The sequence below is a fragment of the Streptomyces sp. HPF1205 genome (genome assembly GCF_020400825.1).
In the GTDB taxonomy this organism is placed as follows: Bacteria; Actinomycetota; Actinomycetes; order Streptomycetales; family Streptomycetaceae; genus Actinacidiphila.
Map to the genome: position 1 here is coordinate 173,015 of NZ_JAINVH010000001.1, position 57,671 is coordinate 230,685.

Genomic DNA, 57,671 nt, shown 5'->3' on the forward strand with positions numbered 1-57,671 from the left:
AGTGTGGGCATGTCACGCGCGAGGAAGCCGCGGTCGGTGGAGACCGAGTTACCGCACAGCGGTGCCTTGCGCGGCTCCGACACGTGGGCGCGCACGTAGTCGAGCACCAGCTCCTCCGCCTCGGCCAGCGCCACCCCGCCGGCCAGCTCCTCCAGCAGCCCGGAGGCGGTGTGCATCTCCCTGACGATCTGCGGCATCGACTCCAGCGCCCCGGCGGGGGGGCGGATCACGATGTCCACCCCCTCACCGAGGACGTTCAGCTCGGAGTCGGTGACGAGGGCGGCCACCTCGATCAGCGCGTCGTGCGCCAGCGACAGCCCGGTCATCTCGCAGTCGATCCACACCATCCGGTCGTTCATGTGTCTCACCCTACGGGGCGGTCCCGTGGTCCGGGCAGAGCGGCGCCCAGACCGCGTCCGGCGCGCAGCCTGCCGCGCGGCGGCCCCTCCGTGCCGTCGCCCCGCTCGGGTCCGCGGTCCGGGCCCCGCTCGGCCCGGTCCGGCCGCAGGCCTTGCTCCGGCACCCGGGGTGCGGTGTGCGCGGTGTGCGTGGCGTATCCGTCCGGGTCCTGCTTCGCGGGCGCGGCCAGGACGGCCGACACCGGGCCCCGGCGCAGCGCGGGCAGCTCGGGGCCCGGAGCGGGCCGTTCCCGCTCCCGTTCCCGGTCACGGTCCTGTGGGTCGTCCTGCGGCCTGCGCGCCCGGTAGGCGGCCCGGTACGAGGCGGGCGAGGACCCCAGCTGCCGCCGGAAGTGCCCGCGCAGGGCGACCGGCGAGCGGAACCCGCACCGCCCCGCGACCTCGTCCACCGAGTAGTCCGAGGTCTCCAGCAGCCGCTGGGCCTGCAGCACCCGCTGGGTGATCAGCCACTGCAGCGGAGCGCTGCCGGTCAGCGACCGGAACCGCCGGTCGAAGGTCCGCCTGCTCATGTACGCGCGCGCGGCCAGCGCCTCCACGTCGAACTGCTCGTGGAGGTGCTCCAGCGCCCAGGCGACGACCTCGGCCAGCGGGTCGGAGCCGATCTCCTCGGGTAAAGAGCGGTCCAGGTGCCGCTGGCCCGGCGCCTGCCAGTCCGAGCGGCGGGGCGGGACCACCAGCCGCCGTGCGAGCGCCGCGGCGGCCTCCGCGCCGTGGTCGGTCCGCACCACGTGCAGGCACAGGTCGATGCCCGCGGCGGTGCCCGCCGAGGTCAGCACGTCCCCGTCGTCGACGAACAGCTCCCGCGGGTCCACGTGGACCGACGGGTAGCGCTTGGCGAGCGTGGGCGCGTACATCCAGTGGGTGGTGGCCGGCCGTCCGTCCAGCAGGCCGGCGGCGGCCAGTACGAAGGCGCCGGTGCACAGGCCGATGATGCGGGCGCCCTCCTCGTGGGCGCGGCGGATCGCGTCGAGCGCCTCGGGCGGCGGCGCCTGGGATATCGAACGCCAGGTGGGCACGACCACCGTGCCGGCCCTGGACAGCGCCTCCAGGCCGTAGGGGGCGCTCAGCTCCAGGCCGCCGGTGGTGCGCAGCGGTCCGTCCTCACCGGCGCACACCAGCAGCCGGTAGCGCGGCACGCCCGCGTCCTGCCGGTCGATGCCGAAGACGGACAGCGGTATGGAGCTCTCGAAGATCGGGCCACCACTGAAGAGCAGCACCGCGACCACTTCCGGTCGGCGTCGCGCGGAGAGTTTGCGGATGGCGCGAGGCGATGCCGATGGTGCTTGCGACGGAATGTCCGTCGCCGTTGCGGAACTGGACTCCTGGCTCATGGAGCTCAAGCCCCCCTCGAATCGACGCGTCGTCCTCTCGGTTCTGCACGTACTCCCCCGTGAGGCCACCATGATCAAATCTACTGTGTCAGGTGGGGCGTTCGTGACAAGTTCACCATCTGACGCTAAGTCGACAAGACAACGTGGCGTAAAGCATTCGATCACGAAGCGTTTCACTCTGCGGGCCCGCTGGGAAGTGCGCCTCCCGTCACTTGGGCCCCGGAAACCACCTTCCGCGTCACCGCGCATCGTAGAACCGCAGGTGGGGGACGTGTTAGCCGGCGCCCGGGCCAACGGCCGCCCGGCGCGCAGAAGTTGGCCGAAAATCGCCGTTCGGAACGCGCGTGCGCGCTAAAGGCGTTCAGTGGCCGCCGGCCGGGGCGCTGAGTGCCTGATCGACGGCGTGCGACCGGTGCGCCCCCGGTGTGCGCCCGTGCGCCGGGCCGTGCTCTGCGTTGGCGGGAAGACACGGGTTGGCGTGATGGCGTTGCGCTGACGGCCGCACTCCGGCATTCTCCAGGGAACTCGGGGTACGACAGCCTGTGAAGGCCCCGTCCGGTCTGTGCAGGCGGACTTAACGGCCGTACTCTGGAGGAGGTGGGACGGGAAGTGGCGAACCGGCCGAAACCGGCGGCGCTGCCGGCCCGCTCCGCCTCAACATTCGTGTCCGCTGCTCGGCGCTCCAGCGCCGCCCTCGCCGAGAATCCGCATCATGGCCGGTCATGAGTTTCCCGAGTCCGCCGACGGCAGGCCGCTCGCCGAATCGGCGGCCGTTCCCGAGCCGGCTCCCGCGTCGCGGCACGCCTGCGACCCGGCCTTCCGCCACGGTGTCGTGGTGGGCTTCGACGGCTCCGTCTCCAGCGAGCGGGCCCTGTCGTACGCCATCGGGATGGCCCGCAGGAACCACTCGTCGCTGATCATCGTGCACGTCGCCAACCGGCTGCCCGCCACCGTCTGGGCAGGCTGCGAGCCCCCCGTCTTCGTCGACGTGCCCGACCACCGCACCGAGGTACTGGGCCTGGAGCTGTCGTGCGCCGACCACCTCGCCGAGATCTCCTGGGTGCTGGTGGAGCGGGGCGGCGACATCTGCCACGAGCTGGAGGAAGTCGGCCGGGAGTACGAGGCGGACGCCATCGTCGTCGGCGGCACCCACGGCCTGGCGGGCCGCATCTTCGGCTCGGTGGCCGGCCGCCTGGCCCGCCGCGCCCAGCGCCCGGTGGTCGTCGTCCCATAGGCGAGCCGGCGGCAGCAAAAGGGGCCTCCACCGATCGGCGGAGACCCCCTCGTACGCGCGTACGAGCCGCGGCTACTCGACCGTGACCGACTTCGCCAGGTTCCGCGGCTTGTCGATGTCGCGGCCCAGCGCCAGGGCCGTGTGGTAGGCGAAGAGCTGCAGCGGGATGCCCATGAGGATCGGGTCGAGCTCGTCCTCGTTCTTCGGCACCACGATCGTGTGGTCCGCCTTCTCCTGCTCCTGGTGAGCGACGGCGAGGATCCGGCCGCTGCGCGCCTTGATCTCCTCCATCGCGGCCCGGTTCTTCTCCAGCAGGTCGTCGTCCGGCACGATCGCCACCGTCGGCATCGCCGGCTCGATCAGCGCGAGCGGCCCGTGCTTGAGCTCACTGGCCGGGTACGCCTCGGCGTGGATGTACGAGACCTCCTTGAGCTTCAGCGACGCCTCGCGGGCCACCGGGTAGCCACGCACCCGGCCGATGAACAGCATCGACTTCGCGTTCGCGAACTCCTGGGCCAGCTTCTTGATCTCCGCCTCGCCCTTGAGGATCTCGTCGATCTGGCCGGGCAGTCGCCGCAGCCCCTCGATGATGCGCCGGCCGTCGGCCACCGACAGGTCCCGGATCCGGCCCAGGTGCAGCGCCAGCAGCGCGAAGGCCACCACGGTGTTGGTGAAGCACTTGGTGGACACCACGCACACCTCGGGCCCGGCGTGCACGTACGTGCCGCCGTCCGCCTCGCGGGCGATCGCCGAGCCCACCACGTTGACCACGCCCAGCACCCGCGCACCCTTGCGCTTGAGCTCCTGCACGGCGGCGAGCACGTCGTAGGTCTCACCGGACTGCGACACCGCCACGTACAGCGTGTCGGGGTCCACCACCGGGTTGCGGTAGCGGAACTCCGAGGCCGGCTCGGCGTCCGCGGGGATACGGGCCAGCTCCTCGATGAGCTGCGCGCCGATCTGCCCCGCGTGATAGCTGGTGCCGCAGCCGAGGATCTTGATCCGCCGCACCCGCCGCGCCTCGCCGGCGTCCAGGTTGAGCCCGCCCAGGTGCACGGTGGCGAACCGGTCGTCGATGCGCCCGCGCAGCACCCGGTCCACGGCCTCGACCTGCTCGACGATCTCCTTGTGCATGTAGGTGTCGTGGCCGCCCATGTCGTACGACTCGGCCTCCCACTCCACCGTGGTCGGCGTGGCCGTCGTGCTGGAGCCCTCACGGGTGTACGTGCGGAAGTCGTCGGCCTTCAGCGTGGCCATCTCGCCGTCCGCGAGGGTGACCACCTGGCGGGTGTGGGCGACGAGCGCGGCCACGTCCGAGGCGACGAACATCTCCTTCTCGCCGATGCCCAGCACCACGGGCGAGCCGTTGCGGGCCACCACGATCCGGTCCGGGAAGTCCTGGTGCAGCACCGCGATGCCGTACGTGCCCTCGATCGCCCGCAGCGCCTCGCTGACCCGCTGCTCCAGCGTCTCGGCCTCGGAGCGGCCGATCAGGTGGGCGAGCACCTCGGTGTCGGTCTCGGAGACGAAGGTCACGCCGTCGGCGACGAGCTTGGCGCGCAGCTCGGAGGCGTTGTCGATGATGCCGTTGTGGACGACCGCCACGCGGCCCTCGCCGTCCAGGTGCGGGTGCGCGTTCTCGTCACTCGGGGCGCCGTGGGTGGCCCACCGGGTGTGCGCGATGCCGGTGGTGCCGGCGAAGCGCTTCGGGATGCGGGACTCCAGCTCGCGGACCCTGCCCTTGGCCTTGACGGTCCGCAGATCGCCGGACTTCCCGGTGATGACGACGCCCGCCGAGTCGTAGCCCCGGTACTCCAGCCGCTGCAGCCCCTCCAGCAGCAGGGGCGCCACGTCGCGCCTGCCGATGTATCCGACGATTCCGCACATGTGCCGTCCGTCCCTCTCGGTCGTTCACTTCTGTCAGATGTGCCCGGCGGCCGCTTCAGCCGTAGACGATGCGGCGGAGCTGGCGCAGCGAGAGCGTGGCCGGGGCCACGGCCCGGTGCGGCAGCTCCTCGCCGATCCGCTCGAAGATCTCCGCGTTGACCAGGCCCTTGCCCTGGAGCTCGCGGTGTCTGCGGCGGACGAACTCCTCGGTCGTCTCGTCGAAGTACGCCAGGACGTCCAGGACCACCCGGCCTGCCTCGCCGCGTCCGAGCGGCGTGGTACGCACCAAGTGGTCGATCAGGTCTTCGTAGGTCGTCCGGCGTTCGAGCACCCGTTGATACTGATGTGATCATCTTTGCTTTGCAAGAATTCTGCCCGATTTCGGGCAGGAGCTCCGCATATCCTCGGCTGAACGGGTGATTCGTGTCCAGCGCACGGGTGGGCTCGGCCCGGCCGCGGGTACGTACCTTGACCGGCCGGTAGGGCGGCGATGTCATCGGGGGATGAGACGACTGGACGCCCTGAGGCTGCCGCGGATGGGGCGGGGTGCGGTGGCGAGGGCCGGGCGGGGTGCGGTGGTGAGGGCCGGGCGGGGTGCGCCGGTGAGGGTGCCGCGGGGGGTGTCGGTGAGGGTGCCGCGGGGGGCGCGGACGCGGGTGCTGCTGTGCGCGGTGATGCTGGCCGCGGGTGCGTCGGCCGCGGGGGCGCGGGTGGCTGGGGCGTCGGTGGCGGGCGGCCCGGTGGCGGCGCGGGCTTCTGCCCAGGCCACGCGTACGGGCGGCTCGGGCGGCTCGGCCTCGGGAACGGGCGGCTCCGCCTCGGGAACGGGCGGCTCGGCGGTCCGGACCGTCTCCGGCCGGGTGATCCCCGTCCCGGCGGCCGTTCGGCCGGGCGGGGGTGCGTACCGGATCACGGCGGACAGCCACGTCGTCGTGGCGGGCGGTGACGCGCGGGCCCGGCGCGTCGCCGAATACGCGGCCGGGCTGCTGCGGCCCGCCACCGGCTACGCCCTGCCGGTCGAGACGGGCAGGGGAGCGGGTGCGGGCGCGGAAACCGGAACGGACGGAACGGCAACGGGCGCGGCAACGGCAACTGGCGCGGGACGGGGCGCGAGGAGAGCCCAAGGCATCGTGCTCACCCTGCTGACCGGCGACCGCCCGCTCGGCGACGAGGGCTACCGGCTGCGTACCGGCCCCCGGTCCGTCGTCATCGCCGCCCGTACCGCCGCCGGGCTCTTCCACGGCGTGCAGACCCTGCGCCAGCTCCTGCCGGCCGCGATCGAGAGCCGGACGGCCGTCGCGCACGCGGCCTGGATCGTGCCCGACGCCGACATCACCGACATGCCGCGGTACGCCTACCGCGGCATGATGCTCGACCTCGCCCGGCACTTCCTGACCGTGGCGCAGGTCGAGCGGTACATCGACGAGCTGGCCCGGTACAAGTTCGACGTCCTGCACCTGCATCTCACCGACGACCAGGGCTGGCGTATCGCCATCGCCTCCTGGCCCCGGCTGGCCTCCTACGGCGGCTCCATCGAGGTCGGCGGCGGCCCCGGCGGCTACTGGACGCAAGCCGACTACCGCGAGGTCGTCCGCTACGCCGCCGACCGCTTCCTGACCGTCGTCCCCGAGATCGACGGCCCCGGCCACACCAACGCGGCCCTGGCCTCGTACGCCGGCCTCAACTGCGACGGCGTCGCGCCCCCGCTCTACACCGGCACCAAGGTGGGCTTCAGCTCCCTGTGCGTAGGCCTGGAACGGACCTACGACTTCGAGTCCGACGTACTGCGCGAGGTGGCCGCCCTCACCCCCGGCCCGTACCTGCACATCGGCGGCGACGAGGCCCACGCCACGAGCCGGGCCGACTACGTGACCTTCGTCGACCGGGTCCAGCGGATCGCCGGATCGTACGGGAAGAAGGTCATCGGCTGGCACCAGATCGACGCGGCCCACCCCGTGCCCGGCGCCCTCGCCCAGTACTGGGGCACCGGCGGCGACCAGGCCCAGGTGGTGGCCGCCGCCCGGGCCGGGACCGGAGTGATCATGTCACCGGCGAACAAGGCGTACCTCGACATGAAGTACACCCCGGCCACCGTGCCGGGCCTGACCTGGGCCGGCACGGTGGAGGTGCGCGACTCCTACGACTGGGACCCGGCTACCTACCTGACCGGCATGCCCGCGGGCGCCGTCCACGGCGTCGAGGCGGCGCTGTGGACGGAGACGCTCGCCACGACCCCGCAACTGGAGTACATGACCTTCCCGCGGCTGCCCGGGATCGCCGAGATCGGCTGGTCCCCCGCGGCCACCCACGACTGGGCCGCCTACCGGGTGCGGCTCGCGGCCCAGGCCCCGCGCTGGACCGCCGCCGGCATCGACTACTACCGCTCGCCGCAGGTCGACTGGCCCTGAGCGGTCACCGGCGTCAGCCCGGCCGCGGGTCCTGGCGGGGGCGCGGGCCCTGGCAGCGCGCGGGTCCTGGCGGGGGCGCCGGTGCCGGGTGAGGCCCGCCCCTCAGGCCGTCACCCCCAACTCCCGTGCGATGAGCATCCGCTGGACCTCGCTCGTGCCCTCGCCGATCTCCAGGATCTTCGAGTCCCGCCACATCCGCGCCACCGGGTACTCGTTCATGAACCCGTAGCCGCCGTGGATCTGGGTGGCCTCCCGCGCGTTCGTCACCGCGATCTCCGACGAGTACAGCTTCGCCAGCGCCGCCTCCTTCTTGAACGGCTCACCCCGCACCAGCCGCGAGGCCGCGTCCCGCCAGGCCAGCCGTGCCGTGTGCGCCCGCATCTCCATGTCCGCCAGCTTGAACTGGATCGCCTGATTCGCCCCGATCGGCCGGCCGAAGGCCTCCCGGGTCCGCGCGTACTCCACCGACTGGTCCACGCAGCCCTGCGCCAGGCCGGTCGCCAACGCGGAGATCGCGATCCGCCCCTCGTCCAGGATCCGCAGGAACTGCGCGTACCCCCGGCCCTCCTCGCCCAGCAGGTTCGCGGCCGGCACCCGGCAGTCGGTGAAGGACAGCTCGCGGGTGTCCGAGGCGTTCCACCCGACCTTGCTGTACTTCTTCGACACGGTGAAGCCGGGCGTCCCGGCCGGCACGATGATCGACGAGATCAGCGGCCTTCCGTCGTCCTTCCGCCCGGTCACCGCCGTCACCGTGACCAGGCCGGTGATGTCGGTACCTGAATTGGTGATGAAGCACTTCGTGCCGTTGATGACCCACTCGCCGGTCGCCTCGTCCAACCGGGCCGTGGTCCGGGTGGCCCCGGCGTCGGAACCGCCCCCCGGCTCCGTCAGCCCGAACGCGCCCAGCATCTCCCCCGAGCACAGCTTCGGCAGCCAGGTCCGCTTCTGCTCCTCCGTACCGAACCTGAACACCGGCATCGCGCCCAGCGACACCCCCGCCTCCAGGGTGATCGCCACCGACGAGTCCACCCGGGCGAGCTCCTCCAGCGCCAGGCCCAGCGCGAAGTAGTCCCCGCCCATCCCGCCGTACTCCTCGGGGAACGGCAGCCCGAACAGCCCCATCCGCCCCATCTCCCGCACGATCTCGTACGGGAACTCCTCCTGCTCGTAGAACTCGCCGATCTTCGGGGCGACGACATCCTGCGCGAACCGGGCCACGGTCGCCCGCAGCTCCTCGTGCTCGTCGGACAGTCGGTGGTCGAATGCCATGGCTACTGCTCCTGGTGGGTCAGGGCGCGGACGGTACGGGACGGGCTCGGCCGTCCCAGGTGCTCCGCCATCCAGGCGCTTGTGGCGCTGAGGCGGACGATGTCGACCCCGGTGTGGATGCCCAGCCCGTTCAGCATCCAGACGAGGTCTTCTGTGGCGAGGTTGCCGGTGGCGCTCTTGGCGTACGGGCACCCGCCGAGCCCGCCCGCCGAGGCGTCCACCACGGTGACGCCGAGCCGCAGCGCGGCCAGTGTGTTGGACAGCGCCTGGCCGTAGGTGTCGTGGAAGTGGACCGCGATCCGCTCCACCGGGACGGCGCCGCCCTCCCCGGCGGTCCCGCCACCGGTCGAACCACCGGTCAACTCCGCGAGGAGCGCCGCCACATGGCCGGGTGTGGCCACACCGATGGTGTCGCCCAGGCTCAGCTCGTCGCAGCCCAGTTCGTACAGCCTGCGGGCCACCGCCGCCGCTTGGCCGACCGGGACCGGGCCCTCCCACGGGTCGCCGAAGCACATCGACAGATAGCCCCGCACTCGCGCACCTGCCGCCTTCGCCCGGGACACCACCGGCTCGAACATCGCCAGCGACTCGTCGACCGTACGGTTCAGGTTCGCCCGGGCGAAGGACTCGGTGGCGCTGCCGAACACCGCGATCTCCCGCACGCCCATCTCCAGCGCGCGGTCGAGGCCGCGTTCATTGGGCACCAGCACCGGCAGCCGCACTTGCGGGTCCCGCCGCCCGGCGAGGTCGGCCAGCAGCGGCATCAGCTCCCCGGCGTCCGCCAACTGCGGGACCCACTTGGGGTGCACGAAACTGGTCGCCTCGATCGTGGTCAGTCCGGCGTCGGCCAACCGGTGCACGAACTCGGCCTTCACCTCGGTCGGCACGGTCGCCTTCTCGTTCTGCAGCCCGTCGCGCGCCCCTACCTCGTGGATCCGCACCCGCTCCGGCAGCCCGTCCATGGGCACGGTCATCGGCAGCCCCGACTCGACCGGCCCGCCCCCCTCCCGCGCCCCGGCCCCCTGCGCTCCGCCCCCTTGAGGCCCACCGGCCCCGGCCCCGCCGGTGCGGCTGCCGCCGGCCCCTGCCTCGCCGGTGCGGGTGCCGCTGACCCCGGCCTCGCCGGTGCCGGTGCCGCCGGCTTGCGGTCGGCCGGACCGGGCCGCGTCGGCCCCGGCTCGCCCGACCGCGGCCCGGGCCGCCTTCGCTGCCTCGGTCATGCTCCCTCCCCGACCGGCTCGACGGGATTCCCGGCGCCGACCCCGGATCCGTCGTCGTGCGGCCCGGCCTCGGCTGCCAGAGGCGTCACCACCGCCAGCACCTGGTCCATCGCCACCGCCGCCCCCACGGTGACGTCGATCTCCGAGACCGTCCCGTCGTGCGGGGCGGTGATCACGTGCTCCATCTTCATCGCCTCCACTACCAGCAGGCTCTGACCGGCCACGACCTCGTCACCCTTGGCGACCTTCAGCACCGTGACCGTGCCCGGCATCGGCGCCGTCAGGGCGCCGCCCCCCGCACCGGCCGCCGCACCGCGCAGAGCCGCCGCCACCGGGTCGTACGGCCGCACCCACCAGACGTCGCCGTCCCGGCCCAGCCACTCACCGGCGTGGTGGAAGGCGGTGACCGTGCCCTCGCGGTGCAGCAGCACCCGCTCCCCGTCCACGGACACCCGGGCCGCCACGGGCGGCGCGTCCCCGATCCGCACCTGACCGTCCCGAACCCGCACCGTCACCGGGTCGTGCCCCGGCACCCGCAGGTGGTGCACCGTCCAGGCGGGCTCGCCGCCCAGGCGCCAGCCGCTGGGCACCGAGAACGGGTCGGTCCAGCCGTCCCGCGCGGGCCCGGCGGCCAGCGACTCCTGCCGCAGCAGCGCCGCCGCCTCGTACACCTCGTCGGGCACACCGGCCTCCAGCAGCCCCGCCGCGTCCCGGTCGATGAGCCCGGTGTCCAGCTCGCCCGCCGCCACCGCGGGGTGGGCGAGCAGACGGCGCAGGAACCCGGTGTTGGTGTCCACGCCCAGCACCACGGTCCCGGCGAGAGCGGCCCGCAGCCGGCGCAGTGCGGTCGCCCGGTCCGGCCCGTGCGCGATCACCTTGGCCAGCATCGGGTCGTAGGCGGTACCCACTTCGGTGCCCGGCGCCAGCCCCGAGTCCACGCGCACTCCGGGGCCGGACGGCTCCACCAGCCGCAGCACGGTGCCCGCCGACGGCAGGAAGTCCACCCGGCCTTCAGCGGCCCTGGCCGTCTCCGCGCAGATCCGGGCCTCGACCGCGTGGCCGGTGAGCGTGACGTCCTGCTGGCCGAAGTCGAGCCGCTCCCCGCACGCCACCCGCAACTGCCATGCCACCAGGTCGATCCCCGTCACCAGTTCGGTGACCGGGTGCTCCACCTGGAGCCGGGTGTTCATCTCCATGAAGCAGTACGCGCCCGGGTCCGCCCCCGGCACGATGAACTCCACCGTGCCCGCCCCGGTGTAGCCGCAGGAGCGGGCCGCACGCACCGCGGCCTCGCCCATCGCCTCCCGGGTCGCGGGGTCCAGCAGAACCGAGGGCGCCTCCTCGATCACCTTCTGGTGGCGCCGCTGCAGCGAGCACTCCCGCTCTCCCAGGTGGACCACATTGCCGTGCCCGTCGGCCAGCACCTGGATCTCGATGTGCCGTGGCCGTTCGATCCACCGCTCCACCAGCAGGGTGTCGTCCCCGAACGATCCGCGGGCCTCCCGGCGCGCCGCCGCGATCTCCTCGGCCAGCATCGCCTCGTCCCTCACCAGCCGCATGCCCTTGCCGCCGCCACCCGCCGAGGGCTTGAGCAGCACCGGCAGCCCGATCGCGCGCGCCGCTTCGGCGAGTTCGGCGTCGGACAGGCCGCTGCCGCTGCTGCCGGGCACCACCGGCACTCCCGCGGCCCGAACCGTCTCCTTGGCCCGGATCTTGTCGCCCATCAGCTCGATCGCCTCGGCGGGCGGTCCGATGAAGACCAGCCCCGCCTGGGCGCAGGCCCTGGCGAAGCCCGCGTTCTCCGCCAGGAAGCCGTAGCCGGGGTGCACCGCCTGGGCTCCGGCGGCGCCGGCGGCCCGCACCAGTTCGCCGGCCGAGAGGTAACTGTCCACCCGCACCGCGGTGTCCGCCTCCGCGACGTGCCGGGCACCCGCGTCCGCCGCGGTGAACACGGCCGCCGAACGCACCCCGAGCTCCCGCAGGGTGCGCAGGACCCGCACCGCGATCTCGCCGCGGTTGGCCACCAGAACGGTGTCGAACATGCTGCTCCGCCTCGTCGTGGTCGTCATGGCCCTCACATCCGGAAGACGCCGTAGCCCGGCGCGGTCGGATCGGCGGCGGGCAGTGGGGCGTTGGCGCACGCCGTCAGGGCCAGGCCCAGCACGGTGCGGGTCTCCAGCGGGTCGATCACTCCGTCGTCCCACAACCTGGCGGTGGCGTAGTAGGCGTTGCCCTGCGTCTCGTACTGCTCCCTGACCGGGGCCTTGAACGCCTCCTCTTCCTCCTCGCTCCACTTCTGTCCGGCGGCGGCCAGTTGGTCGCGCTTGACGGTGGCCAGCACGGAGGCGGCCTGCTCGCCGCCCATTACCGAGATCTTGGCGTTGGGCCACATCCACAGGAACCGGGGGCTGTAGGCCCGGCCGCACATCGAGTAGTTGCCGGCACCGTAGGAACCGCCGATTACCACCGTCAGCTTGGGCACCCGCGCGCACGCCACCGCCGTCACCATCTTCGCCCCGTGCTTGGCGATGCCGCCCGCCTCGTACTGCCGGCCCACCATGAAGCCGGAGATGTTCTGCAGGAACACCAGCGGGATGCCGCGCTGGTCGCACAGCTCGATGAAGTGCGCGCCCTTGAGGGCCGACTCGGCGAACAGGATGCCGTTGTTCGCGACGATGCCCACCTGGTGCCCCTGGACGTGGGCGAATCCCGTGACCAGCGTCGTGCCGTACTCCGCCTTGAACTCCGCGAAGCGGCTGCCGTCCACCAGCCGGGCGATCACCTCGCGCACGTCGTAGGGGGTGCGGGAGTCCACCGGCACCACCCCGTAGAGCTCCGCGGGATCCACCGCGGGCGGTTCGGCCGGCCGCACCTGCCACGGCGGGGCGCCCTTGGCCGGCAGGGTGGCCACGATGTCGCGGACGATGCTGAGGGCGTGCGCGTCGTCCTCGGCCAGGTGGTCGGTGACGCCCGAGGTCCGGGCGTGCACCTCGCCGCCGCCCAGCTCCTCCGCCGTCACGACCTCCCCGGTGGCGGCCTTCACCAGGGGTGGCCCGCCGAGGAAGATCGTCCCCTGGCCGCGCACGATCACCGCTTCATCGCTCATCGCGGGGACGTAGGCACCGCCCGCCGTGCAGGAACCCATGACCGCGGCGATCTGCGGGATGCCGCGGGCTGACATGGTGGCCTGGTTGTAGAAGATCCGCCCGAAGTGGTCGCGGTCGGGAAACACCTCGTCCTGCCGGGGGAGGAAGGCGCCGCCGGAGTCCACCAGATAGACGCACGGCAGTCGGTTGTCGAGCGCGACCTCCTGGGCGCGCAGATGCTTCTTCACCGTGATCGGGTAATAGGTGCCGCCCTTGACCGTGGCGTCGTTCGCCACCACGACCACCTCGTGCCCGGAGACCCGTCCGATACCGGCGATCACGCCCGCTGCCGGGGCCTGCCCGTCGTACATTCCGTCGGCGGCCAGTGGCGCCAGTTCGAGAAAGGGCGAGCCGGGGTCCAGCAGCCCGTCGACCCGGTCCCGGGGCAGCAGTTTGCCCCGGGCGGTGTGCCGCGCGCGGGCCCTCTCGCCGCCGCCGAGCCGGGCGGCGGCGAGCTTGTCGCGCAGCGCGGCGCTGAGCGCGGTGTGCGCCTGGACGTTGGCGCGGTACGCCTCCGACGCCGGATCTGCGGCGCTGGACAGGGCGGGTGCTGCCATGGTTCGGCCCCCCGGATGTTAGCGGTCGTTAACGTGATGACTCCACGTTAACGCCCGCTAACCGGATTGTCTAGACTCGATCCCATGAACCCGACGAAGCCTGTGGAAAACCGGCGCGAGCAGATCCTCAGGGAGGCGGCACGGCTCTTCGCCGAGCGCGGATTCCACGGGGTCGGCGTGGACGAGATAGGGGCCGCGGTCGGCATCAGCGGTCCCGGCCTCTACCGGCACTTCCCGGGCAAGGACGCCATGCTCGCCGAGCTGCTCGTCGGGATCAGCGACCGGCTGCTGGCCGCGGGCCGTATGCGGGTGGCTGAGACCCCCGACCCGCTGCGCGCGCTGGACGCCCTCATCAGGGGGCACATCGACTTCGCCATCGACGACCGTCCCCTCATCACGCTGCACGACCGCGAGCTGGACCGGCTGCGCGAGTCCGACCGCAAACTTGTCCGCCAGCTTCAGCGGCAGTACGTGGAGGAGTGGGTCGGTGTGGTCCGCCGGGTCTATCCCGGCGCCACGGAGCTGGAGGTGCGCGCCGCCGTCCACGCGGTGTTCGGCCTGCTCAACTCGACCCCCCATCTCGGTGGGCAGGGCGCGGAACCCGACCGGGCGGCCATGGCGGCCCTGCTGCACCGCCTGGCGCTGAGCGCTCTGGAGGCTCTGGAGGGCGGCCCGGCGGGTCTGCGGCCCTGGACAGCCGACCGGACCGGCGGGTAACTTACTGAGCGCTTGCTTAACCGGTCGAGGGGAGGCGCGCCATGCGTCGTACGGTGTTCAACGAGGACCACGAGGCGTTCCGCGAGACGATACGTGCCTTCATCGAGGCCGAGGTCGTGCCCGTGTACGACGAATGGCTGACCGCCGGCCAGGCGCCGCGCGACTTCTACTTCAAGCTCGGCGAGCTGGGCGTCTTCGGTATCGAAGTGCCCGAGGAGTACGGCGGCGCGGGGGAGAACAGCTTCAAGTTCCAGGCCGTCATCAGCGAGGAGTGCGCCCGGGCCGGCGTGAGCTTCGGCGGCAGCGGCGTCCACGTGGGCCTGTGCCTGCCGTACCTGATGGCGTATGCCACGGACGAGCAGAAGAAGCGGTGGCTGCCCGGCTTCGTCAGCGGCGAGATCATGTTCGCCATCGCCATGACCGAGCCAGGAACGGGCTCCGACCTGGCCGGCATGAAGACCACCGCCAGGCTCGCGGCCGACGGCAGTCACTACGTCCTCAACGGCGCGAAGACCTTCATCACCGGCGGCGTCCACGCCGACCGCGTCATCGTCTGCGCCCGCACCGCGCCGCCCTCCCCCGAGGACCGCAGGGCCGGCATATCCCTGTTCGTGGTCGACACCAAGGCCGCGGGCTACGCGGTCGGCCGCAAACTCGACAAGCTCGGCCTGAAGGCGTCCGACACCGCGGAACTGTCCTTCACCGACGTCAAGGTGCCCGTCGAGGACCTGCTCGGCGAGGAGGGGAAGGGCTTCTCGTACCTCGGCCAGAACCTTCCCCAGGAGCGCCTCGCCATCGCGGTCGGCGCCTACTCCCAGGCCGCGGCCGCCGTCCGTTTCGCCCGGACGTACGTCAAGGAGCGCACCGTCTTCGGGCAGAGCGTCGCCTCGTTCCAGAACACCAAGTTCGAGCTCGCCGCGTGCAAGGCCGAGGTCGACGCCGCCGAGGCAGTCGTCGACCGCGCCCTGGACGCTCACGACAAGGGTGAGCTGACCGCCGCCGACGCCGCTTCCGCCAAGCTCTTCTGCACCGAGGTCGCCTCGCGCGTCATCGACCGCTGCCTCCAGCTCCACGGCGGCTACGGGTACATGAACGAGTACCCGATCGCCCGCCTGTACGCCGACAACCGTGTCAACCGCATATACGGCGGCACCAGCGAGGTCATGAAGACGATCATCGCCAAGTCGATGGGCCTGTGAAGGATCCCGCGTCCGAGCCGGCCCGCGCGTCCGGGAGCGGCGCGCGGGCCGTCGGCGGCACCGCCTGCGAGCCCCGTTCCCAGGCCTGGTTCCGCACCCGGGGCAAGCCCGCCGACGACCCTCTGCTCGCGTCCCGTGCTCCTGACGCGGCGGGCTCGGCTCCCCGCCTTCGTCACTGATCGTGACGACCGCGCCGGAACGGCATCAGCTCTGTGCGTCCAGCCCGGCCGCCGCCAGCAGGTAGGCGGTCATCGGCGCGTACAGGTGCGGCGCCACATTGTCGTCGAGCGGGACGGTGACCAGGAGACTGCCCTCGGCTTCGCCCACGAAGAGCGCCGGGTCGTTGCTGTCGGCGAACCCCACGGTGTCGATGCCGCGCCCGCCGGCGCATCCCGCCCAGCCGTGGTCGGCGATCACCAGGTCGGGCTGCGGCTCGCCCTCGCGCTCCAAAGCGACGAGGATCTCACGCATGGGGTCGGGGGAGTGCGTGTGCACCAGGCCCGCGCCCCTGTGCAGCATGAAGACCCCCGCCAGGTGGCGGATCTCGCCGCCGTCCGCGTACAGGTTCTCCCTCGGCTCGACCAGGGTGCAGCCGGCGGCTCTCAAGGCGGCGGCCAGCGCGTGGTGCACCGCGAACAGACCGGCGGGGTGACCGGTGGCGAGCAGCACCCTTGAGGTGTTCTCCGCGGCCTTGTGCAGCACGGCGGCCATGCGGTCCAGCGCGTCGACCGTCAGTTCGGGGTCGATGGTGTCCTGGCCCCGCCGGTGCGCCGGGTCGGCGACGACACCGCAGCGCTCGGCCATCAGCTCCAGCACGTCCGCCGGGTCCCGCCAGCGGTCGCCCAGTTCCAACCCGAGCCAGAAGTACCGGTTCCCCTCGGCGAGCTCGCGATAGTGGTCGAGGTTGTTCTCCCGGGAGGTGGCGACGTCCCCCGCTATACGGGTACGTACCAGGTGAGCGGCGAGGGACTGGCGCGAGGGCGCGGCGGGCGCGGGATCCATGGGCATGCCGACATTGTCCCGCCCCGCCGCACGGGCGTGCGACGCCCGCCGCATCGACGCCAAGGCGTAATCGACGCCAGGGATTGGAGGAAAAGTACATTTCGGCGCGTTCGGGAGAGCCCGTATGGTCGGCGTCCTGGGCGCACGCGACACGCCCTCGCGCGCCCACCCCGTACGCCCGCCCCCGTACTCCTACCGGAGTCCACGCAGGAAAGAGGCAGCATGAGCAGCGAACCACGCGGCCCCGTCGACTCCTCGCGCATACCGCGCTACGCAGGACCCGCGACCTTCGCCCGCCTGCCGAGGCTGGACGAGGTGGGCACCACGGACGTCGCCGTGGTGGGGGTGCCGTTCGACTCCGGCGTCTCCTTCCGCCCCGGCGCCCGCTTCGGCGGCAACGCTGTCCGCGAGGCGTCCCGGCTCCTGCGCCCGTACAACCCCGCCCAGGACGCCGCGCCCTTCGCCCTCGCCCAGGTCGCGGACGCGGGGGACATCGCCGTCAACCCCTTCGACATCGACGAGGCGGTCGAGACCGTCCAGGCCGCCGCCGGCGAACTGCTCGACACCGGCGCACGACTGGTGACCCTGGGCGGCGACCACACCATCGCGCTGCCTCTGCTGCGTGCCGTCGCCCGCAGGCACGGCCCGGTCGCGCTGCTGCACTTCGACGCGCATCTGGACACCTGGGACACCTATTTCGGCGCCGCGTACACGCACGGCACACCGTTCCGCCGGGCCGTCGAGGAGGGCCTGCTGGACACCTCCGCCCTCTCGCACGTCGGCACCCGCGGCCCGCTGTACGGCAAGAAGGACCTCGACGACGACGCGAAGATGGGTTTCGGCATCGTGACCTCGGCCGACGTCATGCGACGCGGGGTCGACGAGGTCACCCAGCAGCTGCGGGAGCGGATCGGCGACCGGCCGCTCTACATCTCGATCGACATCGACGTGCTCGACCCCGCCCACGCCCCGGGCACCGGCACGCCGGAAGCCGGCGGCCTCACCTCGCGTGAACTGCTGGAGATCCTGCGCGGCCTGGCCGACCGCAGGCTGGTCTCGGCCGACGTGGTGGAGGTCGCTCCGGCCTACGACCACGCCGAGATCACCTCGATCGCGGCCTCGCACACCGCCTACGAACTGACGACGATCATGAGCCGGCAGATCGCGGCCGGGCGCTGAACCGGGTAGTTCACCCGAAAAGACTACGACCAAGGTCGCACTCATGTGCGACCTTGGTCGTTGGATGTGATGAGGGAGGATGAAAGGCACGGCCCGGGGTGTTGTCGCCACGGAGCGGATGGCGGCAGTGCCGCGGGACCGGGCGACGACGGGAGGGAGGACCGCGTGACGACGGCGAGGCCGGAAGCAGCGGTGAAGAACGGTCCGGAGCCGGGGTGGCTCCGGCGGCTGACCGCGTACTGCTGGCGGTACAAGCGCAGCGTGCTGCTCGCGCTCGGGGCGTCGCTCGCCGGGATGGCGGTCACCGCCCTGATCCCTCTGGTGCCGAAGCTGATCATCGACGACGTCATCGTCAAGCACGACAAACCGCTCGCCCCGTGGGCCGCCGCGCTGATCGGCGCGGCCGTGGTGGTCTACGCCCTGACCTACATGCGCAGATACTACGGCGGGCGGCTCGCCCTCGACGTCCAGCACGACCTGCGCACCGACATGTTCGGCACGATCATGCGGCTCGACGGCCGCCGTCAGGACGAGCTGAGCACCGGCCAGGTCGTCGGTCGTGCGACGAGTGACCTGCAACTGATCCAGGGGCTGCTGTTCATGCTGCCCGTCGTGCTGGGCAACCTGCTGCTGTTCCTGCTCTCGCTCGTCGTCATGCTGCTGCTCTCGCCGCTGCTGACGCTGGTCGCCCTGGCCGTCGCGCCGGCCCTGTGGTTCATCGCGGACCGCTCGCGCAAGCGCCTGTTCCCCGCGACCTGGTACGCGCAGGGACAGGCCGCGGCCGTTGCCGGAATCGTCGACGGGTCCGTGACCGGCGTGCGGGTGGTCAAGGGCTTCGGCCAGGAGCAGCAGGAAATGGACAAGCTGGAGGCCGTCAGCCGCAGGCTCTTCGCCGGCCGGCTGCGCGGTATCCGGCTGTCCGCCCGCTACGGCCCGGCTCTCCAGGCGGTCCCCTCGCTCGGCCAGGTCGGCATGCTCGCCCTGGGCGGCTGGATGGCCACCCGCGGCGAGATCACCCTGGGCACGTTCGTCGCCTTCTCGACCTACTTGGCGCAGCTCACCGGCCCGGTCCGGATGCTCACCATGATCCTCACCGTCGGCCAGCAGGCCCGGGCGGGCGTCGAGCGCGTTCTCGAACTCATCGACACCCGGCCCGCCCTGGAGGAGGGCACGCAAGCGCTGTCCCCGGACGCCCCCGCCACCGTCGAGTTCGACCAGGTCACCTTCGGCTACAGCGCGGACCGGCCGGTCCTGGACGGCTTCGGCCTGCGCGTCGCCCCTGGGGAGACCGTCGCGCTGGTCGGTTCCTCGGGCTCGGGGAAGTCCACCGTCTCGCTGCTCCTGCCGCGGTTCTACGACGTGACCGGCGGCGCGGTGCGGATCGGCGGCACCGACGTGCGGGACCTGACCTTCGAGTCGCTGCGCTCGGCGATCGGCATGGTGCCCGAGGACAGCTTCCTGTTCTCCGACACCGTGCGGGCCAACATCGCCTTCGGCAAGCCGGACGCCACCGACGACGAGATCCGAGCCGCGACTCGCGCCGCCCAGGCCCACGACTTCATCATGGCGCTGCCCGACGGTTACGACACGGTGGTCGGTGAACAGGGCCTCACTCTCTCCGGCGGCCAGCGGCAGCGCGTCGCCCTGGCCCGCGCCATCCTCACCGACCCCAGGCTGCTGCTGCTCGACGACGCCACCTCGGCGGTCGACGCCAGGGTCGAGGCGGAGATCTTCGACGCCCTGCGCGAGGTCATGCGAGGCCGCACCACCCTGCTCATCGCACACCGCCGTTCCACGCTCGAACTCGCCGATCGGATCGCGGTCCTTGACGCCGGGCGGCTGTCCGACATCGGGACGCACGAGGAACTCGAAGAGCGCAGCCCGCTGTACCGTGCCCTGCTGACCGACCCGGACGCGCTCGGCGCGGACGTGGTCGAGCCGGACCCGGCCGGCGCAGTGGCCGCGCTGACCGGGGCAGGAGCGGGCGCGGGCAGCGTCAGCGCCGAGGCGGAGCAGGTCCTGGCATCGGAGGACGGGACCGGCGGCGGGACAAAGGGGGCGGCCGGTCGGGCGCAGGGCACCGGCCGGAGCCCGGACGATCGCGGCCAGGTCACCCCTGAGCTGTGGCCGCAGGACCGCCGGGCGCAGGACGGAGACGTGCCGGGCGTGGGCGGGGCCGCGGCCGGGGCCGGCGCCTCCGGCGTTCCCGGCGGAGCCGGCGGGCAGGGCCGCGGAGGCATGGCGGGTGCGCTGGCCGGAATGCCCGCCACCCCGGAACTGCTGGCCAAGGTCGCGGCACTGCCACCCGCCCTGGACACCCCTGACGTGGACGAGAACCGGGCACGGGCCGCCGAGCCCGATTTCGGCCTCGGCCGGATGCTGCGGGGCTTCCGGGGTCCTTTGCTGGTCAGTCTCGTGCTGGTGGCGATCGACGCCGTCGCCGGACTGCTGCTCCCGGTGCTGATCAGGCACGGCATCGACGCCGGTGTCCGCCGTGAGGCGCTCGGGGCGGTCTGGGCGTCGTCGCTGCTGGGCCTGGCGCTGGTCCTCGCGCAGTGGGCCGCCGAATGGGGATCGACGCTGATCACCGGCCGCACGGGGGAGCGCGTCCTCTACAGCCTGCGGGTGAAGATCTTCGCCCACCTGCACCGGCTGGGGCTGGACTACTACGAGCGCGAACTGACCGGCCGCATCATGACGCGGATGACCACGGACGTCGACGCCCTGTCGACGTTCCTGCAGACCGGCCTGGTCACCGCACTGGTCAGTGTGCTCACCTTCGGCGGCATCCTGGTGGCGCTTCTGGCCATCGACGTCGAACTGGCTCTGCTCGTCTTCGCCTCGCTGCCGATCCTCGTCGCCGCCACTTGGGTGTTCCGCCGCAAATCCGTGAAGGCCTACGTGCTGGCCCGGGAGCGGGTCGCGGTCGTGAACGCCGACCTGCAGGAGCACGTCGCCGGTTTGCGCATCGTCCAGGCGTTCGGAGCCGAGCGGCGCGGCGCGGAGCGTTTCCGCCGGCGCAGCGAGGAGTACCGCGACGCCAGGCTGCGCGGACAATTCCTGATCTCGGTCTACTTCCCCTTCGTCCAGTTCCTGTCCAGCGTCGCCGCGGCCCTGGTCCTCATCGTGGGCGCCCACCGGGTGAGCGCCGGAACGCTCACGGCCGGTGCCCTGGTGGCGTACCTGCTCTACATCGACCTGTTCTTCTCACCCGTGCAGCAGCTCTCCCAGGTCTTCGACGGCTACCAGCAGGCCTCGGTCTCCCTGGGCCGCATCCGGGAACTGCTGCGTGAGCCGACCGCCACGCCGGCGCCCGAGCGGCCGCGCCCGGTCGCCGGGTTGCGAGGCGAGATAACCTTCCGCGACGTGCGCTTCCGTTACGGCGGCGCGGAGGGTGAGGGCGCCGAGGCGCTGGCGGGCGTGACCCTGCGCATACCCGCGGGACAGACGGTCGCCTTCGTCGGCGAGACTGGTGCCGGCAAGTCCACGCTGGTGAAGATGGTCGCGCGCTTCTACGACCCCACGGCGGGCGCGGTGCTCGTGGACGGCACGGACATCCGCGAACTCGACCTTTCGGGCTACCGCCGGCGCCTTGGCGTCGTGCCGCAGGAGCCGTACCTGTTCGCGGGCACTGTCCGGGACGCCATCGCCTACGGACGCATGGACGCGACGGACGCCGAGGTCGAGGCGGCTGCCCGGGCGGTCGGCGCGCACGCGATGATCGCCACGCTGGACGGCGGCTACCTGCACCAGGTCGCCGAGCGGGGCCGTAACCTGTCCGCGGGGCAGCGCCAGTTGATAGCCCTCGCGCGCGCCCAACTCGTCGACCCGGCGATCCTGCTGCTGGACGAGGCCACCGCCGCGCTGGACCTGGCGACCGAGGCCATGGTCAACCAGGCAGCGGATCGCCTGGCCGTGCGGCGTACCACCCTGGTCGTCGCCCACCGGCTGAGTACCGCCGCCCGGGCCGACCGGGTCGTGCTGCTCGACCGCGGCCGCGTGGTCGAGGACGGCACGCACGAGGAGTTGCTGGCCCGTGACGGACGGTACGCCGAGCTGTGGCGCACCTTCAGCGGCGAACTGCGGGCAGCCGCCTGACGGCCGACGTCCGCATGTCCTCCCGTGTCCCGGCCAGGCCCTGAGCGGCCGGCCGGGAACCGTCAGGCGTCAGTCGTCCAGTGCGCCCGCAGCGTGTCGACCGCCGCCGCGATCGACGGCCTGCGGGAGGCTCCGGCCCGCCACAGGGCATACAGTCGCCGCACTGGCGCCGGCTCCAGGCGCAGCACCGCGACGCCCTCCGGCACAGGGCCCCGCCCGAGCCGCGGCACGAGCGCGATTCCCAGACCGGCTGCCACCAGCGCCACCTGCGTTCGGTACTCGCCCACTTGGTAGGCCATGTCCGGCTCGGTGCCCGCTTCCCGCAGCGTGCGCACCAGCCACTCGTGGCACACGGACCCGGGCGGCTGGCAGATCCACCGCTCCCGTACGAGATCGCCGCGTACGAGCGACCGCCGGCCGGCGAGCGGATGCCCGGCAGGTACCAGCACGTCGCACCGGTCGTCGCCGATGACCGCGCGCTCCAGTCCCTCGGGTGTCGGCAACGGCGCGATGTCCCAGTCGTGCGCGACCGCCAGGTCGACCACGCCCCGCGCCACGAGATCCACCGACAGATGCGCGTCGACCTCGGTGAGGCGCAGGTCGAGCAGCGGATGGGCCGCTGCCATTTCGGCGAGCACGGGCGGCAGGAGCCCGCAAGCAGCAGTGGGGAAGGCGGCCACCGTCAATCGTCCGGTCGGCCGGCCCCGCTGCTCCTCCAGGGCGACCTCGGCCGCCTCGACCAGCGACATCACCTCTTGCGCCGTCGACACCAGCAACTGGGCCGCGTCCGTCAGCGCGACCCCGCGCCCCTGGCGTTCCAGCAGCACGGTCCTCGTCTCCCGCTCCAGCTTGGAGATCTGTTGTGAGACCGCGGAGGGCGTGTACCCGAGAGCCGTCGCCGCCGCACCCACCGACCCGTGTATGTGAACCGCGTGCAACGCCCTCAGCCGCGCGAGATCGAGCATGCCTCCGTCTCCGTTCCTCACTTCCCCGTACGCGCCCGGGGACGCCGACCGTGTGTCGCTGCCCGGGCGCCGTCAGGCCGACTCCAGCAGCAGCCGCGACAGGTGCTCCCGGGCCGGTCCCAGCAGCCCCTCCAGGTCCGCGGCCCCGGGATACCACCGCTTCTCGTACTCCCAGCACAGCCAGCCGTCCCAGTCGGCCCGGCTGAGCACCTCGACGGTGTCGGCCAATGGCAGCACGCCCGCCCCCAGGGGAAGCGGTGTGGTGTCCGCGGCCGAGGCGATGTCCTTCAGCTGCACGTAGCCCAGGTACGGGGACAGTGCCGGGTAGGTGACCTGCGGCTGCTCCCCGGCCAGCCACGTGTGCATGACGTCCCAGATCGCTCCGACGGACTTGTGTCCCACCAGGCCCAGTACGCGTGCCACGTCCGCGCCGGCGCGGTGGGAGTCGTGCGTCTCCAGCAGCACCCGAACTCCCAGGTCCTCAGCGACGGGTGCCATCGCCGCCAGTCGCCGTGCGGCGAGAGCGTCCGCCTCCGGCGCGGGAAGGCCGCCGCCCCCGGGGAGGACCCGCACGTAGGCGGCACCCAGGTCGGCGGCGAGCCGCACGGCGGCGGACATCTCGTCGAGGACCGGACCGTCGTCGCCGACCGCCGCCACTTGGGCATAGGCGGCCACCGTGAGGATCTCGACGCCGGCGTCCCGGAACCGCCCGGCAACCCGTCTGCGCTCGTCCGCCGACAATCCCGGGTGGACGGGCTCATCGCTGCTCGCGCGCAGCTCGACACCGTGGTAGCCGTGCTCCGACGCGAGCCGGACGACTTGCTCGACGGGCAGTGCGGGAACCCCGAGGGTGGAGAAGGCGAGTTTCATTGGCCGGACACTAGGCACCGGGTCCGGCCCGGTCAACCGCGATCAGCTCCGCACGATTCCCTGAGCCCGCGCCGCCGCCAGCCATTCCGGGAACTCCGCCGTCAGCGCGTCGTACAGCCGCCCGTCGGATATCGCCTTCGGGTCCTTGCCCGCGGCGATGAATCCCGCGTTGTCCACCACCCGTTTGGCGGGTACCGGCAGTTCGTCCAAACGGCGCAAGAAGCGGAACTCGTCGTCGCCGAAGCCGACGAACTGCCAGAACAGCGGAAGCCGCGACGCCCGGCACAGAACCTCCACCGCGGCGCTCTTGCTGCTCGGCCCTCCGTCGGTCTGGAACACCACGAACGCCGGCGCGGTGGCACCCGACCGCTGGTGGTGACCGATGACGGCCTCCATGGCGGCCGCGTAGTTGGTCCGGCCCATGCGGCCGTATGCCTCATGGAGCTTGCTGATCCGGCCTGCGTAGTCGGTGAGGGACACTTCGGCGATCCCGTCCACCTCGGTGGAGAAGAAGACAAGGGGCACGACGCCGTCGTCGTCGAAATGCGCGGCCAGTCCCAGGACCTGCTCGGCGAGGTGCTGCACGGTGCCGTCGCGATAGAAGTCCCGCATGCTTCCCGACCGGTCCAGGACCAGGTAGACGGCGGCGCGCTCGCCCGACAGCCGGTGTTTGTGCAGGCTCACCGCCGCCTGTTTGTAGAAGCGCACCAGACCGGGTGCGGTCTGCTCCACCTTCTCCATGGAAACGGGCATTGCCTCCCCCTTCGGTACCGTGCCTTCGCCACCGTCCCGGTATCGGCCCGCCGCGACTCACGAGTCGGAGCCGTGCCGCGGCGCCTCTCGCAGATCCAAACGCCAGTCCTGCCCCACCAGGTCCTGGCCGAAGCTGTGATGCGGGCTCTTCGCGACGAGTTCGAAGCCCGCGCGCTGGTAGATCCTGCGGGCGTCGGCAAGTATGTCATTCGTCCAGAGCACGAGTTCGGCGTAGCCGGCCGCGCGAGCGAAGGCTATGCATTCGTCCACCAGCCGGCGCCCGATCCCGTGGCCCCGGGCAGGCGGATCCACCAGCAGCAGCCGCAGCCGCGCGGTGTCCGGTGCCTCGTCCCGAACGCACATCACAGCCCCGGCCCGCTCGCCGTTCAGCTCGGCTATCCAGGCCGCCTCCCGCTCCGGGTCCCGGGTGGCCGCGAAGTCCGCCACGATGCGTGCGACCAGCGACTCGTACTCCTCGTTGAAGCCGTACTCGGTCGCGTACACCGCGGCGTTGCGCTCGATGATCCAGCCCAGGTCGCCTGGGCGGGTGTCGCGCAGGACGATCCGGGGCCGGGCGGGCGCCCGGTCGCTGTCGTGCAGTATGTCCTGCACCGTGCGCATCGCCGCGGTCAGCCGCGGCCGGTCCTGTGGTTTTATACGGCCCACCAGGGTGCCGACCGTCTCCTGGGCACGCTCCTCCAGGAGGGACGCGGCCTCCCTGCCGTGGGAGGTCAGCTCTATCCGCTGCCGTCGAGCGTCCTTCTCCGACGGCCTGCGCGTGACCAGTCGCTGCTCCTCGAACTTGGCAAGCATCCGGCTCAGGTGACCGGCGTCCAGCGACAGCTCCACGCGCAGGTCGGCCGCGTCGGTGTGCGACGCGTGCGCCAGTTCGTACAGCACCCGCGCCTCGGTCAGGGTGAACGGGGTGTGCAGGTGGCGGCTGTAGTCAAGCGCGCCGATGAGGTTGGTGTAGAAGCGGTTGAAGTCCCGGATCTCCCGGACGGTCATGGCCCCTCCTCTTGAATTCCTTTGCCTGAGTCAAAGGTAGAACGGCGGCGAGCGCCGTGGGAGGACTTTCGGTGAGCCTGTGGAAAACTCAGGAACCGCTGCTCGCGGGCGGCGCGGTGGACCCGCGCACCATCAGCTCGGTGGCCACGGTGGCGACACCGCCCGGCGGGGGCGCCTGCCGGCCCATCACCAGCCGGCCGGCCCGAGCGCCGGCTTCGGCCAGGGGAATGCGGACCGTGGTCAGAGCGGGGCTGGCGTCCCCGCTGAACGGGAGGTCGTCGAAGCCGGCCACCGACACGTCGCCGGGGATGCTCAGCCCGCGGTCGCGCAGGGCCGCGCACACGCCCAGCGCCACCGTGTCGTTCGCGGCCACGACGGCGGTCAGTTCCGGGTCTCTGCGCAGCAGTTCCAGGGCGGCGTCGTATCCGGACTCGCGGTCGTAGCCGCCGTGCACGGTCAGCCGCAGTGAGATCGCCCCGGCGTCGGTGTCCGGACCGATGCCATGGGCGGCCAGGGCCGCACGGTGGCCCTCCAGGCGGTGCCGGGTGGTCGTGCGGTCGACCGGCCCCGCCACGTAGCCGATCCTGCGGTGGCCGAGTGACAGCAGGTGCTCCGTCAGTCGGCGTGCCCCGCCGCGGTTGTCGAAAGTGACCGTCATGACCGGCAGCGTCTCGTCGGGCGGCGCCAGAGGAGGGCGGCCGCAGAGCACGATCCGGGTGCCGGAGGCGGCCAGCCGGGCCAGTCGCGAGGAAACGGCGGCCGTGTGCCGCTCGCTCTCCACGGCCCCGCCGGTGAGCACCACTCCGGCGGCCCGCTGCCGTTCGAGAAGGGTGAGATACGTCAGTTCCGCTTCGGGCGAGCCTCCGGTGTTGCAGACGACGGCGAGTTTGCCGCCACCGGGTTCCGCGGCGCCCGCGCCGATCTCGCCCTGCAGCGCGCTGGCAAGGATGCCGAAAAACGGGTCCGCGACATCGTTGACCAGCACACCCACCAGATCCGATGTCGCCGCTGCGAGCGCGCGGGCCTGGCCGTTGACGACGTAGTCGAGCTCCGCCACTGCCCGCTGGACCCGCTCCCTGGTGCTCCCGGCCACGGGGTAGTTCCCGTTGAGCACCCTGGAAACGGTCGCCGAGGAGACCCCGGCGCGTGCCGCGACATCGGCGAGAGTCACTGCCATCTCGGTCGGGTCCTCCTGGTAGGGGTCAGCTCCTGCCGGCCCGGTGCGTCCGCGCCCGTGCGCCGGGTGCCGGGCGCGGCTCATGCTCTCATCTGGCGGGTTCCAGTGGGAGCGTGCCTCCGCAGTCATGGTGCCTACAGGTATCGACTACGGCAAGCGCTTACCCCCGCATCCTGGTTGCTCTTGTCGGATTCACCCGCCTCCAGCTAGCGTGATGGAGAAGGAAAGCGCTTGCTACGCGCGATCTTCGCATCGCCGAGGGAGAGAGCTCCATGACACGCAGGACAGTGCGGATCGCCATGAACGGCATCACCGGGCGCATGGGGTACCGGCAACACTTGGTCCGGTCCATCATGAGCCTGCGCGAGCAAGGCGGTCTCGATCTGGGTGACGGGACCACGCTGTGGCCCGAGCCTGTCCTGGTCGGTCGCCGGGAGCACGCGGTGCGGGCCCTCGCCGAACGGCACGGGATCGAACACTGGACCACGGACCTGCACTCCGTGCTGGCCGACCCCTCTGTCGAGATCTACTTCGACGCCCAAGTGACGGCCGCCCGTGAAAGCGCGCTCAAGCAAGCGATCGCGGCGGGCAAGCACATCTACTGCGAGAAGCCCACCGCCACCACGCTCGACGGCGCCATGGAACTCGCCCGACTGGCGACCACGGCCGGCGTCAAACACGGCGTGGTGCAGGACAAGATCTTCCTGCCGGGGCTGATCAAGCTCAAGCGCCTGGTCGACGGCGGATTCTTCGGTCGCGTCCTGTCCGTGCGAGGAGAGTTCGGCTACTGGGTCTTCGAGGGCGACTGGCAGCCGGCCCAGCGCCCGTCGTGGAACTACCGCGCCCAGGACGGCGGCGGCATCGTCCTGGACATGTTCCCGCACTGGGAGTACGTGCTGCATGAGATCTTCGGCCGGGTCCGCACCGTCCAGGCCCTGGCCGCCACCCATGTCCCGCAGCGCTGGGACGAGCAGGGCAAACCGTACGACGCCACGGCCGACGACGCCGCCTACGGCATCTTCGAGCTCGAGGGCGGCGTCGTCGCGCAGATCAACTCCTCGTGGACAGTGCGGGTCAACCGCGACGAACTCGTGGAGTTCCAGGTGGACGGCACGCACGGCTCGGCCGTCGCGGGTTTGCGCACCTGCCGGGCGCAGCACCGTTCGGTGACACCCAGGCCTGTGTGGAACCCCGACGTCCCGGTCACCGAGTCCTTCCGCGGCCAGTGGCAGGAGGTTCCCGACAACACCGGCTTCGACAACGGCTTCAAGGCGCAGTGGGAACTGTTCCTGCGCCACGTGGCACTCGATGAACCCTGGCACCGGGACCTGCTGGCCGGTGCCCGCGGTCTGCAGCTCGCCGAACTCGGCCTCCGTTCCTCGGCCGAGGGCCGCCGCCTCGACGTCCCGGAGCTGTCGCTGTGACGATCGCGCTGCCTGGGGAATCCGGCGGATCGCGCACCTATGTGCCTCGCACGGAACCGGTCACCTATGCGACGGATCTGCCGCTGACCAGCCGAGTGGTGTATGCCGCCGCCCATGTCGTGGCCGATCCCTTGAAAGCCGGCGCCGGCGTCCCCGCCGCCGTCGACTGGGAAGCGACTCTCGCCTTTCGCCGCCACCTGTGGGCGCGCGGCCTGTCGGTGGCCGAGGCCATGGACACGGCGCAGCGCGGAATGGGTCTGGACTGGAACGTGGCCGCGGAACTGATCCGCAGGTCCTCGGCCGAGGCGAAGTCCGTGGGCGGGGGCATCGCGTGCGGGGTCGGGACCGACCAACTCACAGGTCCCGCGACGACACTGGACGAGGTCGTCACCGCTTACGAGGAGCAACTGGCCGTCGTGGAGGACGCCGGGTCCCGCGCCGTCCTGATGGCATCCCGCGCCCTGGCAGCAGTCGCCAAGGGCCCTGACGACTACGCGGAGGTCTACGCAAAGCTGCTGCGTCAGTCGTCCGAACCGGTGATCCTGCACTGGCTCGGCGCGATGTTCGACCCCGCGCTGGAGGGGTACTGGGGCAGCGCCGACCTGGACGAGGCGACCGACACGTTCCTCGAAATCATCGCGGCTCATCCGGACAAGGTGGACGGCGTGAAGATCTCGCTGCTCGACGCCGAGCGCGAAGTCGCCCTGCGGCGCCGCCTGCCGGATGGGGTGCGCTGCTATACCGGCGACGACTTCAACTACCCCGAACTCATCCAGGGCGACGAACGCGGATTCAGCCACGCCCTGCTCGGGGTCTTCGATCCGCTCGCGCCCCTGGCTGCCGCGGCTGTGAGCAGGCTCGACACCGGCGACACGGTCGGTTTCCGCGGTCTGCTCGATCCCACCGTCGAACTGGCTCGGCACCTGTTCTGCGCACCCACCCGCTTCTACAAGACCGGCGTCGTGCTGCTCGCCTGGCTGGCCGGCCACCAGTCGCACTTCACCATGGTCGGCGGCCTGCAGTCCGCCCGTACCCTGCCGCACCTGGCCCGGGCGTACGAGCTCGCCGACAGGGTGGGCCTGTTCCCCGATCCGCACCTGGCCGAGTCCCGGATGCGCGGGCTTCTGGCTGCCTACGGGGTGGACTCGTGACCGCCGGGGGCGCGAACGGCGCCGGCGCTGTCGACGCGTCGCTCGCGAGCGATCCGCTGGCCCGGCTGAGCATCAACCAGGCGACGCTGAAGCAGTGGTCGCTGCCCGAGCTCGCCATGGGGTGCGCGGAATCGGGCATCCGAGCGGTCGCTCTGTGGCGCGGGCCGGTACAGGCATACGGCGTCGAGCGCGCCGCGGCGCTGATGCGCGACAGCGGACTGGCCGTCACCTCCTTGTGCCGAGGCGGATTCTTCACCGCGGCCGACCCGGCGCGGAGAGCGGCGGCGCTCGATGACAACCGGTCCGCCATCGACGAGGCGGCCGCGCTCGGAACCGGCACCCTCGTCCTCGTCTCGGGGGGTCTGCCCGAGGGCGACCGGCACATCGGCGCGGCCCGCGAGCGGGTGGCGGACGCCATCGCCGAACTGGCGCCGTACGCGGCGGAACGCGACGTGCGCCTCGCCATCGAGCCGCTGCACCCCATGTACGCGTCGGACCGCTGTGTGGTCTCCACGCTCGGTCAGGCCCTGGACATCGCCGAGCGTTTTCCGGCCGAACAGGTCGGGGTGGTGGTGGACACGTACCACATCTGGTGGGACGACCTGGCGCCGGCCCAGATCGTGCGGGCGGGGGTGGGCGGCAGGATCGCGTGCTTCCAACTGGCCGACTGGGTGACGCCGCTGCCCGAGGGGGTGCTGCTCGGGCGCGGTCAACTCGGCGACGGGTGCGTCGACCTGCGCGGGTTCCGGGAGCAGGTCGACGCTGCCGGCTACCGGGGAGCGGTCGAGGTCGAGATCTTCAACCCGGCCCTGTGGGCCCGCGACGGGCGCGAAGTGCTCGCCGAGATCGCCGGCCGCTACCTGCGCCACGCGGCCTGAAAAAAATCTCGGGAGATTTGGCGGCCGTAGTACAACCCTTCCCCGCCGTTGCCAGTCGTACTGGGCATCACGGCTCCCAGGAGGGGTTCAGGGGGCCAGGCAGTAAGTACGCCCGAGGGGGGCTTCGGGGGTAGGAGGGGGAACACGAAGGGGGTCCGGCCTTGTGCCGGACCCCCTTCGTTGATTCGGGGCGCCCCGTCGGGACCCTGGTTCCACGGTCCGCGGTCCCGCAGCAGCGGCCCGCTTCCGGCGCGTCGACGGGCGCTGTCCGCACCGGCCCGGGAGTTTTCCACAGGCGCGGTCGCGGTGCCCAGCGGGCTGTCCGTGGCTGGCGGTACCTTCGGAACAGATCACCGCCGGAGCCGCGAAGGGAGGCCCGAGATGGGGGAGACGCCGCACCTTTCCGTGCTCGAGGGCGTCCTGGAACGGATCACGTACGCCAACGAGGACAACGGATACACGGTCGCGCGGGTGGACACCGGCCGTGGCTCCGGAGACCTGCTCACGGTCGTGGGCGCGCTGCTCGGCGCACAGCCGGGCGAATCCCTGCGGATGCACGGTCGCTGGGGCTCGCACCCGCAGTACGGCAAGCAGTTCACGGTGGAGAACTACACGACGGTCCTGCCGGCCACGATCCAGGGCATCCGGCGCTACCTCGGATCAGGGCTGATCAAAGGCATCGGGCCGAAAATCGCCGAGCGGATCGTCGACCACTTCGGCACCGGCACGCTGGAGGTCATCGAGAGCGAGCCCAAGCGCCTGATCGAGGTTCCCGGGCTCGGCCCCAAGCGCACCAAGCTGATCGCCGCCGCTTGGGAGGAACAGAAGGCGATCAAGGAGGTGATGCTGTTCCTGCAGGGAGTGGGCGTCTCCACGTCCATCGCCGTGCGGATCTACAAGAACTACAGGGACGCCTCGATCTCCGTGGTCAAGAACCAGCCCTACCGGCTGGCCGCCGACGTGTGGGGCATCGGCTTCCTGACGGCGGACCGGATCGCCCAAGCGGTCGGCATACCCCACGACAGCCCCGAGCGGGTCAAGGCCGGCCTGCAGTACGCCCTTTCGCAGGCCACCGACAACGGCAACTGCTTCCTGCCCCAGGAACGTCTGATCGCCGACTCGGTCAAGCTGCTCCAGGTGGACACCGGGCTGGTCATCGACTGCCTCGGCGAACTGGTCGACGAGGAGGGCGTGGTGCGTGAGAGCGTGCCCGCGCCGGACGGTGACGGCGAGCCGGTCAGGGCCGTCTATCTGGTGCCGTTCCACCGGGCCGAGATATCGCTCGCCGGGCAGGTGATGCGTCTGCTGCGTGGCCCGGAGGACCGGCTGCCCGCCTTCCGGGACGTGCAGTGGGACAAGGCGCTGGCCTGGCTGGCAAGCACGACGGGCGCCGATCTCGCCCCCGAGCAGGAGCAGGCGGTGCGGCTGGCGCTCACCGAGAGGGTCGCCGTGCTCACCGGCGGGCCCGGATGCGGCAAGTCCTTCACGGTCCGGTCGATCGTGACTCTCGCCCAGGCCAAGAAGGCCAAGGTGGTGCTCGCCGCGCCGACCGGCAGGGCCGCCAAGCGACTGGCGGAACTGACCGGTGCCGAGGCGTCCACCGTGCACCGTCTGCTGGAGTTGAAGCCGGGGGGTGACGCGGCGTACGACAAGGACCGGCCGCTGGACGCCGACCTCGTGGTGATCGACGAGGCGTCCATGCTGGACCTGCTGCTTGCCAACAAACTGGTGAAGGCGGTGCCGCCGGGCGCCCACCTGCTGTTCGTCGGGGACGTGGACCAGTTGCCGAGCGTGGGTGCGGGCGAGGTGCTGCGGGACCTGCTGGCGCCGCTCAGCCCGGTTCCGGCGGTGCGGCTGACCCGTATCTTCCGGCAGGCGCAGCAGTCGGGGGTGGTCACCAACGCGCACCGGATCAACTCGGGCGTGCCGCCGGTCACCCAGGGATTGCCGGACTTCTTCCTCTTCCCGGAGGAGGACTCCGAGGAGGCGGGCCGGCTGACCGTGGACGTGGTGGCCCGCCGGATTCCGGCCAGATTCGGCCTCGACCCGCGGCGGGACGTGCAGGTGCTCACCCCGATGCACCGCGGCCCGGCGGGGGCCGGTGTGCTCAACGGGCTCCTGCAGCAGGCGGTCACTCCGGCCCGCCCCGACCTGCCGGAGCGCCGCTTCGGCGGCCGCACGTTCCGCGTGGGGGACAAGGTGACGCAGATCCGGAACAACTACGAGAAGGGGGAAAATGGGGTATTCAACGGCACGGTGGGGGTGGTCACCGCACTCGACACCGTCGATCAGCGGCTGACCGTGCGTACCGACGAGGACGAGGAGGTCGGTTACGACTTCGACGAGCTGGACGAGCTGGCCCACGCGTATGCGGTGACGATCCACCGCTCGCAGGGCAGTGAGTATCCGGCGGTAGTGATCCCTGTCACCACGGGTGCCTGGATGATGCTCCAGCGCAACCTGCTTTACACGGCGGTCACGCGGGCGAAACGGCTGGTCGTCCTGGTCGGCTCGCGTCGGGCGATCGGTCAGGCGGTGCGCACGGTCTCCGCGGGCAAACGCTTCACGGCTCTCGACCACAGACTGTCCCTGGGCGCAAAATAGGCACTCCGTGCCACTTTTCGGCCCGATGGTCGACCCCGAGTGCACACCTCAGTGGCAAATGGGGGACAGTGGACGTAGTCAGGGCACCTCGAAGAAGAGGCAACACCGTCGGTGAGGGAATGACGTGAGCGACAACTCTGTAGTACTGCGGTACGGGGACGGCGAATACAGCTACCCCGTTGTGGACAGCACCGTCGGCGACAAGGGCTTCGACATCGGCAAGCTGCGTGCCGACACAGGTCTGGTCACCCTGGACAGCGGCTACGGCAACACCGCGGCCTACAAGTCCGCGATCACCTTCCTCGACGGTGAGCAGGGCATCCTGCGCTACCGCGGCTACCCGATCGAGCAGCTCGCCGAGCGAGGCACGTTCCTGGAGACCGCTTACCTGCTGATCAACGGGGAGCTTCCCACCGTCGACCAGTTGGCGGACTTCAAACGCGAGATCACCCAGCACACCCTGCTGCACGAGGACGTCAAACGGTTCTACGACGGGTTCCCGCGCGACGCGCACCCGATGGCGATGCTGTCCTCCGTGGTCAGCGCGCTGTCGACGTTCTACCAGGACAGCCACAACCCGTTCGACCCCGAGCAGCGCCACCTCTCCACGATCCGGCTGCTGGCCAAGCTGCCGACGATCGCCGCGTACGCGTACAAGAAGTCGGTCGGCCAGCCCGTGGTCTACCCGCGCAACGATCTCGGATACGTCGAGAACTTCCTGCGCATGACGTTCTCGGTGCCGGCCGAGGAGTACGAGCTCGACCCGGTGGTGGTCAGCGCGCTGGACAAGCTCTTCATCCTGCACGCGGACCACGAGCAGAACTGTTCGACCTCGACCGTTCGCCTGGTCGGCTCGTCGCAGGCCAACCTGTTCGCGTCGATCTCCGCGGGCATCAACGCTCTGTGGGGGCCGCTGCACGGCGGTGCCAACCAGTCGGTCCTGGAGATGCTGGAGCGCATCCAGGCCGAGGGCGGCGACGTGGACTCCTTCATCCGCAAGGTGAAGAACAAGGAGGACGGCGTCAAGCTCATGGGCTTCGGCCACCGCGTCTACAAGAACTTCGACCCCAGGGCGAAGATCATCAAGGCGGCGGCGCACGACGTCCTCTCCGCGCTCGGCAAGTCCGACGAGCTGCTCGACATCGCGCTCAAGCTCGAAGAGCACGCCCTGAGCGACGATTACTTCGTCTCGCGCAAGCTCTACCCGAACGTGGACTTCTACACCGGCCTGATCTACCGCGCCATGGGCTTCCCGACCTCCATGTTCACGGTGCTCTTCGCCCTCGGCCGACTGCCGGGCTGGATCGCCCAGTGGCACGAGATGATCAAGGAGCCGGGCTCGCGCATCGGCCGTCCGCGGCAGATCTACACCGGCATCGTCACTCGCGACTACGTGCCGGTCGAGGCCCGCTGACCCGCGCAGTCTGCACCCCTCCGGTTCCCCCGCCCCGGGCGGGGGAACCGGTCGTTACGGGCAGGGTCTCGCGGCCCGCGGATCATGAGGAAGCGCCCCGCGCTGGATCCCCCCACGGGTCCGGCACGGGGCGCTCCCGTTCCCCGGTGCGGATCCCCCCACGGGTCCGAACCGGGCGCTTTTCGGCGGCTGCGCCGTGGCCGGGACGAAGGTCCCGGGGTGGCCGCTCAAAGCTCCCTGGACGTCGCCCCGGCGACGCCGTCCGGGCCGTCCCCCAAGACAGCCCATCGCAGCCCCCCACCGCTTCCGCCGGGAATGCGGTGCTCACGAGATAAGACCTACCACCCACCTGAATGGTTACGTCCCAAGCTATGTGATCTGTGTCTCCCAAGGGAAGGTGTTTTCGCAGGCTACCCCGCGCGCGAGGCGGCCGGGCCGATCCCGTAGCGTGCTGTCTCCTCGGGAGGGCGAGCACATGGCAGAGAACGGCAAGGCTGTCCGTACCATCGTAGTCACTGGCGGGGGCACGGGTATCGGGCGGGCCATCGCGACCCGGTTCGCGCAGGACGGTCACCGCGTCACCATCATGGGGCGCCGGCGTGAGGTGCTGCACGCGACCGCGGACGAGCTGCGCGGCGAACGCGGTCTGGACGTCACTCCTGTGGTGTGCGATCTGGCCGACCCCGATGACGTGGAAGCCACGCTTCCGCTGTTGCCGCAGCGAGTGGACGTGCTGGTCAACAGCGCGGGCAGTCGTGAGCTGGCCGTCGGCAGCGGGCCGCACGGCATGCTGGCCCGGTGGCGCGGCGACTTCGAACGCAACGTACTGACCGCCGTGCTGCTGACCGAGTCCCTGCGGGACCGTTTCACCAGGGACGGCGGGCGGGTCGTCACCGTGAGTTCCGTGGCGGCGCTGCGCGGGGCCGGTTCGTACGGCGCTTCCAAGGCCGCCCTGCACGCCTGGAACCACTCGCTGGCGGCGCAGCTCGGTCCGCAGGGAGTGACGTGCAACATCGTGGCGCCCGGGACGGTGGCCGGCACCGAGTTCTTCGGCTCACGGCTCAATCAGGCCGAACTGACCCGACGGGCCGGACGCACCCTGGTGGGCCGGGTCGGCCGCCCCGACGACGTGGCGGCGGCCGTCGTCTTCCTCGCCTCGCCGGAGGCCGGCTTCATCACGGGCGAGATCCTGCAGTGCAACGGCGGGGAACTGCTCGGCCGGTGACGGCCGCCGGAGCCGCCTGCGCGGACGCCGCCAAAGCCGCCTGCGCGGGGCCGCCGGGGTCACCTGCGTAGGCCGCCGGGCCACCCGCGTAGGTCGGCGGCCGCCACGTTCCGGGGCTTCTCCGTCCTGGGGACGACGCGGGGACCTTGGACCTGCGACCTCAGGATGAATCTTTTTCGGAATCCCCGGGGAGTTCCCCGATCCGCCCGAAACACCCTTGCCGTAACCGTGTGATCGCTGTCAGCGTGGAGCGACGGGGCGGGAAGAGGGGCGGAGGCATGGACGTTGCACTGAGCGTGTCGTCATTGGACTTCACCTCGGGTCTGGCGGACCACCTCCGGGGTGGGCATGTCATATGGGCGTATGCCCTGCTCGCGGCCACGACAGCGCCTCCGCTCGTGCCGAACGCGGTGCTGCTCGTGACCGGTGGCGTGATGGCCGCGGAGGGGCATCTCAACCTCGCTCTCGTCCTCCTCGTCGTCGCGGGGAGCGCGGTTCTGGGCGACATGCTGATGCACCGCACGGGACGCGCGCTCAGCGGCCGTGTCCTCACCCGTATGAGCCGTCGTCCCCGCCGTGCCGCCCTGTTGAAGTGGGCGGCACGCCGCATACAGCGGCACGGCGTACCGTTCGTCATCGGCGTGCGGTTCCTGCCGAGCGGCAGGGTGATCGGCGGTCTCGCGGCCGGTGTGATGCGCTACCCGGCCCGGAAGTACGTGGTCGGTGCCGGTGTGGCGGAGTCGGTCTGGGCCTCCTACTCGGTGGGCGCGGGCTACATCAGCGGACGGGCCGCCTCCAACTCCTTCTACGCGCTGGCCCTGGGGCTGGGCATATCCCTGATCGTCGCGGGGATCGGCACCGTGGCGCAGTGGGCGTCCCGGGTCCGGGAAAAACGTCTGGGTGGCGCGGACGTGAGTGTTCCCCGGCCCTCGGCCGTGGTGGCCGCGTCGCTGGCGGGTGAGCGGGCCACGGTACGCCCACCAGGAGGGTCCGGGTCCGCCCCACCGGGGACGACCGGCCCCTGGGACGACGGCGATGCCGACACCTGCCCGATGGCCTGCCACTTCAGGTAGCCGAACGCACTGTCCGGCCCCCACGAGCTGCTTTCCGGGAATCCGTACGGAACCCGTACGGATTTCGCGTTGCGTCCTCAGGGGGCGGTGGGGCGCCCCTCCGGTGTCGCCGCCGCCCCCTCGTCCTCGCTTCCGGTCACCCGAGCCGCCGACTCGTCCGCGCACCCGTCCCCCTCTCCGTTCGCGGACTCGGACCCGGTCTCGGTCTCGGTCTCGGACGCCGGAGACCGGCGGGGTACGGCCTCGGTTCCGACGTACGGGGCCAGGTAGCGGTAGAGCACGCCCTTCGTCTCCCGGACGTAGGCGGCGCGCTCCTCGCCGCCGTGCTCGGCGACGAGGTCCAGCCCCGTCGTGAACATCGCGAGTGACATCTGGGCCATGAGCGCCAGCTCGCCGGCCGAGAGCGAGGGCGCGCGGACGGCGATCATGCCGGCGACGCGCTCGACCAGCGCCGTGTGGAGCACCTGGTGGTCGTCGGCCACTCTGCCCGGGGCGTCGGGACTCTTCAGCAGCGCCAGCATCGCCAGGTTGGCCGTGCTGAACTCGATGATCGGGTCGGTCACCGCGTCGATCAACCGGTCGAGCGGCAGCCGGGCGTTGTCCTCCGTGAAGATCCGGCCGTGCGCCCGCTCCATGTCGCGAATGAGCTGGGTGCTCAATTCGATCGCGATGGCTTCCTTGTTCGGGAAGAACTGGTACAGCGTGCCCGGTGACACGCCCGCCTCGCGGGCGATCGCACTCGTACTCGACGCGGTGTAGCCCTCCTTGCAGAACACCTGGGCCGCGGCCTGCAGCAACTGTGCGATGCGCCGTTCACCCCGCGCCTGCCGGCGGCGCGGCTTCTCGTCCGCCTCGGACACATTGACTCCCAGGGAGGATTGACAAATGCGAGTCACCTCTCGCATTCTGGAGAAACACGAGCGACCCATCGTGTTTTCGATTCTAGACGTTCTGCGGGGGTCTAGACGTTCTACGGGGAGAGGAAGCCTGTGATATGTCCGATGTCAACCGTGAAGTCCCGTTCGGGGGCCGGACGTGGGTCGTCACCGCCGGACGGCGGCTGACATTGCTGTTCGCCCTGGTCCTCACCGCGCTCACGGCGGTGGCAGGCGGTGGCGTGTCCGGCCGCCTGGCGCGCGGCGACTGGGGACCTCGCCGGCTCCCACGCCTCGGTCACCGGCCAGGCCGTGATGCTGGTGGGCCGCAAGTCCGCGATCGGGGTGAAGCCGCCCTGGGCGGCGGCGGTCGTCGTACTGGTCATCCTGGCGCTCGTCTTCCCGCCGGCCGTCAGTGCGGTGATACCGCCGCAGGCCCTGCTGCTCAACGCCACCGGTCTGACCGCGATGTCCGGTCGTTGGACGCGACGGCGGTACGAAATCTGCTGGTTTCCGACGCTATGCGATTGACGGGCCGGGCCACTTGGCGGGTGACGCGGCGGTTGCGCGCCTTCCACGAGCGGTTCGGGATATCCGAGGGCGGCGAGACCGGTACCGGTGGGAGCGGGGCGCCGCGACCGGGGCGGGGGCCGGACCCCGAACCGGTGGGCACAGGCCGTGGCTGAGGCCCGGTCAGGGGCTGCGGCGGCCGCGGTTCCCCGGCCGGCGGGCGCTCCAGGCTCTGATGGTGTCGGCATACCAGAACGGTTTGCCGCCTTCCACGAGATCGGGGTCGGGCAGATGCCCGTGCTTGCGGTACGAGCGCACGGTGTCGACCTGCACGCGGATGTGCGCGGCGATGTCCGCGTACGACCACAGGGTCCGGTCGGTCATGATGCACCTCTCCGTGTGGCGGGGGAGCCGTTGGTCAGCACCCTCGTCCGGTCAACGACCGACCGACGGCGGCGAATGGGCCTGTTGATCTTCTGTGACGGGGAACCCGCGTAACGGTGACAATCGTCGTCGGCGGATGACCGTGACCGCCGGAGGGCCGGTCCGCACCCGAAGCTTCGGGCAGGGGTGCGGAACTGGGTACATTGACCGTGTAAACGGTTTCCCAGCGTCGGATACGGAGCTCCGCCATGGCAACGATCGCCGAGGTCGCACGGCACGCAGGTGTGTCCTCCAGCACCGTGTCGTACGTCCTCAGCGGGAAGCGGTCGATCTCCGAGAAGACGCGGAGCCGGGTGGAGCGCAGCATCCGCGAACTGGGGTACCACCCCAACGCGGGGGCCAGGGCGCTGGCCAGTAACAGGTCCCGCATCATCGCGCTCATGGTGCCGCTGCGTACCGACATGTATTTGCCGGTGATGATGGAGATCGCCATCGCGGTGGCCACCACGGCCCGGCAGCACGGCCAGGACGTGCTGCTGCTGACCGGCGAGGAGGGGCCGACCGCGGTGCGCAGGGTGGTGGGGAGCGGGCTGGCGGACGCCATGATCGTGATGGACGTGGAGCTGGAGGACGAGCGGGTGCCGCTGTTGCGGACGGCGGAGAGGCCGGCGGTGCTGATCGGCCAGCCCGCCGATCCGGTCGGGCTGACCTGTGTCGACCTGGACTTCGCGGCCACCGGGGCGCTGTGCGTGGACCACCTGGCCGATCTCGGGCACCGGGACGTCGCGATGATCGGGGAGGCTACGGGGGTCTACCGGCGGCACACCGGGTTCGCCGAGCGGACCCTCGTAGGGCTGCGCGCCCGGGCACGCGAGCGCGGGGTGCGGGTCATCCACCGCCCGTGCGAGGGGACTTACGAGTCCACCGCCGGTGTGCTGGCCCGGATCTTCGAGGAGCGGCCGGGCACCACCGGCCTCGTGGTGCAGAACGAGTCGGCGGTCGATCCGCTGCTCAATCTGCTGCGGCAGCAGGGCCGGGCGGTGCCGGAGGACGTGTCGGTGGTGGCTATATGCCCGGAGCAGGTTGCGTTGCAGGCGTCGGTGCAGCTCACCTCCGTGGCGCTGCCCGCGCACGAGATGGGGCGCCGGGCCGTAGAGCTGGTGATCGCCAAGGTCGAGGGGGGTGAGCCGGAGGCGCTGACGTTGCTGCGACCCCAGCTCACCGTTCGCGCGAGCACCGGCCCGGCGCCGGCCTGATCCGCGCCGGCCTCATCCGCGCCGGCATGACGCGCGAGCCCGCGCGGGTACGCCCGGCCGGAGGCGACCGGCGAGCCGGGGCGGCACCTTGACCGCTCGGGCACGTGCACTCTTGCTCTTCTGGCCCCTTGGCCCCTTGGCCCCTTGGCCCCTTGGGCCCTCGGCCCCCCTTGGCCTGCTGGCCGCCTGGCCTTTTCAGGCGGACAGCACGCGCAGGAGGTGGGCCGCGGTGGCGGCCATGGCGTCGCGGGCGGGGGAGAGGTAGCGGCGGGGGTCGACCAGGGCCGGGTCGGCGGTGAGGTGATCGCGGACGGACGCGGTATAGGCGAGGTTCAGGGCGGTACCGATATTGATCTTGCACATGCCGGCGGTGACGGCCCGGCGGAGTTCGTCGTCGGGGACGCCCGAGGAGCCGTGCAGGACGAGGGGGACGTCGACCGCGTCGCGCAGCCGGGCCACCAGCTCCAGGTCCAGGCGGGCGGTGCGCTCGGTCATCGCGTGGGAACTCCCCACGGCGACGGCGAGGGCGTCGACACGGGTCGCCGCGACGAACGCGGCGGCCTCGGCCGGGTCGGTGCGCGCGCCCGGGGCATGGGCGCCGTCCTTGCCGCCGACCTCGCCGAGTTCGGCCTCGACCCACACCCCGAGGGGGTGCGCCCACTCGGTGATGCGGGCCGTGGTCCGGACGTTGTCCTCGTAGGGCAGCGCGGAGCCGTCGAACATCACGGACGAGACCCCGGCCGACACGCCCGCGCGCAGCAGTTCCTCGTCCGTGACGTGGTCGAGGTGGAGAGCGACCGGGACGACGGCGTCGCGGGCGATGGCGGCCGCGCCGGCCAGTACGGGCTCCACCCGGCCGGCGTGGAACTTCACCGCGTTCTCGCTGACCTGGAGGATGACCGGCAGCCCCGTGGTCTCGGCGGCGGTCACCACGGCCTCGGCGTGTTCGAGGGTGATGACGTTGAAGGCGGCGACGCCATTGCCGCAGGTGTGGGCGGCGGTGACGAGGGCGGAAGTGGCGGCGGCAGGCACGAGTTGGGCCCTTCGGGTCGTACGGGCACGTCGGGTGCGGGTGCGGGGGCGGGTCACGTCAGGTCATGGCGGGCGCGAGCGCGGGTGCGGGAGCGCCGCCGCACAGTTCGTTCGTGAGACGTGACGGCGTCCTTCGGGGTGCGGCGGCATCACGCGGAGCGGGCTGGACGCCGGTTTCCGCGGCGCGCACGCGGGGTGTGTGCCGCGGTGGCCCGTCCGTCAGGACAGGACGACCGAGCGGGTCAGGTTGCGGGGGCGGTCCGGGTCGTAGCCCTTGGCCTCGGCGATGGCGACCGCGAGGCGCTGGGCGCGGATCAGATCGGCGAGGGGGTCGGCGAGGGGGCTGGGCTCCAGATGGCCGCCGACGCGGGCGATGTTCTCGGCGAGCCCTTCAGGAAGGGGGCCGAAGGACCAGACGGCCCGGCCGGGCCCGGTGATGCTGATCGGGCCGTGGCGGTACTCCATCGCCGGATACGCCTCGGTCCAGGCGCCCGCGGCCTCACGCATTTTCAGGGCCGCTTCCTGAGCGAGCCCGCAGGTCCAGCCGGTGCCGAGGAAGGTGAACTGCTCGGCGGAGAGAGTCCGCGGGTCGGCCACCTCTCCCTCCACCGCTCGGCGGGCGTCGGCCACGGCGGCGGTCAGGTCCTCGCCGAGGTGGGCGCGGAGCAGGGTCAGGGCCGTCGTGGCGAACCTCGTCTGCACCACGGATCGTTCGTCGGCGAAGTCCAGGACGACGACCTCGTCGGCCTGCTCCATCACGGGCGTGGCCGGGTCGGCGGTGACCGCCGTCACCGGAACGCCGGCCGCGCGCAGCCGCTCGCAGGCACGCAGCACCTCGGTAGTGGTGCCGGAGCGGGTGAGAGCCACCACCCGGTCGTAGCGGCGGCCGAAGGGAAACTCCGAGGCCGCGAAGGCGTCGGTTTCGCCGTGGCCGCCCTCTTCGCGCAGCGCCGCGTACGACTGCGCCATGAACCACGACGTGCCGCAGCCCAGTACGGCGACGCGCTCACCCCGGCGCGGTAGCTTGCCGCCCTCCGTCGCGGCCAGCCCGGCCGCCCGCTGCCAGCACTCGGGCTGGGTCGCGATCTCGGTGATGGTCAAGGACGCGGGCATCGAGGCTCCTCACGCTGGGACGGCGGGTGTACGGGGCGTGCGGCACCCCAAGGCACCCCAAGGCAGCCCAAGGCGCCGCGCGGTGCCGGCGGGGACCAGTGTAGGGGCAGGTGCGTGAAGTTGCTCGGAACGCGTATAGATCGCGCAGAAACGCGCATCTACCCGCCGTGGAACGCGCCTAAGCCCGCCGCGGCCCGGCCGCTGTGAGGCATGGGTCACACCTCATGCATCTGGCATACCTCTGGCCACTCCTTGACTATTCTGTGTAGCGGAAATGAGGAGGACGCGACCGCGAGTTGACGGGAGCGTCGGAATCGACCCGGCTCGGGAGAGCCCGGTTCGCAAGAGCCCGGCACACCAGAGAGAGGGGGGAGTCCGATGCCGCACACCGTTCGGAGTCCCCGTCTCCACGGCGCTTTCGGCAGGCGGAACATCCCGGCCGCCTCGTATTCGACTTGTTCAGCTGGTTCGGCTGGTTCGACTGGTTCGATTGATTCCGCTGACTCCAACGGCCCCGGTGGTCCGGATGACGGTTTGCCGGACCGCGACCGCCGCGAAGGACGGGCGCGGCCCGGCGGTTTCCGTGACGTCGACGGATCGATGGGCTATTCCGCAGGACCGGCCCGCTCCGGCGGCTTCGTCCACTTCCGTCATGTCATGGCGAGGTCGGGGAATGCCTCATTCCTCGGCCGGTGCGGCGGATTCCGCTTTGCCGGCCACTCGTTCCAGCAGTTCGTCCAGATCGTATTGCGCCCGCCCGGGGCTGCCGTAACGGGTGATCTTTCCGCGGCTGGCCCATTTCCTGATCGTGGCTTCCGAAACTCCGGCGGCCAACGCGGCGAGTTGGGTGGGTACGAGCCTGCTTCTGTTGCGCGGCGCCGGATTCATGCGACACCTTCCGGGCGCTGCGTCCGAGTGGCCGTTCCCGAGGGACCACGACCGTGCCGGCCCTGCTGAATCTGCCGGGAAAGCAGCAGCCATTGATGCGGCTGCCAGGTGTGTCCCGCGGTGCAACTGACTTCGCGGGTACGGTTTCCGTCGCGCGCCGAGGGGGCGGTCGTCATGGCGGCGCCGCAATCCGCGTGAATGCACTCACCGAGGTCGATACGGAGGGCGGGCTGAGTGTAAGCGGAACGCCGCGCGTGATGCGTCACCTCGGATATCTCCGCCGCGAAGTCGGCCGCCGTGGGGTGCGCCAGCAGCCAGTTGAGGTGGGTGAGCAGGAAGTCCGACAGTGCGCCGGGGCTGCGGTGCGCCGGGCGGTGGGCCGGCCGTTCGTCGGCGACCAGCGCCGCCCAGGAGGCCAGGAAGCCCACGATGCCGGAGCGGGCGGAAATTGCCGCCTCGTCCAGGCGGATGCCGGTCGACTGCCTGCTGCCGCTCACCCGCTGCAGGGTGGGGTTGCGCCGCGGGTGGAGCACGGACTCGCAGTCGTCGTAGATCTCCGGCAGTTCGAGGAGGCTGGCCTTCAGGTCGTGGTAGCACGTGGTGCAGAGGCGCAGCCCGGGGGCCGCGGAACGACGGGGTCGAGAGCCGTGCGGCGCGGTCCCGCACTTGTGTCCCACGCACAGAGTTGAAGTCATGTCGTCACCTGGTGGTCATGATGTCGGAGAGTGGCTGGCGCAGTGCGAGCTCAAGTGAGCATCGGGATGACCTGGTGATGTGCCCCGTTCCGGACATGCCGAAGGACGTCGTCGGTGCGAGGGGACGACGTCCCGTCGGAGGACCATGGCCGTGCGTCGGTCTCGTCTGACGGCACCCATCAGTGGTCACCGCTGAACCGGAACCTGTCGACGTACGTCCAGGCGTGAACGCGTGCGTACTTCTTACGTGCCTTGACCTGGTGCTCGCCTGGACCTGCGGGAACGACGTACGTGACCGGTCGGCGAGGACTGGGCCGACCGCGTGTGAACGGGCGCCACGGGGCGCCCGCGGAAAGAGGGGGTGCGGGCTCGTGGGCCGTTTGTGCTTGCTCGCCTCCGGGCGCTTGGATCCGGTGTCGACGGTCGACCGTGCTCAGTCCCTCGTGCCTCGGGACCTCCGCGCGCTCTCCCTTTCGACACCGGCGCGCCCTTCGGCTCGCCGCCTGTCGGGCAAGCCGGCGGTGCGTCGAAGACGCTACGGCAGCACCGTGCCGGCCGCGCCCGGACAGTTGCCCGGCTTGGTGCCGACCATGCGGGACCTCGTCGCCGCCTGCGTGAGGGTGCCGCTCTTGTGGGGGGCCTGCTCATCCATGAGGACCGGCATGTCCCGCCGCGCGAGCGCGGGACGCGGCGATCCGAAAGGCCGTTGTGGTCCGGATGAGTCCTGTTGGGCCTGTCGCGTTAAATCCGTGTTCATAACGATCCGGAACCCCCGCTCCCGAGTCATGTACTGGCTGTGAGCCTTCGGATGTTTCGCGTTTGGCTGGCGACGATACATGCAAACCCGGAGGCCGTCCACACCCGATCCACCTGCGGTGATCTGGTGGAACGCCGGTCTGACCGGTGCCTCGACGGCGGGAATGCCTCCCGTAAAAAGTAGGTGCGCGGTTGCGTGACACGGCCGCGGAGCAGGACAAAGCCGATCTGATGACTCGTCAGTCAGTTGGCGGCCGTCAGTCGGGCGGGCGCCGGGTCGCCCGATAGGCGCGGCGCGGGTGTTTGCGCCATCATGGGCGGGGTCCGGAGTGTTCCGAAATGGTGGCCGTTGCGGTGGTGTTGTCCGGCTTCGCGGCTTCGCGGCTTCGCCCCGGCGCCGCGCGATCGCGCGATCGCGCGGGCCGGTCGGCACCGGGGCCGCGTCGGCCGGCATACGCCGGTTCACCCGTGGTCTGGGCAAACACCGTTCATCACAGCGGACGTTGACATCCGCCGCAGGGGACTGTCACGATGTTTTCAGCGGCCGACGTGTGCCCGGATCCGGGCCGTCGCTCCGCGAGATCCTTTCACCCCGTGTGCGCCCCGCGCCGCGGGGTTTCTTCGTCTGATCCCACACTTCCAGGGCTTGGCGAACTTCTCGCACGTATGAATTGAGCTCGTTTTGAGCTTTCACCCGGAAGCGATCAGGCCTCAGCCCGTAACGGGGACCTGAACAGTCACAAAGGGCGGAGCCATGAGTCAGACAGATGTTCTGCGGCCTCATACTGCCGTGCCGGCCGCGGCCGTTTCCGCGCACATTCCGTTCGCCGAGCCCCATGGCCGGAATGCCCCGCGCGGGGTGGCCCGGCCGTCCGTCCGCCGGCGGGTGCTCGTCGTCGAACCGCGCGCGGACGACGCGGAATCACTGGTCCGCGCACTGCGGCGACACGGGCACGAGGTCGTGACGGTGGCCACGGGCAATTCGGCGCTCCAGCTGTACGAGGACGCCGACCTGGTCCTGCTGGATCTGGACCTGCCGGACCTGGACGGGCTGGAGGTCTGCCGCGCCGTCAGGTCGGTCTGCGACGTGGCCGTCATCGCGGTCACCGCCCGCGGCACCGAACTCGACCGTGTACTCGGTCTGCAGGCCGGCGCCGACGACTACCTGGTCAAGCCGTACGGCTTCCGCGAGCTGCTGGCCCGGATGGAGGCGGTCCTGCGCCGCACCCGCCCCGAGCCCGTCGCGGCCCGGGTGATCTCCTTCGGGCCGCTGCGCATCGACGCCGGGTCCCGCGAGGTGCGGCTGGGCGGCCGCCGGATCGACGTCACCCGCAAGGAATTCGACGTCCTCCACCTGCTCGCCGCCAACCCGGACATCGTCATCACCCGCAAGCGGCTGATGCAGCAGGTCTGGGGGGACACCTGGTCCCGGCGCACGGTGGACACGCACATCAGCAGCCTGCGCACGAAACTCGGTGCCAGGGAGTGGATCCTGACCGTACGAGGGGTGGGCTTCCGCCTCGGCGTGCGGCCCGACGCGGAGGCGGCGCCGCGTGCCGAGCCGGGTCCCCGCGCCGTCCCCGAACCGCGCGCCGTCCCCGAACCGCGCGCCGTCCCCGAACCGCGCGCCGTCCCCGAACCGCGCCTCGCGCCCGAATCGCTCGCGGTTGCCGACTCGCGCCCCGGCCCCGCCTTCGGCCCCGCACCCGGGTACGGCCCCGCGTACGGTTCCGGTTCCGGTTCCGTTCCCGGTTCCGTTCCCGTGTACGGCGCCGGGTACGGCTCCGGCCCGGGCTACCGACCCGGGCCCGCCGCATGACCGGCCTGTGCGAGGGCCACGAGTGCCGGGGCAGGGAGGAAGGCGGGCGCGCCCGGGTGCGTACCGCTGCCGCGGGCCACCGGCTGTGCGCCGGGTGCCGGCGACGTCTCGGCCTCGGCATCGGACAACTGCCGGGCCTCTACCGCGATTGCGAGCGGGTCCTGGGCGGCGCCCCCGCCAAGGGTGTCAGGGAGCGTACGTCGGGCGGCGCGCTGCCCGGCGCCCCCTTCAACGCGGCCGCCGCCGAGGCCCGAGCCGCCATTCTGGGCGTCCTCGGGTCGTGGAGCGGCCTCGTCGCGCAGGAGCGGCGGATCGCGCCGCCCCCGCGTACGGTCGACACCTTGTCCGTATTCTTGCTGCGCCACGCCGACTGGCTCGCCGCTCATCCGGCCGCCGCGGAGGCTACCCGCGAGGTCGCCCGGCTGGTGGCCAGGGCCCGCCGGGTGGCTCACCCCGAACAAGTCCGCCGGGTGCCGCTGGGCGCCTGCGTGGAGCCCGGCTGCGACGGCCGGCTGTCGGCGACGGTACGCGGCGCCGGTTCCGGTTCCGGGCCAGGATCCGGTGCGGGGTCCGGTGCGGGATCCGTGGCCGCGCCGGTGACCGTGAGCTGCGACGCCGACCCGCGGCACAGTTGGGCCGGCCCGGAGTGGACCCGGCTGCGGCGGCTCATGCCGGCCGCCGGCGCGCGCCCGGGCGGCGGGACCGGCGACCGCTGGCTGACCGCGGCCGACGTCTCCCGGCTGTGGGACATCCCGGTCGGCACCGTGTACCGGCTGGCCAGCGAGCAGCGCTGGCGCCGGCACCAGCGGTCCGGCCGTACGTACTACGCGGAATCCGACGCGCACGACTGCTTCGCCCGCCGCGCCGAGCGCTCCCGGCAGGGCTGAGCCCGCCCGCCGGACCGCGACGCCCCCGTCACCGCCCACCAGGACGCCAGGACCCAGCGAGGAGAGCCCTCATGCACAGCACCTTGATCGTGGCCCGCATGCTGCCGCAGTCCGCCGAGGACGTGGCCCGGATCTTCGCCGAGTTCGACAGCACCGGGATGCCCGACCTCATGGGCACCCGGCGCCGCGAACTGTTCTCCTACAACGGCCTCTACTTCCACCTGCAGGACTTCGACACCGAGGCCGGCAACACGGCCATCGAGGAGACGAAGACGCACCCGCTGTTCGTGAAGGTCAGCGACGACCTCAAGCCGTACATCGAGGCGTACGACCCGGCCACCTGGCGCTCGCCCAAGGACGCCATGGCGACCCGCTTCTACCACTGGGCCAGGTCGGAATCCGCGTAAGTGCCGCGTCCCGCCCGAGGACGGCTCCGCACGGCAGCACAGGGCTCCCCGCACGGCGGCTCAAGGCTGCGCTCGGCTGCGCACGGCTCGGCTCGGTCGGCAACGGCTGTGCTCGGCCGTGCGCCGGCCCCCGTACCAAACCCTCTCAACCAGATTCCCCGAAGGGAGCGGCGTCCACATGGGACGGCGAGTGGTGATAACCGGCATTGGGGTCGTGGCGCCGGGGGGTGTCGGCGTCAAGGACTTCTGGAGTCTGCTCAGCGACGGCCGCACCGCGACACGAGGCATCACGTTTTTCGATCCCACCCCGTTCCGTTCCCGCGTGGCGGCCGAGGTCGACTTCGACCCGGAAGCCCACGGACTGAGCCCGCAGGAGATCCGCCGGATGGACCGGGCGGCGCAGTTCGCGGTGGTGACCGCGGCCGAGGCGCTGGCCGGCAGCGGTCTGGACGCGGCGGACCTCGACCCGTACCGCACCGGCGTCACCGTCGGCAGCGCGGTGGGCGCCACCATGGGCCTGGACCAGGAGTACCGCGTCACCAGCGACGGCGGGCGGCTGGACCTCAACGACCACCGCTACGCGGTACCGCACCTCTACGACTACTTCGTACCCAGTTCGTTCGCGAGCGAGGTGGCCTGGTCCACCGGCGCCGAGGGGCCGGCCACGGTGGTCTCCACCGGCTGCACCTCCGGACTGGACTCGGTCGGGTACGCGGCCGAGCTGATCCGCGAGGGCAGCGTCGACGTGATGATCGCCGGCGCCACCGACGCCCCGATCTCCCCGATCACGGTCGCCTGCTTCGACGCGATCAAGGCCACCACCTCGCGCAACGACGACCCCGAGCACGCCTCCCGCCCCTTCGACGGCACCCGCAACGGCTTCGTCCTCGGCGAGGGTTCGGCGATGTTCGTCCTGGAGGAGTACGAGCGGGCCCGCGCGCGCGGCGCGCACGTCTACGCCGAGATCGCCGGGTACGCGACCCGCTCGAACGCCTTCCACATGACCGGGTTGCGTCCGGACGGCGCCGAGATGGCCGAGGCGATCCGCACCGCGCTGGCCGAGGCGCGGATGAATCCCGACGAGATCGACTACGTCAACGCGCACGGCTCGGGCACCAAGCAGAACGACCGCCACGAGACGGCGGCCGTCAAGCGGGTCCTGGGCGAGCACGCCTACCGCACCCCGATGAGCTCGATCAAGTCCATGGTCGGGCACTCGCTCGGCGCGATCGGCTCCATCGAGATCGCCGCCTCCGCGCTGGCCATCGAGAACAACCTGGTCCCGCCGACGGCCAACCTGCACGAGCCGGACCCGGAGTGCGACCTGGACTACGTCCCCCTCACCGCCCGCGAGCAGCGCACGGACACCGTGCTGACCGTGGGCAGCGGCTTCGGCGGCTTCCAGAGCGCGATGGTGCTGCGGAGGGTGGCATGAGCACCCCCGCGCCTGCGACCGCGCCTGCCCGGGCGACCGCGAACGCCCCGGCGGACGCGCCTGCCCCGGCGACCGCGAATGCGAACGCGACCGCGTCCGCCCGCGTCGTCGTCACCGGCATCGGCGTCACGGCCCCCAACGGCCTGGGCACGGACGCCTTCTGGGCGGCCACGCTGGAGGGCAGGAGCGGCATCGGGCCGGTCAGGAGGTTCGACGCGCAGGGCTACCCCGCCAAGCTGGCCGGCGAGGTCCCCGGCTTCGTCGCCGAGGACCACCTGCCCGGCCGGCTCATCCCGCAGACCGACCACATGACCCGGCTCGCCCTGGTCGCCGCCGACTGGGCGCTCGCGGACGCGGGCGTCACGCCCGGCGAGTGGGAGCAGTTCGACATGGGCGTGGTCACCGCCAGTTCGGCCGGCGGCTTCGAGTTCGGCGGCAACGAACTGCGGAAGCTGTGGGCCAAGGGCGGGCAGTACGTCAGCGCGTACCAGTCCTTCGCCTGGTTCTACGCCGTGAACACCGGTCAGATCTCCATCCGCAACGGGATGAAGGGCCCCAGCGGTGTCGTCGTCTCCGACCAGGCGGGCGGCCTCGACGCCCTCGCCCAGGCCCGGCGGGCGATCCGCAGGGGCAGCCGGCTGATCGTCTCCGGCGGGGTTGACGGGTCGATCTGCCCGTGGGGCTGGATCGCGCAGCTCGCCGCCGGGCGGCTGAGCACCGACGACGACCCGGCCACCGCCTTCCGCCCGTTCGACGCGGGGGCGGCCGGCTACGTCCCCGGCGAGGGCGGCGCGCTGCTCGTCCTCGAGGACGCCGCATCCGCGCGGGCCCGCGGCGCGCGCGTGTACGGCGAACTCGCCGGATACGCCGCCACCTTCGACCCGCGGCCGGGCAGCGGGCGCGAGCCCGGGCTGCGGCGGGCGATCGTGACCGCCCTGGCGGACGCGGGACTGACGCCCGCCGACATCGACGTGGTCTTCGCCGACGGGGCCGGCGTACCGGAACTCGACCGGCAGGAGGCCGCGGCCATCGGCGCGGTCTTCGGGCCGCGCGGGGTGCCGGTCACCGCCCCCAAGACCATGACGGGACGCCTCTACTCCGGCGCCGCCTCCCTCGACACGGCCGCCGCGCTGCTGTCGATCAGGGACGGGGTCGTCCCGCCCACCACCAATGTCGCGCCCGCGCCCGAGTACGCCCTCGACCTCGTCACAGGGCACGCCCGCCGCGCCCGTGTCGACGCGGCCCTGGTGATCGCCCGCGGCTACGGCGGCTTCAACTCCGCGCTGGTCGTGCGCCGCCCCCGGTGACCCGGGCCCCCGGCGTCTCCACGCCACCCGCGGCTCCACGCCACCCGTCCCGACGCCACCTCGCCCCGGCGCCACCCCGTTCCTCGACGCCTCGCGCGTTTCACCCGCCCCAGAAGGGACCGCCATGGAACTCACCATCGATGACCTCAAGCGCATCCTGCGCGCCGCCGCCGGCGAGGAAGAAGGCATCGACCTCGACGGCGACATCCTCGACCAGACCTTCGAGAACCTCGGTTACGACTCGCTGGCCCTGCTGGAGACCGGCAGCATCATCGAGCGCGAGCACGGGATCGAGCTGGAGGACACGGCGGTCACCGTCGCCGAGACGCCGCGTGTCCTGCTCTCGGTCGTCAACGAGCAGCTCGCCGCCGCGCGCGCGGCCTGAGCCGCACCGGCACCGAGGGCCGCGGCCGACGAGGGCCGGCCCGGAGCCGTCAACGGGCTCGTACGGGCTCGGGCGGGCTCGTGCGGGTTCATGGAGGCCCCTGCGGGCTCATGCGGGCCGGCCAAGGCCCGCGCACCACCCCACCAGGCACAGCACACCACTCGGAGGAGCAGTCATGTCGAACGAGGGGCAGCGGGTCGCTCTCGTCACCGGGGCCACCAGCGGGATCGGGCTCGCCGTCACGCGGACCCTGGCGGCGGGCGGACACTCGGTGTTCATCTGCGCGCGGACGCCGGAGAGCGTGGAAGTGACCGTCAAGGAACTGCGCGACGAGGGACTGGACGTCGACGGCACCGCGTGCGACGTGACGTCGAAGGCCGACGTCAAGGCGTTCGTGTCGGCCGCGGTCGAACGCTTCGGGCCGGTGGACGTCCTGGTGAACAACGCCGGCCGCAGCGGTGGCGGGGTGACCGCCGACATCGAGGACGAGCTGTGGTTCGCGGTGATGGACACCAACCTCAACAGCGTGTTCCTGATGACCCGCGAGGTCCTGAACACCGGCGGCATGCGCCACCGCGACCGCGGCCGGATCATCAACATCGCCTCCACCGCGGGCAAGCAGGGCGTCGTGCTGGGCGCCCCGTACTCCGCCTCCAAGCACGGCGTGGTCGGCTTCACCAAGGCCCTGGGCAACGAGCTGGCGCCCACCGGCATCACCGTCAACGCCGTCTGCCCCGGCTACGTCGAGACGCCGATGGCTCAGCGGGTCCGGCAGGGCTACGCGGCCGCGTACGACACCAGTGAGGAAGCGATTCTGCAGAGGTTCCAGGCCAAGATCCCGCTCGGCCGCTACTCCACCCCGGACGAGGTGGCCGGACTCGTCGGCTACCTCGCCACGGACACCGCCGCCTCCATCACCGCCCAGGCCATCAACGTCTGCGGCGGTCTCGGCAACTTCTGACTCCTTTACCCAGGCCCGCGCGAGTGTGAGGGGAAACCAGCCATGACGCACAACGGCCACCGCGAGGTGGAGCACGAGATCACGATCAGCGCGCCGGCCGCCGCCGTCTACCGGCTGATCGCCGAGGTGGAGAACTGGCCGCGGATCTTCCCGCCCACGGTCTTCGTCGACCACGTGGAGCGCTCCGCGGACCAGGAGCGGATCCGGATCTGGGCGACGGCGGGCGGCACCGCGAAGAACTGGACCTCGCGCCGCGTGCTGGACCCGCGCGAGCTGCGGATCGAGTTCCGCCAGGAGGTCTCCGCCCCGCCGGTCGCGGCCATGGGCGGCACCTGGATCATCGAGCCGCTCTCCAGCGGCGAGTCCCGGGTGCGGCTGCTGCACGACTACCGGGCCATCGACGACGACCCGGACGGCCTGCGGTGGATCGACGAGGCGGTGGACCGCAACAGCCGGTCCGAACTGGCGGCGCTGAAGGCCAACGTCGAGGCCGCCGTCAACTCCGAGGACCTGCTGCTGTCCTTCACCGACACGGTGCGGATCAACGGCCACGCCAAGGACGTCTACGACTTCATCAACGAGGCCCAGCTGTGGAAGGAGCGGCTGCCGCACGTGGCCCGGGTCTCGCTGCAGGAGGAGACGCCCGGGCTGCAGATCCTGGAGATGGACACCCTCACCAAGGACGGCTCCTCGCACACCACCAAGTCGGTCCGGGTGACCTTCCCGCACAGCCGGATCGTGTACAAGCAGATCACGCTGCCCGCGCTGATGACGCTGCACACCGGCTACTGGCTGTTCGAGGAGGACTCCGAGGGCGTCAACGCCACCTCGCAGCACACCGTGGTGATCAACACCGCCAACATCGCGCGGATCCTCGGCGAGTCGGCGACCGTGGCGGACGCCAAGGACTACGTGCAGAACGCGCTGAGCACCAACAGCCGCGCGACGCTGGGCCACGCCAAGGACTACGCGGAAGGCCGGCGGTGAGCGGCGGCACGGTGGGTACGGGCGGTACGGGCGGTACGGGACGCGCGGGCGGCACGGGCCGGGAGCACCACCAGGTCGTGATCGTGGGCGCCGGGCCGGTGGGACTGCTGCTGGCCGGCGAGCTGCGGCTGGGCGGGGCCGAGGTCGTGGTGCTGGAGCGGCTCGCCGAGCCGACCACCGAGTCGCGCGCCTCCACGCTGCACGCCCGCACCATGGAACTGCTCGACCAGCGCGGTCTGCTGGCCGACCTCGGCACTCCGCCCAACGAGCCGATGGGCCACTTCGGCGGCATCCCGCTGCCGCTGACCGGGCCCACCACCCGCTACCCGGGCCAGTGGAAGGTTCCGCAGGCCGCCGCCGAGGCCCTGCTCGCCCGCTGGGCGGCCGGGCTCGGCGCGGACATCCGCCGCCGGCACGAACTGGTCTCCCTCGCACAGGCCCCCGACCGCGTCGAGGCCGAGGTGGCCACACCGGCCGGCGCGGTGCGGCTGACCGCCGACTACCTGGTCGGCTGCGACGGCGAGGACAGCGCGGTACGGCGGCTGGCCGGGTTCGCCTTCCCCGGCTCGGACGCCACCAAGGAACTGCTGCGGGCCGACGTCCTTGGCCTCGACATCCCCAACCGGCGCTTCCAGCGGCTGCCGCACGGGGTGGCCATCGCCGCCACCCGTGACGGCGTCACCCGCGTCATGATGCACGAGTTCGGCCGCGAGGTGCGCCCCCGTACCGGCGAACCGGAGTTCGCCGAGATCGCCGCGACCTGGCGGCGCGTCACCGGCGAGGACATCTCGGGCGGGACCCCGGTGTGGCGCAACGCCTTCGGCAACACCACCCGGCAGGCCGCCGCGTACCGGCAGGGCCGGGTGCTGCTGGCCGGGGACGCCGCGCACCGGCAGATGCCGGTCGGCGGGCAGGCGCTCAACCTGGGCCTGCAGGACGCCGCCAACCTCGGCTGGAAACTCGCCGCCGAGGTCACCGGCCGGGCGCCGGCCGGGCTGCTGGACACGTACCACGCCGAGCGGCACGCGGTCGGGGCGCGGGTGCTGGCCAACATCGAGGCGCAGACCGTGATCCTCTTCGGCGGCCCCGAGGTCGAGTCCGTGCGCGACTCCACCGCCGAGATGATCGAGCGGATCCCGGTGGTCCGCGGCCACCTCGCCGGCATGATCAGCGGCCTGGACATCCGGTACGAGACAGGCGGCCACGCCCTGGCCGGCCGCCGCGTCCCGCACATCGAGCTGACCGCCGGCGGACGGCCGACCAGCACGACGGCCCTGCTGCGGCCGGGCCGCGGTGTGCTGCTGGAGCTCGGCGGCGGGCGGCGCCCGAGGACGGCGGCAGCCGCGGGCGGCTGGGCGGGCCGGGTGGACGTGGTGACGGCGACGGCCGCGCCCGGTTCGGCACTGGACGGCGTACGCACGGTGCTGCTGCGGCCCGACGGATACGTGGCCTGGGCCGCGGCCCGCGCCACCGATCCCGTACCGGCGCTGCGCCGCTGGTTCGGCGAGCCGCGGCCCGCCGAGGCGGCCCTGCCCGGCGAGGCCGGCACCGAAGCCGCGCACGCAGCCGCTCCGGAAGCCGTACGGGAAGCCGCTCCCGCTCCCGCGTCCGCCGCCGTTCCCGCGGCTGCTCCCGCGTCCGCCGCCGTTCCCGTACCCGCCCCCGTGCCCGTACCCGCCGCCGCGGGCGCGCCCGTACCCGCGGCCGCGACGACCTTCGCACGGCACGACGACGCACGCACGACACCCACGCCAACCCGAGCAGGAAGGGGCGCCTCCGTGCCCAGCAAAGCCAAGGCAGTCGTGCCGGCCACCAAGGCCGGCGAGCAGCAGAACTGCGATGTCCTGATCATCGGCTCGGGCCTGGCGGGCTCGGTCAGCGCCTCGATCCTGGCCCGCAACGGCGCCAAGGTGGTGCTCGTCGACGCCGCCAGCCACCCCAGGATGGCGATCGGCGAGTCGATGACCCCGCAGCTCATCGAGTGGCTGCACATCCTCGCGGAGCGGTTCGACATCCCCGAGCTGCACCACCTGCTCGACGTGAAGGCCGTGCACCGCCACATCGGCCCCTTCCACGGCAAGAAGCAGTCCTTCGGCTTCATCAGGCACGAGGCGGGCAAGGAGCCCGACCCGCGCGAGGCCTGCCAGTTCGTGATCCCGAAGCTGCTGACCGAGGCCAGCCACCTGTTCCGGCAGGACACCGACGCCTACTACTTCCACGTCGCGGCCAAGTACGGCACGCTCACCCGGCAGAACTGGCGGGTCGCCGATCTCGACTTCGACGACGACGGGGTGACCGTCACCGGCCAGAACGGCGAGGTCTTCCGGGCCCGCTACCTCATCGACGCCTCCGGCTTCCGCTCGCTGCTGGCCGAGAAGTTCGACCTGCGCGACAAGCCGGCCCGTTTCAAGCACCACGCCCGGTCGCTGTTCACGCACTACATCGGCGTCAAGCCGTTCGACGACGTCAGCCACCACCCGCACAGCCTGCGCCCGCCGAAGGTCTCGCCCTGGAACGGCGGCACCCTGCACCACCTCATCGAGCGCGGCTGGTTCTGGATCATCCCCTTCAACAACGTGGAGGGGTCCAAGAACCCGGTGTGCAGCGTCGGCCTGACCTTCGACGAGCGGACGTACCCCAAGCCGAAGGACATGACGCCGGAAGAGGAGTTCAACAAGTACCTCGACATGTACCCGGCGGTGAAGCGGCAGTTCGAGGGCGCCAAGCGGGTCCGCGAGTGGGTGTCCACCGACCGGCTGCAGTACAGCTCCAAGCAGTCCATCGGCTACCGCTGGTGCCTGATGTCGCACGCGGCCGGCTTCCTGGACCCGCTGTACTCGCGCGGCCTGTCCAACACCTTCGAGGTCGTCTACTCGCTGATGGCGCGGCTGCTGCCGGCGCTGCAGGACGACGACTTCTCGGTGGAGCGGTTCGAGTACGTCGACCGGCTGGAGCGCGGCCTGCTCCACTACAACGACCAGCTCGTCAACAGCTCGTACATCGCCTTCTCGCACTTCCGGCTGTTCAACGCGGTCTTCCGGGTCTGGGGCGGCTTCCTGACCCCCGGCGTGATGCGGCTGACCCGGGCGCGGGTCAACTACACGCTCACCGGTGACGAGAGCCATCTGGAGCAGCTGGAGAAGATCGACTACCCGGGGCTGTGGTACCCGGACCCGGTCTTCCGGGAGATCCTCGAACTGACCGCGGAGACCTGCGAGAAGTACGAGGCGGGCGCCATCGACGGCGACACCGCCGCCGACATCGTCTTCGACGCGCTCAACAACTGCGACCTGCTGAACCCGACGTTCGGCTGGAAGGACCCGGAGGACACCCGGTTCATCGTGCCGACCACCGCGATGATGGCGAAGTTCATGTACTGGGGCATCCGCAAGGCCCCGGGGCAGATGCGCGACCTCGCCTCCTCCACCCTGAGCGGCACCATCCGCGCCGGCATCAAGGGCCGCAAGCTCCTGTGACCGCCCCCGCCGGACTCCCGGCGGACTTCCCGGCGGCCCCCTCCGCCGCCTCCCGACCCACACCTCCGCGGGACCCCCCGACGACGGACCAAGGAAAGGGCACACCCATGCAGACCTCCCCGAAGCCCATGACCGAAGACGCCATGGACTCCTCGATGGGCGACACCTCGGTGATCCGGGAGACCAACGCGCTGACCTCCTGGGCCACCACCCGGCCCGAGCTCAACGCGGGCCCCCTGATGCGGGCCTTCGTGCGCTTCAACGTCTACCTGTACTCCAAGCCCCCGGGCGGCATCCAGAAGCGCGTGAACAAGTTCTTCCTCAACGTCAACGTGTGGGCCTACCAGCGCTCCCAGGGCCGGATCATGGGCCGGTTCGGCGACCTGGACGCGCTGCTGCTGCACACCATGGGCCGCAAGTCCGGCAAGCCGCGGGTCGTGCCGCTGGGCTACCAGTTCGAGAACGGCGTCTTCTACGCGGTCGCCGTCCCCGGCCACTTCGACGTGCCCGGCGGCCCGAAGGCCATCCACCCGGCCTGGTACCTGAACGTCAAGGCCACGCCCGAGGCGACCATCGACATCGGCCGCGAGCAGATCGACGTGGTCGTCGACGAGATATACGGCGCCGAGCGGGACCGGATCTGGAAGATGTACACGGATGTCTACCCCTTCATCTGGGAGTTCCAGAACCGGGCCAGCCGGCTGATCCCGGTGGTGCGGTTCACCCCGAAGGACATGCTCACCGACGGCAAGTGACGCGGCGGGGCCCGTCGCGCCGGGCCCCGCCGCCCCCGGCCCCCCGTACCACCCCCACGTATCCCTGGTTCCACCGCGACCCGGAGGGAAGCGCCCTGGCATGACAACCGATTCGCAACTACCGTCCCGGAAGGGGCCGACGCCGGTGCGCACCTGGATCACGGTCGGCACGCTGGCCGCGAGCCTGCTGACGTCCGCCAACAAGTTCCGCAAGGCGAACGGCTCCACGGACTACGTCGACCACGTCGACGTGATAGCCAGTTTCACCACCTTCTTCGTGCTCGCCGTGCGGGCGGGCCGGGGACTGAAGAGGAGAACTCCGTGACCGGTTCCGCTCCGACCTCCACCCTGACCGGCTGGCGCAAGGCGGCCTTCACCGGGGCCGGGCTCACCCACGACGTGTACGAGAAGGGCAGCGGGTCCGGCGTCGTCCTCGTCCCGGAGATCCCCGGCATGACCCCCGAGGTGCTGGGCCTGGGCGACCACCTCGTCAAGCAGGGCTTCACCGTCGCTATCCCCTCGCCGTTCGGCGAGCCGGGCCGCAAGGCGAGCGCGGGGTACGGCATCGCCACCTTCGCCAAGCTGTGCGTGTCGGCGGAGTTCCGGGCCTTCGCCACCAACGCGCACCGGCCCATCGCCGACTACCTGAAGGCGGTCGCCCGCGACCTGGCCGGGCGCACCCCGGGACCTGGGGTCGGCATCATCGGCATGTGCTTCACCGGCGGCTTCGCGCTGGCCGCCGCCGTGGACGACGCGGTGCTGGCGCCCGTGCTCAGCCAGCCGGTGCTGCCCTTCCCGCTCGGGGCCGCGCGGGCCGCCGACCCGGGACTGTCGAAGGAGGAGCTGGACACCGTCGTCGCCCGCACCAGGAACGAGGGCCTGTGTGTGCTGGGCCTGCGCTTCAGCGAGGACCGCGGCTCCACCCGGCCGAAGTTCGCCTCCCTGCGCCGGGCCCTCGGCGACGCCTTCGAGGTGATCGAACTGGACTCCTCCAAGGGCAACGCGGGCGGCTTCTCCTCCGGCGCCCACTCCGTGCTGACCGGCGAGGTCCGCGAGACCCCGGGGCACCCGGCGCTCGCGGCCCGTGAGCGGGTGGTGGAGTTCCTCCGCGAACGGCTGGCACCGGCCGCCGGGGCCTGAGCGCCCGTACGGGACGGCCGTACGCATCGCCCGGCGCGAGGGCGCTTACCGGACCCTTTGCCTACGGAGCGCGGCCCGGCGATGTGTCCTGCGTCTCATCGGGACGCGGCCGGCCGGCCCATGTCACACCTCGCACCCCCGGGCATCTCTTGTGTTCATGGGACCGGTGAGGAGGAACCGTGAACAAGTGGCGAGGCAATCCGTGGGTCATCCTGGTGATCCTGTCCTTCGGCTTCTTCATGACCCTGCTCGACCTGACGATCGTCAACATCGCGATCCCCGACATGGTCGACAGCCTGGACGCGTCGCTGGACCAGATCCTGTGGGTGGTCAACGCCTACACGCTGGGCCTGGCCGTGCTGCTGATCACCGCCGGCCGGCTCGGTGACCTGCGC

The 57,671-nt window shown here is 71.5% G+C and carries 47 protein-coding genes and 1 pseudogene (2 of these 48 running past the window's edge); 28 read left to right on the plus strand and 20 right to left on the minus strand.

The window, feature by feature from the left end; translation table 11 throughout:
- Both orn and K7G61_RS00740 read right to left on the minus strand, forming a co-directional pair.
- Positions 1–359 carry the 5' portion of an oligoribonuclease gene (gene orn, locus K7G61_RS00735; protein ID WP_225844497.1) on the minus strand. The gene continues 244 nt to the left of window position 1, outside the view, so the window shows 359 of its 603 coding nt (coding positions 1–359); the start codon lies at positions 357–359; its stop codon lies beyond the left edge, outside the window.
- A 5-nt stretch (positions 360–364) separates the two neighbouring features.
- Positions 365–1,750 (minus strand): GlxA family transcriptional regulator, encoded by a 1,386-nt coding sequence (locus K7G61_RS00740; protein ID WP_225844498.1) that lies wholly within the window; start codon positions 1,748–1,750, stop codon positions 365–367.
- Between the two features lie 712 nt (positions 1,751–2,462).
- On the opposite strand from K7G61_RS00740, the gene K7G61_RS00745 reads away from it, so the two are divergent.
- Complete coding sequence (locus K7G61_RS00745) at positions 2,463–2,984, plus strand: universal stress protein (protein WP_225844499.1); 522 nt, start codon at positions 2,463–2,465, stop codon at positions 2,982–2,984.
- 72 nt (positions 2,985–3,056) lie between these two features.
- Here K7G61_RS00745 and glmS read toward each other — a convergent pair whose 3' ends face one another.
- Both glmS and K7G61_RS00755 read right to left on the minus strand, forming a co-directional pair.
- Positions 3,057–4,871 carry a glutamine--fructose-6-phosphate transaminase (isomerizing) gene (gene glmS / locus K7G61_RS00750; RefSeq protein WP_225844500.1) on the minus strand — a complete coding sequence of 605 codons (1,815 nt, stop codon included), beginning with the start codon at positions 4,869–4,871 and terminating at the stop codon, positions 3,057–3,059.
- A gap of 55 nt (positions 4,872–4,926) precedes the next feature.
- A complete protein-coding gene (locus tag K7G61_RS00755) occupies positions 4,927–5,202 on the minus strand; it encodes a hypothetical protein (RefSeq protein WP_225844501.1) in 276 nt (91 codons plus the stop codon).
- 343 nt (positions 5,203–5,545) lie between these two features.
- Between K7G61_RS00755 and K7G61_RS00760 the strand changes: the two genes are divergently transcribed.
- Positions 5,546–7,279, plus strand: coding sequence for a beta-N-acetylhexosaminidase (locus tag K7G61_RS00760; protein WP_225844813.1), 1,734 nt, complete (start codon positions 5,546–5,548; stop codon positions 7,277–7,279).
- A gap of 102 nt (positions 7,280–7,381) precedes the next feature.
- Here the strand turns inward: K7G61_RS00760 and K7G61_RS00765 are convergent, their stop codons facing one another.
- The 4 genes from K7G61_RS00765 to K7G61_RS00780 all read right to left on the minus strand — a co-directional run bounded on the left by K7G61_RS00765 (position 7,382) and on the right by K7G61_RS00780 (position 13,471).
- Positions 7,382–8,548, minus strand: coding sequence for an acyl-CoA dehydrogenase family protein (locus tag K7G61_RS00765; RefSeq protein WP_225844502.1), 1,167 nt, complete (start codon positions 8,546–8,548; stop codon positions 7,382–7,384).
- A 2-nt stretch (positions 8,549–8,550) separates the two neighbouring features.
- Complete coding sequence (locus K7G61_RS00770; protein ID WP_225844815.1) at positions 8,551–9,522, minus strand: hydroxymethylglutaryl-CoA lyase; 972 nt, start codon at positions 9,520–9,522, stop codon at positions 8,551–8,553.
- Between the two features lie 242 nt (positions 9,523–9,764).
- The gene (locus tag K7G61_RS00775; protein ID WP_225844817.1) at positions 9,765–11,810 is read right to left on the minus strand and encodes a biotin carboxylase N-terminal domain-containing protein; all 2,046 of its coding nucleotides are present in this window, start codon (positions 11,808–11,810) and stop codon (positions 9,765–9,767) included.
- A 32-nt stretch (positions 11,811–11,842) separates the two neighbouring features.
- Positions 11,843–13,471: a carboxyl transferase domain-containing protein gene (locus tag K7G61_RS00780; protein ID WP_225844503.1), complete on the minus strand. Its 1,629-nt coding sequence runs from the start codon at positions 13,469–13,471 to the stop codon at positions 11,843–11,845.
- A gap of 84 nt (positions 13,472–13,555) precedes the next feature.
- Between K7G61_RS00780 and K7G61_RS00785 the strand changes: the two genes are divergently transcribed.
- Together K7G61_RS00785 and K7G61_RS00790 are read left to right on the plus strand one after the other, a co-directional pair.
- Positions 13,556–14,188, plus strand: coding sequence for a TetR/AcrR family transcriptional regulator (locus tag K7G61_RS00785; RefSeq protein ID WP_225844504.1), 633 nt, complete (start codon positions 13,556–13,558; stop codon positions 14,186–14,188).
- Positions 14,189–14,229: 41 nt separating this feature from the next.
- Positions 14,230–15,387 (plus strand): acyl-CoA dehydrogenase family protein, encoded by a 1,158-nt coding sequence (locus tag K7G61_RS00790; protein WP_225844505.1) that lies wholly within the window; start codon positions 14,230–14,232, stop codon positions 15,385–15,387.
- 204 nt (positions 15,388–15,591) lie between these two features.
- On the opposite strand, the gene K7G61_RS00795 is transcribed toward K7G61_RS00790, so the two are convergent.
- On the minus strand, positions 15,592–16,395 hold the full coding sequence (locus tag K7G61_RS00795) for a phosphatase (protein WP_225844506.1): 804 nt from the start codon (positions 16,393–16,395) through the stop codon (positions 15,592–15,594).
- Between the two features lie 216 nt (positions 16,396–16,611).
- On the opposite strand from K7G61_RS00795, the gene speB reads away from it, so the two are divergent.
- Together speB and K7G61_RS00805 are read left to right on the plus strand one after the other, a co-directional pair.
- On the plus strand, positions 16,612–17,568 hold the full coding sequence (speB, locus tag K7G61_RS00800) for an agmatinase (RefSeq protein ID WP_225844507.1): 957 nt from the start codon (positions 16,612–16,614) through the stop codon (positions 17,566–17,568).
- Between the two features lie 69 nt (positions 17,569–17,637).
- Positions 17,638–21,666, plus strand: a complete 4,029-nt coding sequence (locus K7G61_RS00805) for an ABC transporter ATP-binding protein (RefSeq protein ID WP_374204015.1) — start codon at positions 17,638–17,640, stop codon at positions 21,664–21,666.
- A 62-nt stretch (positions 21,667–21,728) separates the two neighbouring features.
- On the opposite strand, the gene K7G61_RS00810 is transcribed toward K7G61_RS00805, so the two are convergent.
- The 5 genes from K7G61_RS00810 to K7G61_RS00830 form a co-directional block, all read right to left on the minus strand.
- Positions 21,729–22,631: a LysR family transcriptional regulator gene (locus K7G61_RS00810; RefSeq protein WP_225844509.1), complete on the minus strand. Its 903-nt coding sequence runs from the start codon at positions 22,629–22,631 to the stop codon at positions 21,729–21,731.
- A 72-nt stretch (positions 22,632–22,703) separates the two neighbouring features.
- A complete protein-coding gene (locus K7G61_RS00815) occupies positions 22,704–23,501 on the minus strand; it encodes a sugar phosphate isomerase/epimerase (protein ID WP_225844510.1) in 798 nt (265 codons plus the stop codon).
- 42 nt (positions 23,502–23,543) lie between these two features.
- Positions 23,544–24,254, minus strand: coding sequence for a VWA domain-containing protein (locus tag K7G61_RS00820; RefSeq protein ID WP_225844511.1), 711 nt, complete (start codon positions 24,252–24,254; stop codon positions 23,544–23,546).
- A gap of 57 nt (positions 24,255–24,311) precedes the next feature.
- Positions 24,312–25,262 carry a bifunctional helix-turn-helix transcriptional regulator/GNAT family N-acetyltransferase gene (locus K7G61_RS00825; RefSeq protein WP_225844512.1) on the minus strand — a complete coding sequence of 317 codons (951 nt, stop codon included), beginning with the start codon at positions 25,260–25,262 and terminating at the stop codon, positions 24,312–24,314.
- Positions 25,263–25,350: 88 nt separating this feature from the next.
- Positions 25,351–26,439, minus strand: coding sequence for a LacI family DNA-binding transcriptional regulator (locus K7G61_RS00830; RefSeq protein ID WP_225844513.1), 1,089 nt, complete (start codon positions 26,437–26,439; stop codon positions 25,351–25,353).
- A 272-nt stretch (positions 26,440–26,711) separates the two neighbouring features.
- On the opposite strand from K7G61_RS00830, the gene K7G61_RS00835 reads away from it, so the two are divergent.
- The 7 genes from K7G61_RS00835 to K7G61_RS00865 all read left to right on the plus strand — a co-directional run bounded on the left by K7G61_RS00835 (position 26,712) and on the right by K7G61_RS00865 (position 36,208).
- The gene (locus K7G61_RS00835; RefSeq protein ID WP_225844514.1) at positions 26,712–27,863 is read left to right on the plus strand and encodes a Gfo/Idh/MocA family protein; all 1,152 of its coding nucleotides are present in this window, start codon (positions 26,712–26,714) and stop codon (positions 27,861–27,863) included.
- Positions 27,860–29,014, plus strand: a complete 1,155-nt coding sequence (locus K7G61_RS00840; protein WP_225844515.1) for a dihydrodipicolinate synthase family protein — start codon at positions 27,860–27,862, stop codon at positions 29,012–29,014. The genes K7G61_RS00835 and K7G61_RS00840 overlap by 4 nt, the downstream gene beginning before the upstream one ends.
- Complete coding sequence (locus tag K7G61_RS00845; protein ID WP_225844516.1) at positions 29,011–29,892, plus strand: sugar phosphate isomerase/epimerase; 882 nt, start codon at positions 29,011–29,013, stop codon at positions 29,890–29,892. Before K7G61_RS00840 ends, K7G61_RS00845 begins: the two co-directional genes overlap by 4 nt.
- 381 nt (positions 29,893–30,273) lie before the next feature.
- Positions 30,274–32,496, plus strand: a complete 2,223-nt coding sequence (locus K7G61_RS00850; protein ID WP_225844517.1) for an ATP-dependent RecD-like DNA helicase — start codon at positions 30,274–30,276, stop codon at positions 32,494–32,496.
- Between the two features lie 124 nt (positions 32,497–32,620).
- A complete protein-coding gene (locus K7G61_RS00855; RefSeq protein ID WP_225844518.1) occupies positions 32,621–33,910 on the plus strand; it encodes a citrate synthase in 1,290 nt (429 codons plus the stop codon).
- Between the two features lie 475 nt (positions 33,911–34,385).
- Positions 34,386–35,135, plus strand: coding sequence for an SDR family NAD(P)-dependent oxidoreductase (locus tag K7G61_RS00860; protein ID WP_225844519.1), 750 nt, complete (start codon positions 34,386–34,388; stop codon positions 35,133–35,135).
- A 278-nt stretch (positions 35,136–35,413) separates the two neighbouring features.
- Positions 35,414–36,208 (plus strand): DedA family protein, encoded by a 795-nt coding sequence (locus K7G61_RS00865; RefSeq protein ID WP_225844520.1) that lies wholly within the window; start codon positions 35,414–35,416, stop codon positions 36,206–36,208.
- 77 nt (positions 36,209–36,285) lie between these two features.
- Here K7G61_RS00865 and K7G61_RS00870 read toward each other — a convergent pair whose 3' ends face one another.
- Positions 36,286–37,068 (minus strand): TetR/AcrR family transcriptional regulator, encoded by a 783-nt coding sequence (locus tag K7G61_RS00870; RefSeq protein ID WP_225844521.1) that lies wholly within the window; start codon positions 37,066–37,068, stop codon positions 36,286–36,288.
- A 252-nt stretch (positions 37,069–37,320) separates the two neighbouring features.
- On the opposite strand from K7G61_RS00870, the gene K7G61_RS00875 reads away from it, so the two are divergent.
- Positions 37,321–37,614: a hypothetical protein gene (locus K7G61_RS00875; RefSeq protein WP_225844522.1), complete on the plus strand. Its 294-nt coding sequence runs from the start codon at positions 37,321–37,323 to the stop codon at positions 37,612–37,614.
- A 162-nt stretch (positions 37,615–37,776) separates the two neighbouring features.
- On the opposite strand, the gene K7G61_RS00880 is transcribed toward K7G61_RS00875, so the two are convergent.
- The gene (locus K7G61_RS00880) at positions 37,777–37,977 is read right to left on the minus strand and encodes a MarR family transcriptional regulator (protein ID WP_225844523.1); all 201 of its coding nucleotides are present in this window, start codon (positions 37,975–37,977) and stop codon (positions 37,777–37,779) included.
- A gap of 248 nt (positions 37,978–38,225) precedes the next feature.
- On the opposite strand from K7G61_RS00880, the gene K7G61_RS00885 reads away from it, so the two are divergent.
- The gene (locus tag K7G61_RS00885; protein WP_225844524.1) at positions 38,226–39,233 is read left to right on the plus strand and encodes a LacI family DNA-binding transcriptional regulator; all 1,008 of its coding nucleotides are present in this window, start codon (positions 38,226–38,228) and stop codon (positions 39,231–39,233) included.
- 195 nt (positions 39,234–39,428) lie between these two features.
- Here the strand turns inward: K7G61_RS00885 and K7G61_RS00890 are convergent, their stop codons facing one another.
- The 4 genes from K7G61_RS00890 to K7G61_RS00905 all read right to left on the minus strand — a co-directional run bounded on the left by K7G61_RS00890 (position 39,429) and on the right by K7G61_RS00905 (position 42,961).
- Positions 39,429–40,265 (minus strand): class II fructose-bisphosphate aldolase, encoded by an 837-nt coding sequence (locus tag K7G61_RS00890; RefSeq protein WP_225844525.1) that lies wholly within the window; start codon positions 40,263–40,265, stop codon positions 39,429–39,431.
- Between the two features lie 219 nt (positions 40,266–40,484).
- A complete protein-coding gene (locus K7G61_RS00895; RefSeq protein ID WP_225844526.1) occupies positions 40,485–41,378 on the minus strand; it encodes an SIS domain-containing protein in 894 nt (297 codons plus the stop codon).
- A 678-nt stretch (positions 41,379–42,056) separates the two neighbouring features.
- The gene (locus K7G61_RS00900) at positions 42,057–42,266 is read right to left on the minus strand and encodes a helix-turn-helix domain-containing protein (RefSeq protein ID WP_225844527.1); all 210 of its coding nucleotides are present in this window, start codon (positions 42,264–42,266) and stop codon (positions 42,057–42,059) included.
- Positions 42,263–42,961: a hypothetical protein gene (locus K7G61_RS00905; RefSeq protein WP_225844528.1), complete on the minus strand. Its 699-nt coding sequence runs from the start codon at positions 42,959–42,961 to the stop codon at positions 42,263–42,265. Before K7G61_RS00905 ends, K7G61_RS00900 begins: the two co-directional genes overlap by 4 nt.
- Positions 42,962–44,471: 1,510 nt before the next feature.
- On the opposite strand from K7G61_RS00905, the pseudogene K7G61_RS00910 reads away from it, so the two are divergent.
- The 13 genes and pseudogenes from K7G61_RS00910 to K7G61_RS00975 form a co-directional block, all read left to right on the plus strand.
- A pseudogene (locus K7G61_RS00910) lies at positions 44,472–45,242 on the plus strand (response regulator transcription factor); the annotation flags it as partial.
- 350 nt (positions 45,243–45,592) lie between these two features.
- The gene (locus K7G61_RS00915) at positions 45,593–46,423 is read left to right on the plus strand and encodes a helix-turn-helix domain-containing protein (RefSeq protein WP_225844529.1); all 831 of its coding nucleotides are present in this window, start codon (positions 45,593–45,595) and stop codon (positions 46,421–46,423) included.
- 71 nt (positions 46,424–46,494) lie between these two features.
- The gene (locus K7G61_RS00920; RefSeq protein ID WP_225844530.1) at positions 46,495–46,830 is read left to right on the plus strand and encodes a TcmI family type II polyketide cyclase; all 336 of its coding nucleotides are present in this window, start codon (positions 46,495–46,497) and stop codon (positions 46,828–46,830) included.
- A 178-nt stretch (positions 46,831–47,008) separates the two neighbouring features.
- Positions 47,009–48,265 carry a beta-ketoacyl synthase gene (locus K7G61_RS00925; RefSeq protein WP_225844531.1) on the plus strand — a complete coding sequence of 419 codons (1,257 nt, stop codon included), beginning with the start codon at positions 47,009–47,011 and terminating at the stop codon, positions 48,263–48,265.
- Positions 48,262–49,572, plus strand: a complete 1,311-nt coding sequence (locus K7G61_RS00930; RefSeq protein WP_225844532.1) for a ketosynthase chain-length factor — start codon at positions 48,262–48,264, stop codon at positions 49,570–49,572. Before K7G61_RS00925 ends, K7G61_RS00930 begins: the two co-directional genes overlap by 4 nt.
- 124 nt (positions 49,573–49,696) lie before the next feature.
- Positions 49,697–49,957 carry an acyl carrier protein gene (locus tag K7G61_RS00935; protein ID WP_225844533.1) on the plus strand — a complete coding sequence of 87 codons (261 nt, stop codon included), beginning with the start codon at positions 49,697–49,699 and terminating at the stop codon, positions 49,955–49,957.
- Positions 49,958–50,132: 175 nt separating this feature from the next.
- Positions 50,133–50,918, plus strand: a complete 786-nt coding sequence (gene fabG, locus K7G61_RS00940) for a 3-oxoacyl-ACP reductase FabG (protein WP_225844534.1) — start codon at positions 50,133–50,135, stop codon at positions 50,916–50,918.
- Positions 50,919–50,960: 42 nt separating this feature from the next.
- Positions 50,961–51,905 carry an aromatase/cyclase gene (locus K7G61_RS00945; RefSeq protein WP_225844535.1) on the plus strand — a complete coding sequence of 315 codons (945 nt, stop codon included), beginning with the start codon at positions 50,961–50,963 and terminating at the stop codon, positions 51,903–51,905.
- Positions 51,902–55,381 (plus strand): FAD-dependent monooxygenase, encoded by a 3,480-nt coding sequence (locus tag K7G61_RS36815; RefSeq protein ID WP_374204016.1) that lies wholly within the window; start codon positions 51,902–51,904, stop codon positions 55,379–55,381. The genes K7G61_RS00945 and K7G61_RS36815 overlap by 4 nt, the downstream gene beginning before the upstream one ends.
- A gap of 107 nt (positions 55,382–55,488) precedes the next feature.
- Positions 55,489–56,136: a nitroreductase/quinone reductase family protein gene (locus K7G61_RS00960; RefSeq protein ID WP_225844536.1), complete on the plus strand. Its 648-nt coding sequence runs from the start codon at positions 55,489–55,491 to the stop codon at positions 56,134–56,136.
- 100 nt (positions 56,137–56,236) lie between these two features.
- Positions 56,237–56,461: a hypothetical protein gene (locus K7G61_RS00965; protein ID WP_225844537.1), complete on the plus strand. Its 225-nt coding sequence runs from the start codon at positions 56,237–56,239 to the stop codon at positions 56,459–56,461.
- Entirely contained in the window at positions 56,458–57,276 is an 819-nt protein-coding gene (locus K7G61_RS00970) for a dienelactone hydrolase family protein (RefSeq protein WP_225844538.1), read from the plus strand. The genes K7G61_RS00965 and K7G61_RS00970 overlap by 4 nt, the downstream gene beginning before the upstream one ends.
- 179 nt (positions 57,277–57,455) lie before the next feature.
- Positions 57,456–57,671: the start of an MFS transporter gene (locus K7G61_RS00975; RefSeq protein WP_225844539.1), read on the plus strand. It continues 1,425 nt past the right edge of the window; only the first 216 of its 1,641 coding nucleotides appear in the window; it begins with the start codon at positions 57,456–57,458; the stop codon falls past the right edge of the window.

Coding starts and splice junctions, on each gene's coding strand:
- K7G61_RS00740 (WP_225844498.1), bottom strand. CDS start 1,750: ATGAGCCAGGAGTCCAGTTCCGCAACGGCGACGGACATTCCGTCGCAA.
- K7G61_RS00745 (WP_225844499.1), top strand. CDS start 2,463: ATGGCCGGTCATGAGTTTCCCGAGTCCGCCGACGGCAGGCCGCTCGCC.
- glmS (WP_225844500.1), bottom strand. CDS start 4,871: ATGTGCGGAATCGTCGGATACATCGGCAGGCGCGACGTGGCGCCCCTG.
- K7G61_RS00760 (WP_225844813.1), top strand. CDS start 5,546: ATGCTGGCCGCGGGTGCGTCGGCCGCGGGGGCGCGGGTGGCTGGGGCG.
- K7G61_RS00765 (WP_225844502.1), bottom strand. CDS start 8,548: ATGGCATTCGACCACCGACTGTCCGACGAGCACGAGGAGCTGCGGGCG.
- K7G61_RS00770 (WP_225844815.1), bottom strand. CDS start 9,522: ATGACCGTGCCCATGGACGGGCTGCCGGAGCGGGTGCGGATCCACGAG.
- K7G61_RS00775 (WP_225844817.1), bottom strand. CDS start 11,810: ATGTTCGACACCGTTCTGGTGGCCAACCGCGGCGAGATCGCGGTGCGG.
- K7G61_RS00780 (WP_225844503.1), bottom strand. CDS start 13,471: ATGGCAGCACCCGCCCTGTCCAGCGCCGCAGATCCGGCGTCGGAGGCG.
- K7G61_RS00785 (WP_225844504.1), top strand. CDS start 13,556: ATGAACCCGACGAAGCCTGTGGAAAACCGGCGCGAGCAGATCCTCAGG.
- K7G61_RS00790 (WP_225844505.1), top strand. CDS start 14,230: ATGCGTCGTACGGTGTTCAACGAGGACCACGAGGCGTTCCGCGAGACG.
- K7G61_RS00795 (WP_225844506.1), bottom strand. CDS start 16,395: ATGCCCATGGATCCCGCGCCCGCCGCGCCCTCGCGCCAGTCCCTCGCC.
- speB (WP_225844507.1), top strand. CDS start 16,612: ATGAGCAGCGAACCACGCGGCCCCGTCGACTCCTCGCGCATACCGCGC.
- K7G61_RS00805 (WP_374204015.1), top strand. CDS start 17,638: ATGAGGGAGGATGAAAGGCACGGCCCGGGGTGTTGTCGCCACGGAGCG.
- K7G61_RS00810 (WP_225844509.1), bottom strand. CDS start 22,631: ATGCTCGATCTCGCGCGGCTGAGGGCGTTGCACGCGGTTCACATACAC.
- K7G61_RS00815 (WP_225844510.1), bottom strand. CDS start 23,501: ATGAAACTCGCCTTCTCCACCCTCGGGGTTCCCGCACTGCCCGTCGAG.
- K7G61_RS00820 (WP_225844511.1), bottom strand. CDS start 24,254: ATGCCCGTTTCCATGGAGAAGGTGGAGCAGACCGCACCCGGTCTGGTG.
- K7G61_RS00825 (WP_225844512.1), bottom strand. CDS start 25,262: ATGACCGTCCGGGAGATCCGGGACTTCAACCGCTTCTACACCAACCTC.
- K7G61_RS00830 (WP_225844513.1), bottom strand. CDS start 26,439: ATGGCAGTGACTCTCGCCGATGTCGCGGCACGCGCCGGGGTCTCCTCG.
- K7G61_RS00835 (WP_225844514.1), top strand. CDS start 26,712: ATGACACGCAGGACAGTGCGGATCGCCATGAACGGCATCACCGGGCGC.
- K7G61_RS00850 (WP_225844517.1), top strand. CDS start 30,274: ATGGGGGAGACGCCGCACCTTTCCGTGCTCGAGGGCGTCCTGGAACGG.
- K7G61_RS00860 (WP_225844519.1), top strand. CDS start 34,386: ATGGCAGAGAACGGCAAGGCTGTCCGTACCATCGTAGTCACTGGCGGG.
- K7G61_RS00865 (WP_225844520.1), top strand. CDS start 35,414: ATGGACGTTGCACTGAGCGTGTCGTCATTGGACTTCACCTCGGGTCTG.
- K7G61_RS00880 (WP_225844523.1), bottom strand. CDS start 37,977: ATGACCGACCGGACCCTGTGGTCGTACGCGGACATCGCCGCGCACATC.
- K7G61_RS00885 (WP_225844524.1), top strand. CDS start 38,226: ATGGCAACGATCGCCGAGGTCGCACGGCACGCAGGTGTGTCCTCCAGC.
- K7G61_RS00895 (WP_225844526.1), bottom strand. CDS start 41,378: ATGCCCGCGTCCTTGACCATCACCGAGATCGCGACCCAGCCCGAGTGC.
- K7G61_RS00900 (WP_225844527.1), bottom strand. CDS start 42,266: ATGAATCCGGCGCCGCGCAACAGAAGCAGGCTCGTACCCACCCAACTC.
- K7G61_RS00905 (WP_225844528.1), bottom strand. CDS start 42,961: ATGACTTCAACTCTGTGCGTGGGACACAAGTGCGGGACCGCGCCGCAC.
- K7G61_RS00920 (WP_225844530.1), top strand. CDS start 46,495: ATGCACAGCACCTTGATCGTGGCCCGCATGCTGCCGCAGTCCGCCGAG.
- K7G61_RS00925 (WP_225844531.1), top strand. CDS start 47,009: ATGGGACGGCGAGTGGTGATAACCGGCATTGGGGTCGTGGCGCCGGGG.
- K7G61_RS00930 (WP_225844532.1), top strand. CDS start 48,262: ATGAGCACCCCCGCGCCTGCGACCGCGCCTGCCCGGGCGACCGCGAAC.
- K7G61_RS00935 (WP_225844533.1), top strand. CDS start 49,697: ATGGAACTCACCATCGATGACCTCAAGCGCATCCTGCGCGCCGCCGCC.
- fabG (WP_225844534.1), top strand. CDS start 50,133: ATGTCGAACGAGGGGCAGCGGGTCGCTCTCGTCACCGGGGCCACCAGC.
- K7G61_RS00945 (WP_225844535.1), top strand. CDS start 50,961: ATGACGCACAACGGCCACCGCGAGGTGGAGCACGAGATCACGATCAGC.
- K7G61_RS00960 (WP_225844536.1), top strand. CDS start 55,489: ATGCAGACCTCCCCGAAGCCCATGACCGAAGACGCCATGGACTCCTCG.
- K7G61_RS00965 (WP_225844537.1), top strand. CDS start 56,237: ATGACAACCGATTCGCAACTACCGTCCCGGAAGGGGCCGACGCCGGTG.